The organism is Novosphingobium capsulatum NBRC 12533 (genome assembly GCF_001598375.1).
Taxonomy (GTDB): Bacteria; Pseudomonadota; Alphaproteobacteria; order Sphingomonadales; family Sphingomonadaceae; genus Novosphingobium; species Novosphingobium capsulatum.
On sequence record NZ_BCYV01000025.1, the window covers coordinates 1 to 56,864 of the forward strand.

Below are 56,864 nucleotides of genomic sequence, written 5' to 3' on the forward strand. Positions count from 1 at the left end.
AGGAAACCCTGGCCTTCCACCAGCCGCAGCTTGGCCGCTTCGGCGGGCTTGAGGTTGAGCAGCCGCTCGTCCACCGAAGACAGCCCCTCGACAAAGCCGGTGGTGTCCTTGACTTCGGTATAGTTGCCCTTGGACTGGGCGATGCCCTGATAGAGCGCGCCCCACGAAACACTGGGCAGGCCGGTTCGGATCGTCGAACGATGCTCGGTGCCGCTGTTGCAGGCCACCACGTTGGCATCCTTCATGAAGGGCGTCAGCTGGGTCAGCGCCTCCACCACGTCGCCCAGGCCGTCGCCGCCGGCCTTGAGCACGTCGATCAGGTTCCAGTAACTCGAGCCGAGAATGGCCATGAAGCTATCTCCTTAGTTCGCTTCTTGGGGGTAGAGACGTTCCCAGACGGGGCGCTGGTTGGCGCTGCCGGCATGGGCACGGGCAAAGCCGCTGTCCTCGCTGAGCAATTGGCCCAGACGGCGGAACGCGCGGATCATGTCGGGGTGGTTGCCAAAGCCGCTGTCGGCCAGGGCCTGGCGGAACGGATGCCCTTCGCCAAAGCCCAGGGCATCAAGGCCACGCGCGGCCAGATGCTCGCTTTCGGCGCGGCGCCCGCCGCCGATCTCCGGGTCGGCGGCAAATTCCTCGGCCCAGGCGCGCTTTTGCGCGGCGGCGGCATCGGCAAAATGGGCCAGCAGGGCGTCCTGCGTGCGCTGCATCACCCCTTGCGCCAGCGGCAGCAGCTTGCCTGCCTGATCGTTCGACAGGCCCAGCTCGCGCAGCACCGGATCGGCGCTGTGCAGCAACTGGGGGTCAAGCGTCATGCCATCGAGCGCCAGGTCATAGCGTTCGGGCACGCCGGCCGGGGCGATCGCTGCCGGCGCTGTCGCCGGTTCAGCGGCGCCCGGCGGGGGGAGCGAAGCGGCGCTGGCCGGCTCCCCCGCTGGCGCCGTCGCCGGCGTCGTCGTTGGCGCCAGCGTCGGTGCCGTCGGAGTCGGGAAGTTCGTCGTATCGGGTGCGGGGATGGGGTCGCTCAAGGCGGTTTTCCTTTGCACAGAGGGCAGCATCGAGCACGGCCTGCAGGGTCGTCAGGCCCAGGGGGTCGTGGCTGCGAACAGCCTGTTCCTGGCCACGATGGGCCAGCGCGATCAGGTCGAAACCCAGGCTGCGCCGCCCTTCGAGGAAGGCGAGCAGGGCGCTGTCAGCCCCGCTGGCCATTGCCTGTTGCCCCAGCAGGCCGGCACCTTGAATCGCTGCGTGCAAGAAGCGGCGAAATTCGGGGCGCGCGATCAGGAAGGCGGCATCGCTTTCGGCCAGGCTCACGGCTGGATCAGCCGCTTGAGCAGGTTTTCGCCGCCCACATCGGCACGCGAGAGCAGTTCTGCCGCAGCCGCCGCGTCCTTCATCGCCGGCACCATCTGGCTGATCTGCGCGGCGGCCTGCGCGGCATGGGCCGCTTCGCCGCGCTGCGCGCGCAACTGCGTCACGTGCGCTGCCGGCCGCATGATCCGCGCCGGGGTGCCGGCCCGCCAGGCATATTCGTCCAGCGCCTCGTCGAAATCGATCTTGTCGAGCACTTCGGGATGGGCTGCGGCCAGGTTGCCGACAAAGCCGACCACGCGCTCGATCTGGCCAATGCCGACCATGCGCTGCATCTGTTGCAGGATGCTCACGAACTCCACGCGCACGCCGCGCCCGTGCAGCGCTGGCGGTGGCGGGGGCAGCATCCTGCCACGGCTCATGATCGCAAAGGTGCGATCGATCGCCACCTGCAGCTTCTCGTTGGCCACCCGCTCGATCACCGGGCCAAGCTGGGTCAGCTTCTCCTCGTTGCGGCTGGCGATTTCTTCCACATTGCGGGGCTGCACCCCGCGCATGTTGGTGATCGCGTTGAACAGGTCGGCAAAGCTCAGGCCATCGATCTGGCGCCGGCACTTGTCCATTTCCTCGCCGATCGCGGCGACGGCCTGATAGGGCATCTGATAGGGGATCAGCACGCCCTCGCGGTCCAGCCCTGATGCCGTCACGGTCCGGCCCGGCTCGCCCGTCAGGCGCACACCGGGCGGCACGATCTTCTCGGGCTTGACCATCTGGTCGATCGCCTCGTTGCGGCGCTTGGCTTGCATCTGCAATTCGCGCAGCGCTGGCAGTGCTTCCATGCCGGGGGAATGGCCATAGGTGTCACCCCCCACCACGTCCCAGCGTGGCGCCCAGAACGGCTGCTCGTTATAGCCCGACACTTTCAGCAGGCTGTCCCCGCGCGCACCGGCCTCCCAATAGACGCTGCGCCAGGCCTTCGAACCAAAGCGATGCGGATCGTGGTCGGGGTCAGGCTCGATGGCGTGAAACACCTCGACCACGGTTTCATACTGGCTGCGGTCATAGAGTGCGCGCACGGCGGGAGAGACCGCCGCGCCAAAGGATTCCACCGCCTGGCGCACGCTCATCGGGCAAGTGCGATAGAGTGTGTCGGGCACCAGCGCGTCAGACAGCGCGATCCAGTATTCGCCAAAGGTCAGCGCATGGCACACCGCCCCCGCGTGCGGATGCTCCACCATCACGCAGGCTTCGGTGCCGAACAGGCTCATCTCGCCATAGCCGGCCTTGGCCGCGCCATAGAAATTGGTCGATGCCAGAAAGGCATAGATCCGCCGCTCGACCGCCGAAAGCCAGGCGCGCACGCCATCGGCCTCCATCAGGTCATCATCGGCGGTCTTGAGCGTGAACCACGGCCTCGACGCGCTCGACAGGCCCGAGGTCATGCCGTTGGTCAGCGTGCGGAACGCCTCGATGCCATGGGGATCGAACAGCGTGCGGTTCCATTGCCGCCGCCGTGCGCCGGAACGGTCCTTGCCGCCGGCTAGAAAGCGCGAGCGTGCCGGCTGGGCGAACCGCGCGATCTGCTCGGCTTCGGCCTCGTAATCCTGGCGCACGGATTTCATCCCCGCCAGGCGCGCCTCGCAATGGGCGCGGATCGATTTGGGATCAGCCAAGCGTGCCTCCAGAGCCAAGCGTGGTCGAAGAAATCCGCGCGCTGCCGGTCAGCCCGAGGGGCGAAGTAACCATCCCGGCCAGGATCGCGCGCCGCCAGCGGGCATTGTCCATGGCGCCGGCGGGCGCCCCCTGGTCAGGCAGTTTCAGGGTCTGCCGCTCGGGTGTGGTGGGAACGGTGGGCGTGCTGCACATCTTGGCACCTCCATGAATGATGGTGCTTGTATGGCGGCGCGGCGCGGGGTTGAATCGCTGCGGCTGGCCCTGTCAAAAAGCCCCGGCCAAGCTGGCCAGGGCTTTGTAAATTCGCCGGTTTTGCTGCGTCAGCCGAGTTCGCCGTAACGCCCCGCGCCATCGTCTGGTTGCACCGCCGGCTCCAGCCAGGCCGGCACCGCGCGCGGGCCCACCGCCTCGGCAAAGGTGCAGGCCAGGGCATCGGCCCAGTCCGGGCTGGGCAGGCCCCGCCGCTTCATGTCAGGCTTCTTTTCCAGCTGCACGCGGGTATCGTCCGCCGCAAAGGAATAGGTCGGCCCGATCAGATCGTCCCGCAGCCGATCGCTGTCGGGCACGGCGCCCTGGCCCAGCCAGGCCCGCATCCGCGTCCACATTTCCGCGCGCTTGTTGGCCGTGGGTACGCTCACCCCCGGCTCCAGCTCTGCCTCGCGGCCCTTGGCGCCAAACCACACCTCGATCACCGGCATGTCGCCCAGCAACTGGCGCAGCCGGTCGACCACCGCTGCGCCGACATTGCCGGCATCGACAAAGATCGCATCGGGGCGATGGCGCTGTGCCTCCAGGGCAATGTCGCCGGCCAGTTGCATGGCATCTACCCCACGCCAGCTTTTCCACGCCCGGCTGCGCGCATCGCGGCCACTACGGATGGCAAGGACGCTTTCATCATCGCCAAACCGCGCGCAGTCGACGCCAAAGATCACCGGATCGGTCGGCAGGCCAGCGGGGATCGCGCGCTGCCTTGCCGCCTCGGCCAGGTCTTGCGGAATGAACTGCATCGAACTGCTCGAGGGAAACTGGCCGCGCACGCGCACGCGCACCACGTCGCTGTCGGCGCCATAGGCCGCCACCAGTTCATCCAGATAGCGGGTGTTGACGCCTTCCACTGTGCGCGCGTCGATCTGCGCGGTGCGCCACAGGTGGCGATGCTTGGCAAAGCATTCGCGAAACGCGCCGGTATTCTGGGTGGGATTGCCAAACGCCAGCCAGATCAATTCGGTATCGGCATCGGTCAGTGCGCCCAGCGCCACTTCCCACACCTTGTCGGCAATGCCCGATGCCTCGTCAAAGATCAGCACGATGCGCCGGCCCATGTTGTGCAGGCCGGCAAAGGCTTCGGTGTTGTGCTCGCTCCACGTCACCAGGTCGGCGCGCCAGGATGGTCCACGCCCTGGCGCGGTCGATGCCAGGGCGCGGCGCGTCTGGGCAAACCAGGGGGCGGTCAGCGCCATCTGCGCCCATTTGGCGATTTCCGGCGCGGTCTTGGTGTCGAGCTGGCTTTCGGTATTGGCCGTCACCAGCACGCGGGTGTCGGGGCAGGTGTCCAGCGCCCATTTCACGATCATCGCCACCAGCGCCGATTTGCCGATGCCATGGCCCGATGCCCGCGCCAGGCGCAGCGGCGTGTGGCGCGTTGCCGGATCGGCCAGATGCGTGCCGATCTCGTCCAGCACGGCGCGCTGCCAGCGGCGCGGGCCGGGCATGCCCGCCAATGGCCCCTGGCCCCAGGGATAGGTAAACAGGGCATGGCCCAGCGGATCATGGGTGAACGCGCCGATCGCGTCGGCCAGATCGCTTGCTGCTGCCGCCTTTTTGCCCATTATCGCCCTTTCAAAACGCGCGCCCGCGCGGCGGCCAGGCGCTCGCTCCAATCCTGGGCCTGGCCCGTCTCGGTGCTTTCGCCGTATTTCCCCGGTGCCCATTTCGAGAGCAGTTTCAATCGCGTCTCCACCCGCAGCCGCGCCCGCGCCACGTTGTCGGGGTTCTTGGCCACGGCCACGCTGCCATCCGCCTTTTCCTTGCAGGTCACGTCGCCGGCATCATCGTCGGCAATTTCCAGGGTTTCCTCGGCAATGGCCTCGAACCCGGCCTCGCGCGCCAGGGCAAAGCGCCGGGCAAAGTCCTTGTCCTCAAGCCGCCAGCGCTGCACCAGGCCCGGCGCAATGTGGTGCCGCCGGCACAGCTTGCGCAGGGTCACGCCCTCGGCGAGGCCCGCCAGCAGCAGCTCTTCCAGCGCGCGATCGCGCACCGCCTTGCGCGGGCGCGGCATCAGCCCAGCACCTTGCCGGCCTGGTACGGCTTGCGATCGCTGGGCCGCGGCGCTGCGCTGGTCGGCAGGCTGCGGCCGCCGCTATGCGTGCCTTTGGGGATATGCGGCAGGTCGGCGCGCATGTTGGCGGCCCGTGCGGTGCGCGCACCCGACGCCACGATTTCCACGATGCGAAAGCGCTGGAACCGCTCCACCCGGATAAAGCCCTTGCGTTCCAGCCGCTTGACCATAACCGGCCCCATCGAGCACGAGTTATAGCCGCACAGCATCTCGATATCGATGTTGCTGGGGCAGGGCAGGCCCGCCTCTGCCGCCTCGACCAGCGCGCGATAGGTGGTTCGCTCCGTCCACGTCAGCCCCGCCAGCGAAACCTTTGCGGCAGCGGCGATGGCAGTGGGATCAGCGGGCTCAGACATCAGGATTTTTCCTTCATGGTATGCCTGGGGGGCGGCGCGTGGTGGGTCGTGCTGGGGCCTGCTGCCAATCGACAGCTGATGCCTATGGCAGCGGGTCACGGTTCGAGATCAGATGATTCAGCGCGAATTTGCGCCGTTATTCATCCGGACAAACTGCCTCGCAGACGGCGTCGGCGGCGTGTCGCGGAGGGGAACGAGCAAAGCAACGGCATGAGGATTTGATATAGGAAAAATCCTAAATATCCAGTCGAACTGCTGCCAAATTCGCGCCAAAATGCCTAAGGGTCGATTCAAGAAAAGGAAAAATCCTCTACCGACGTGGCAAATTCCCTGTCACGTCCTCGCCCAGGTGCACTATGTCCGTTTCGAATTGCGCGCAGCCGTGCCTCCGCCTGCCGCCAGGGTGGGCCTGGTTCTGTGCCAGCCTGCCCGATGGACGGCAGCATCGCTTCGGCTATGCCGCCAACGCCGATGCTGGGGCACTGCTGCGCAGGGCATGGGAGATCTGGTCGCCGGCCCGCACCGGCCCGGATGGTCGCTTCCTGGCCGCAGGGCTGGTCGTCGCGTCCGAACGTGCCGACCGTTAGGCCATGGTCACGAATATCTCGGCCATGATGAGCCAGCCTGCATCGCTTTGCCGCCACTTGGCGCAATAGCGTTCGCTGGCGTAAACCGCGCCGCTATCGGCGTGGCGGCCTTGCCACTCTCCCTGTTCCAGGGCGATTGGCTCCACCGCCGATGCCTCGATCGTCGCCGGCGTGCGCAGATAGATGCTGCGCGGGCTGGCGGCGAACTCGCGCTTCCACGCCTGGAGTTGTGCTTTGCGCCCGGCCAGCACGGCGCTGTCGCTGCCCGTCACCAGCACGACGTCGGGCGCCAGCAAGGGCCCGATCGCGGCCAGATCGGCATCGGCCACGGCCTGGTTGAAGGCGGCGCGGCGCAGGCGGATGGCAAGATCGGCAGGGTGGCTCATGCCACGCTATCACCACGCCGGCGCCGCCGGGGCAACCACTCGTCGCGTTTAACCATGTTTCTGCGGGTTTTCCTGAAGGCCGCTTTAGGCCGGGGGGAAGGTCGCGCACGCAATCTGCGGCACATGATTCGCCATGTCCCTCCCGAACACGTCAAGCTTGGCATGTTCATTTGCGGATTCGGCGGATCATGGTTCGATCATCCCTTCTGGCGCACGCGTTTCGTCATCTCGACTGCTGACGACCTTGCCAAGGTCCATGGCTGTGCCGCCCCCTTCGTGATCATCGACGAGGCGCGCGGCGGCCGATACGAGGCAGAACCGGCGGCGCCCTCGCCGCCCGCGTCCGCGGCTGTTGCAATGCCGGGCGAACCGCGTGGGCCGGTCCGCGGTTGCCGGCGTGCCGCGCCCCCACCGCCCGATCGCGCCGATGCCCTGATGCACAGCATCTCGCGCCAGCGCCGCCGCCAGGTCCAGAAAATGGTGGGCCAGGCGCGCCAGACGATGCGTGGCCTGTTCGACGATGCCCGCATGGGCCGCGCCGTGCGTGTTGCTGATACCCATCAGCTGGTGGAAGATATTGCGGAGGCCGTTTCCAGCAGCCCGCGCACGGTGATCGATGTCGTCCGTCTCAAGAGCAAGGACGAATACACCTTCGCCCATTCGGTGGCGGTGTGCACCCTGATGATCAACGCCGCCACGTTCCTTGGCCTCAGCGCCGAGGAAACCCGCGACTATGGCCAGGCTGGCCTGCTCCACGATCTGGGCAAGATCGGTATCCCGCAAGACGTGCTGAACAAGCCGGCCAGCCTCACGCAGGAAGAATTCGCCCTCGTCCGCGATCATCCCGAACATGGCTTTCGCCTGCTTGCGGCATCAGGCGATGTCTGCCCCACCGCGCTTGATGTCTGCCGGCATCACCATGAACGGCAGGATGGCAAGGGCTATCCTACCGGCCTGCACGCGGGCGAGATCAGCCGCGCCGCGGCCCTTGGCGCGATCTGCGATTGCTACGACGCGCTCACGTCCGACCGTATCTACAAGCAGGCGTGGACGCCGGTAGAGGCGCTCGCGGCGATGTGGGGATGGGAAGGGCATTTCGATCGCGACCTGCTGTTTGCCTTCATGCAAAGCATCGGGGTGTTTCCGCCCGGCATGGTGGTGCGTTTGCGCAGCAACCGCCTGGCCTTGGTCCAGCCTGGGCGCCGCACGGACACGGGCCCCCATGTGACGGCGTTCTTCTGCACGCGCGAACGCGAACCACTTACGCCGCAGGACATGCTGCTCGATGATGCCAATCCGCTCGACAGTATCGTGGGCCATGCCTGCGGTCATGAATGGGGCGTGCCCGATTGGAATCGGGTGCGGCGCCGGCTGTGGCGCGGCACGGCCGATCCCCCGCAGCTGTGAGCATGACTACCAGCATAAGCAAACTTTATGCACTATATCGGTCTCGGTGATGAAGGTCGGAAAATACCATTATGTTTTAAAAGGATATTTTTCAGCATTACAAAATTGCGATTTGCACGGCAAAATTGATTCCAAGCCGGCTTGCCGTATTCTGTGGGCACATAACGCCAGACAGAGGGCACGATGGCACCGGCTTCTTTCGATACGATCAACCCCGCCACGGGTGAGGTGCTCGCCACCATCCCCATCGCCGGCGCCGCCGAAATCGATGCCGCCGTGGCCCGCGCCCGCGCTGGGCAGCGGCAGTGGGCTCGCCTGACCGGTACCGAGCGGGGCCGCGTGCTGCGCCGGGCGGTCGATATCCTGCGCGCCCGCAACGATGAACTTGCGCTCTTGGAAACCCGCGACACCGGCAAGCCGATCCAGGAAACCATCGCGGTCGATGTGCTTTCGGGTGCCGATTGCATCGAATACTATGCCAACGTGGCAGCCACGATTGCCGGCGAGCACGTCGATCTCGGCCCCGGCGCGTTCGGCTATACCCGGCGCGAGCCGCTGGGCGTCACCGCCGGGATCGGCGCGTGGAACTATCCGCTGCAGATCGCCTGCTGGAAGAGCGCGCCCGCGCTGGCCTGCGGCAATGCGATGATCTTCAAGCCCGCCGAATTGACCCCGCTCACCGCGATCGAGCTGGAAAAAATCTATCTCGAGGCTGGCGTGCCCGAAGGCGTGTTCCAGGTCGTTCAGGGCTTTGCTGCCACTGGCCAGTTGCTCTCGCGCCACCCCGGCATTGCCAAGATATCTCTTACCGGAGAAGTCGGCACGGGCCGCAAGGTGATGGCCGACGCTGCCGCCACGCTCAAGCAGGTCACGCTCGAACTGGGCGGCAAGAGCCCGCTGATCGTGTTTCCCGATGCCGATCTCGACAATGCCGTCTCGGGCGCGCTCCTGGCCAATTTCTACTCGGCCGGTGAAGTCTGTTCCAACGGCACGCGCGTGTTTGTGCATGCCAGCGTGATGGATGATTTCCTCGCCCGGCTAAAAGCGCGGACCGAGGCGATGATCGTGGGCGATCCCGCCGATCCGGCCACCCATGTCGGCGCGCTGATCAGCCAGGCCCACATGGAAAAGGTGCTGGGCTATATTGCCAAGGGCAAGGCCGAAGGCGCCACGCTCGTCACTGGCGGCCATCGCGTGCTCGCCAACGGCTGCGACAAGGGGGCGTTCGTTGCCCCCACCATCTTTGCCGCCTGCAACGACGAGATGGTGATCGTCCAGGAGGAAATCTTCGGCCCGGTCATGGCCGTCCTGCCTTTCACCGACGAGGCCGAGGTGATCGAACGCGCCAATGCCACCGAATTCGGTCTGGCCGGCGCGGTGTTCACCCAGGATCTGACCCGCGCCCATCGCGTCGTGGCCGCGCTCGATGCCGGCACCTGCTGGATCAACACTTATAACATCACCCCGATCGAATTGCCGTTCGGCGGGGTCAAGCAATCGGGCCTGGGCCGCGAGAACAGCCGCGCCGCCATCGAGCACTATACGCGCCTCAAGAGCGTCTATGTCGCCATGGAGCCGATCGATGCCCCCTACTGATGCTGATGCGGGCGAGGTGTTCGATTATGTGATCGTCGGCGCCGGATCGGCCGGTTGCGTGCTGGCCAACCGGCTCACCGCCGATGGCCGCCATCGCGTGCTGCTGCTGGAATTCGGCGGATCGGATCGCTCGATCTATATCCAGATGCCCGCCGCGCTCGCCTATCCGATGAACACCACGCGCTGGAACTGGCGCTATGAAAGCGAGCCCGAACCACACCTCAACAACCGCCGCCTGCACTGTCCGCGCGGCAAGGGCCTGGGCGGATCGTCATCGATCAATGGCCTCGTCTATGTGCGCGGCAATCCACTCGATTTCGAAAGCTGGGAGGATCAGGGTGCGCGCGGCTGGGGCTATGCCCAGGTGTTGCCCTATTTCAAGCGCGCGGAAACCCGCGCAGAGGGCGGCAATGCCTATCGCGGCGGCGACGGGCCCCTTTCCACCACCTATGGCACCCTCGACAATCCGCTGCACCACGCCTGGATGGAAGCGGCGCAGCAGGCCGGTTACCAGCCGACCGAGGATTACAACGCCTTTCAGCAGGAAGGCTTTGGCCGCATGGACATGACCGTGCGCAAGGGCGAGCGCTGCTCCTCGGCCAAGGCGCACCTCTATGATGCGGTCAAGCGGCCCAATCTCACGGTGGTGCAGCATGCGCTGGCCACCCGCATCCTGTTCGACGGCACCCGAGCGGTAGGCGTAGAGTACGAACGCGGCGGCACGCTGCACACGGCGCGCGCCGGGCGCGAGGTAATCCTCTCGGGCGGGCCGATCAACTCGGTGCAACTGCTCAAGCTGTCGGGCATCGGCCCGGCCCAGGAACTGGCCAGCCATGGCATCCCGGTGCTGGCCGATCGCGCCGGCGTCGGCGCCAACTTGCAGGATCACCTGGAATTCTATTTCCAGATGGCTTGCACCCAGCCGATCACCCTGTTCGGCCACGCCAATCTGGTCGGCAAGGCCAAGGTGGGCCTGGAATGGCTGCTTCGGCGTACCGGCCTTGGCGCGTCGAACCACTTTGAATCCTGCGGTTTCATCCGCAGCCGCGCCGGCATCCGCTATCCCGATATCCAGTATCACTTCTTCCCGATGGCCATCAATTACGACGGCTCCTCGCTCGCCACGGAGCATGGTTTCCAGGCCCACGTCGGGCCGATGCGCTCGAAAAGCCGGGGCACTGTCACGCTGCGCAGCGCCGATCCCCGCGAAAAGCCGGTGATCCGCTTCAACTATATGAGCCACCCGGATGATTGGGCGGAAATGCGCGCCTGCGTGCGCCTCACCCGCGAAATCTTCCAGCAGCCTGCCTTTGCGCCGTTTCGTGGCCGGGAAATCCAGCCCGGCGCCGATTGCGTCACCGATGAACAGATCGATGCGTTCATCGCTGAAAAGGTGGAAAGCGCGCTGCATCCCTCGTGCACCGCGCGCATGGGCCGCGTCGATGATCCCTTGGCGGTGGTCGACCCCGAACTGCGCGTGATCGGCGTCCAGGGCCTGCGCGTGGTCGACAGTTCGGTCATGCCCTCGATCACCACCGGTAATCTCAACGCGCCCACGATCATGATCGGGGAAAAGGCGGCCGATCACATCCTCGGCAACCCGCTCCTGCCGCCGTCCAACGAGCCTTACTACGTCCACCCCAACTGGGAAACGCAGCAGCGATGATCGGTGAAGACCCCGCGATGACCTCCGCGATCACCCTGGCTGCCCCTGCCGGGGAGCTGCATCGCTCGCTCGATTGGAAGGGGGCGTTCTGGGCGTCGTCGGGTGTTCCGGCGGGCGTTCTGCTCACCATGGGTGGCATTGCCGCCACCATCGGCCAGCCAAGCTGGGTGGTCTGGATCGCCTCGATCCTCATGGGGTTCATCCAGAGCTTCGTCTATGCCGAGATTGCCGGGCTCTATCCGCACAAGTCGGGCGGCGCCTCGGTCTATGGCGCGGCGGCCTGGCTGCCCTACAGCCGCTTTGTCGCCCCGATCTCGATCTGGGCCAATTGGCTGGCCTGGTCGCCAGTGCTGACCCTCGCTACCAGCCTGGCCGCCGGCTACATCATGGCCAGCCTGTTCGCGCCCGATGCGGCGATCATGACCTGGCAGATCAAGCTGGTCGATCTCGGCTTCGTGCGCCCCGGCCTGTCTTTGCGCATCAATGCGGTCTCGCTGATCGCCACTGCGTTCCTGCTGCTCACCTTCGCCTTGCAACATGGCGGTGCGGCGCGGGCGGCCCAAGCCCAAAAGATCCTTGGCCTCGTGTGCCTGGCCCCGCTCATCCTGGTCGGCCTGATCCCGGTCATTACCGGCAACCTCCCGCGCGAGCATCTCTTCCCGCTGCTGCCCATGCTGCGCGACGCGGCGGGCCATGCCGGCTTTGGCAGCTGGAATGGCTATGGCCTGGTCCTGCTGATGGGTGCGATGTTCGGTGCCGGCTGGTCCACCTACGGCTTTGAAACCGCGGTGTGCTACACCCGTGAGTTCCGCAATCCCGCTCGCGACACGCCGCGCGCGATCATCGCCTCGGGCGTGTTGTGCATCCTCGTCTTCGCGCTGGTGCCGCTGGCGTTCCAGGCCTCGCTCGGCCTCGATGCCATGCTTTCGCCGTCGATCTACGATGGTTCCGGCGTGGCCCAGGCGCTGGCCTCGATCGTCGTCAAGGGGCTGGGCCTCGTCGCCTCCAGCCACGCCGGGGTGCTGATCGCCAACCTGTTCATCGCCATGCTGATCCTGTCGCTGCTGCTGATCGTCATGACCTCGATGATGGGATCGTCGCGCACGCTCTACCAGGCTTCGCTCGATGGCTGGCTGCCGCGCTATCTCTCGCGCGTGAACAGCCACGGTGCGCCCACTGCTGCCATGTGGACGGACCTGGGTTTCAACCTGATCCTGCTGCTGGCGTCAGACTATTTCGCCGTGCTGATGATCAGCAACGTCTGCTACCTCGCGTTCAATTTCCTCAATCTCCAGGCTGGCTGGATTCATCGCATCGATCGCGGTGACAAGGAACGCCCGTTCCGCTGCCCCACCTGGCTCCTGGCGCTGGGCTGCACGTTCGGTTTCGTCAACATGGCCTTCATGGGCGCGGGGGCGGATGTGTGGGGCGCAGGCACGCTGCGCAACGGCCTGATCGCGCTGCTGCTGATCGTGCCGGTCTTCGCCTGGCGCCACTATGGGCAGGACAAGGGCGTGTTTCCCCATGCCCTGGTCGAAGACTATGCCCGCAACAGCGATGGAACGATGACGCGCCGCGCCGGCTGGCTGCCCTGGCTTGCCCTGGCCGGCTGCGCCGCGCTCATTGCCGTCACGCACGCCTTCGCCTTGCACCACGGCGCGCCCACGGCGGGGTGATCCCCCGCCGCTGCGCTTGGGCTGTTGCTCTGTGAAAGCGGTCAGATCGCCGGGCTGAACAGCGCGGGGATCGCCTGGGGCAGGTCGGCCTCGGCCTGGGCATGGGCACGCGGGTCGTCCACGTCGATCCACCAGGCGCCATCGATTTCCATAGTTGCGGCGCGGCCAGCGTCGGCCAGCACCTGCATGCCATCGGAAAGTGATCCGGGGCGACCCATGGCCACAGCCTGGGCAATCGCGGCGGGCAGGGCCGCCGTCGCCAGGAAGGCGCCGCAATCCACCGCGTCATACGGAAAGATGGTCTTGCCGATCGCCGCGATGCTGCCATCGGGCCGCGTGCGCACCCAGGTGGCGTCGTCAGGATCGACCAGGGGATTGTCGAGCCGGCGATCGATCGCCAGCGTCACGTCACGCGTCGGCGCGCCTTCATGGGTCAGGCGCTGCAGAATCTCGGCGGAAAAGATGTGGTCGGCCATCATCAGCAGGAATGGCCCATCGACCAAGGCCGCGCCGGCGATGACGGAATGCCCATTGGGCAAGGTCCAGTCTGCCACGCGGGCGGCCTGGATGGCCACGCCGCAACGGGTGGCCAGATCAGGCAGGGCGGCTTCTACGCGGGCGGCTTCGTGCCCGGTCACCACCACGATGTGGCTGATGCCGGCAGCCGCCGCCTGGCGCACGCCCAGTTCCAGCAGGGGGAAACCGCAAACCGGGGTCAGCGGCTTGGACTGGCTGAGATCGCGCAAGCGCGATCCCAGTCCAGCAGCCAGGATAACCGCATGCCGCGGCACGGCGGCGCCATGGGCGGGCCCGCGACACGGCAGCAGTTTCCATGCTTATTCGGCTGCCTGCGGCACGGCAGCGATATATTCATCGACCATGCGCAGCGCGACATCGTCGATGAACTGTTCGGGCGGGTGCTTGCAGAAATAGGCCGACGGGCCGATCAGCGCGCCGCCTTCACCGCGTTCCAGCGCCACCTTGCAGCAACGGATCGCGTCCATCACGCAAGCGGCTGCATTGGGGCTGTCTTCCACCGACAGGCGCAGTTCCAGGTTCACCGGAACGTTGCCCCACTGCACGCCTTCCATGCGCAGGAAGCAGATCTTGTTGTCCTTCTGCCACGGAACGTATTCCGACGGGCCGATCAGGATGTTTTCTTCAGCCAGGCGCTGGGCCAGCATGGCCTGCACGGCTTCGGTCTTCGATTCCTTCTTGCTCGACAGGCGATGGCGGTCGAGCATGTTGAGGAAGTCGGTGTTGCCGCCGGTGTTGAGCTGATAGGTGCGCTCGGTGGTCACGCCGCGCGCCGAAAACAGCGTCGAGAGCGTGCGGTGCACGATGGTGGCGCCAACCTGGGCCTTGATGTCGTCACCCACGATCGGCAGGCCGGCAGCGCGGAAGCGCGCTTCCCATTCCGGGTTGCTGGCGATGAACACGGGGATGCAGTTCACCACGGCAACGCCCGCTTCCAGCGCGCATTCCATGTAGAATTCGCTGGCCTTCTGCGAGCCGACCGGCAGGAAGTTGAGCAGGATTTCGGCGCCCGATTCCTTGAGCGCGGCCACGATGTCGGCCTGGCTCGGGTCTTCACCCTCGGCCACGATGAAACCGCGCTCACCGGCGACGGTCATGTGGTCGGCAACGCCGTCGAGCACGCGGCCGCGCATCACCTTGGCGCCGGTGGTCGGCACGTCCTTGTAGAACACGGTGGTGTTGTTCGGGGCAGCGAAGATCGCCTCGCCCAGATCCTTGCCCACCTTGCGAGCATCGACATCGACCCCGAGAACGAATTCAACGTCGCCCGGCACATAGTCGCCGATGACATCATGGATCAGGCCTTGGGAAGAGTTGTTGTTCTTGTAATAGAAAACACCCTGAACCAGTGAACTGGCGCAGTTGCCGACGCCAATAACCGCGACTTTGATCGATGGCATTTTAGGTAATTCTCCTGCGGTCATGGCGGTGGCCCATGCTGATAACAGCCAGGTACCTGCCTGACACTCAAACGAAACTGTCTTTTCGCGGTGCTGCCCACCCCGCCTTCAAACAAGGAAGAATGAGTGGAACCCGGACGGTCCGGACCGGAAGGCGCCAAAATAGAGCAATCCTCGGGCCATGGCAATGGAGCCCGGTGTGGTTGTTACATTATGACTGCCATACTGCAGCTGCATTGCAACTTTGCGCTCGACTTGTCGCACACTGAAAACGCTTGGGCGCGCGCCCTCGGCGGTTCAGCGCGCGGCAACGCTATCGGTTGTCGCACTGGCAAAATCATGCTCCAGCCGCCGCGCGGCGCCGCTGGCATGGGCAATCGATGCCAGCAGCACGATATTGAGCACCACCGCTTCGAACAGGAAATAATAGAGCGGCGAGCCGGCCAGCATGGCCACCCCCAGCAGGATCGTGCGGCTGTTGGCGCCCAGGATGCGCCACGCCGGCAGCAGATCGCGGGCATGGCCCCGGGCGATCGCGCGCGCGTTTGCGGTGCCGGCCGGATCCGTGGCCAGCCGGTCATAGGCGGCATCCACCGCAACTCCGCCGGGCGCCAGGGCGCGGCCCAGCAAGAGATAGAGGCGGGCCAGTGCGGTGCCCGGCCCGGTGATCGACACGTCATCCTGGCGCAGCCACGGGTTGCCATAGGCCCACCACTGGTATTGCCGCCGCTGCACTTCATAATGGTTGGCCTGGACGATCCGGCTCAGGCCCGCGCCCACGACCGCGATCCAGCACCATGGGCTGACATGCTGCTGCAACCACCAGCCCAGCAAAAGATATACCACGGTGTGGCTGCCATAATCGCACAGCCCGTCGACCATTTCGCCATTGGGCCCGCTGCGTCCGGTCAGGCGCGCCAGATCGCCATCGGCGCCATCCACCACGTGCCAGCTCAGATGCAGGGCCAGTCCCAGCAAGGCCATCCAAGGCCAGCCCGGCTGGCAATAGACCACGCCGGCGGCCACCACCATGACGGCCCCGAACACCGAAACCATGTTGGGCGTGATCGGCGTGGGTGCCAGTGCCCAGGCCAGGCGCCACGACAGCGGATGATAGATCCGGCTGTTGAGCCAGTCCTGCAACTCGGCCGGGCGCAGCGGCCGCGGCGGGCGCACCCGCTGTTGGGTTTCGGCAGGGCCAGAGGTTGCGGTGGTGTTGGGTACGGGACGTGACGGGTTCATCGCCCGTACCCTATACCGCGTCATCGGTCTCGCCAATTGCAAACCATGTCCGTGCCCGTGGCGCGGCGGTGGGCGTCAGCGGATATAGGCCTTGATGATCGCCACCAGTTCCTCGGCGGCCTGGGTCTTGGGATCGCTGCTTGGTTGGCCGGTATCGATCATGTGCTCGCGGATATGGTCTTCGATCACTTCGGCGATGAAGCCTTCCAGGGCGCCGCGGCAGGCCGTTGCCTGTTGCAGCACGCGCGCGCATTCCACTTCGGCGTCCACTGCCCGTTCCAGCGCGTCGATCTGTCCCCTGATGCGTTTCAGCCGGTTGAGCAGTTTCTGCTTTTCGGCTGCCACATGGCTCATGATCCTGGTCCCTTTTTCACTTGATACCATACTCCCCTAGGGTATAGGGGCGGGCAAGTCGAGTCGTTCCCGGGCCGCTCCCGCGCGGTCTCAAGACGCGATGATATTCCAAGGAATCCAACCGATGCCGCGAAGTTGCAACCATACCGCCGACGAGGGCGACAGTAGGCGCTCAAGCCTGACTGGCGCTTGCGTTGCGGCCGGCAGCTCGCCCGCGGGATCGGTGCGGCACATCCGCTGATGTGTCTTCGGTCCGGCCGGGCGGTTGTCGCCTGACCAAGGACCGAATTGATGATCAAGATTGCTTTCCCGCTGGTGCGGCGCGCATTGCGCGCAACGGCCGCCTACCGCCGCCCCGCTGCCATCTGCAACACGCGCCTGTCATATTCCACCGCTAGCGCTGCGGCGGTGAACGGGTTGACGGCTGCATCGATCGAATGGCGCATGGCCGGCCGGCTGGCCATGGCTGTTGCGCTCGGCGCATTGCTCGCACAGGCGCCGGTTCGGGCCGACGCTCCGCCCGCGACCCAGGCGCCGGATCAAACCGCCGATCAAACCGCGGATCAAATCTTCGCTATCCATGGCCAATATACGCTGGTGGTGCAGGGCGTGGGCGGTTTCGCTTCCCCGTATTCGGCCGACAACAGCCTCGCCCCGCACCAGGTCAAGGCCACCAACGATGCCACGCTCTATCTCGGGGTGCGGCCCTGGCGCGGGGCGGAAGTCTGGGTCAATCCCGAAATCGACCAGGGGTTCGGCCTATCCAACACGCTGGGCGCAGGCGGGTTTCCCAGCGCAGAGGCCTACAAGGTTGGCCAGTTCAGCCCCTACTTCAAGCTGCAGCGCGCGTTCCTGCGCCAGACTATCGCCCTGGGCGGTGATGCCCTGGCCGTGGCTGCGGGGCAGAACCAGCTGCGCCTGGCCACTACCGCCAATCGCCTGGTGATCACCGCGGGCAAGATGGGCGTGGGCGATGTCTTCGACACAAACCGCTATGCCCATGATCCGCGCGGCGATTTCCTCAACTGGTCGCTCGTCGATACCGGCAGCTTCGATTATGCCGCCAACGCCTGGGGCTATACCTATGGCGTCGCGGCCGAATGGTATCAGGGTCCGTGGACCTTGCGTGCCGGGCTCTACAACCTGTCCCAGGTGCCCAACGGCGTCGCGCTGGAAAGCAATTTCTCGCAGAACGCGCTGATCGCCGAGGTTGAGCGCCGCTTCACCCTTGCTGGGCATCCCGGCGCCGTGCGCGTCACCGGCTTCCGCAACCGTGGCCGCTTTGCCCGGTTCGATGATGCCCTGGCGCTCGCCGCTGCCAGCGGGCAGGCGGTGCCGGATCTCGCGCCGGCGCGGCGGGTGCAGGATCGCCTTGGCGTGGCGTTCAATGCCGAACAGGAAGTGACCGGCAGCCTCGGCCTGTTCCTGCGCGGCGGGTGGAGCGATGGGCGGATCGAAACCTACGATTTCACCGATATCGACCGCACCCTGGCATTCGGTGGCTCGCTGGCCGGCAAGGGCTGGGGACGCCCGCAGGATACCTTCGCCGTTGCCGGCGTCGTCAACGGCATATCCGCGGCGCATCAGCGCTGGCTCGCGGCCGGTGGCCTGGGTGTGCTGGTGGGTGACGGCGCGCTGCCCCATCCTGGGACGGAGCAGATCGTGGAAGCCTATTATGCCTTCCGTCCGGTCGGCTGGGGTTCACTGACGTTCGATTATCAGCACATCGCCAATCCCGGCTACAACCGCGATCGCGGACCGGCCAATATCTTTGCCTTGCGTGTCCACGCCGGCTTCTGAAAGAGCCTGGATCATGACCACCACCCGCCTGCCCAGCTTTTCGCGCATGCTGCGGCTCACCCGCCCGAACCGCGAGGATGCGATTGCCTTCGCCATCCTTTCGGGCCTGGCCGTGCTGGTCTTCCGCGCGGCCGAAGGCGCCGTGGCCCCGCTCAGCAGTCTCAATCTCGAACCTGTCACGCTCGCTCCGGTACATCTGCCCTACTATGCGCTGCGCACCGTGCTGCGGATGTTTGCCGCGCTGCTCGCCTCCACCGTGTTCACGCTGGTAGTGGCAACGCTGGCGGCGCGCAGCCGCCATGCCGGGCGGCTGATCGTGCCCGCGCTCGATATCCTGCAGTCGGTGCCGATCCTGGGCTTCCTCACGTTCACCGTCACGTTCTTCATGAACCTCTTCCCCGGCAACGTGCTGGGGGTGGAACTGGCCAGCGTCTTTGCCATCTTCACCTCGCAGGCGTGGAACATGGCGTTCAGCTTCTATCAGTCGCTGCGCAGCGTGCCGGGCGATCTGGAGGAAGTGTGCCAGGGCTTTGCCCTCTCACCGGTGCGCCGTTTCCTGCGGCTCGATCTGCCGTTTGCCACGCCGGCGCTGGTGTGGAACGCGATGATGTCGATGTCGGGCGGCTGGTTCTTCGTGGTGGCATCCGAAGCGATCACCGTGGGCAACACCACCGCCACGCTGCCGGGTATCGGTTCCTATCTCGCCATGGCGATCCAGCAGCAGAATTTCCACGCGGTGGGCTGGGCCGTGGGCACGATGGCGCTGGTCATCCTGGCCTATGACCAGCTGTTCTTCCGCCCGATCGTAGCCTGGGCCGATCGCTTCCGCTTTGAACAGACCGCCAGCGCTGATGCCCCGCAAAGCTGGTTTCATGATCTCTTGCGCCGCACCCGCCTGCTGCCTGTGGTGCTGGCGCCGCTGGCCACGCTGGGTCGGGTGCTCCTTGCGCTCGAACCGCGCGCGCGGCGCCAGCGTGTCGTGGTCGATGGCGCATCCAACCCCTGGCTGGAACGGCTGTGGCAGGCAGGGGTGTGGCTCGGCGTGATCGCGGCGCTCGGCTGGACCGGGCACTACGTGCTCACCTCGCTTACCTTGCAAGACATGGCCCAGGCCCTGGGCGACGCCATGATCACCATGGTGCGCGTGATCGTGCTGATCGTGCTGGCCAGCCTGATCTGGGTGCCGCTGGGCGTAATGATCGGCCTGCGCCCGCGCCTTGCCGAACGGGTTCAGCCAATCGCCCAGTTCCTAGCGGCCTTTCCCGCCAACGTGCTGTTTCCCTTTGCCGTCATCGCCATCGTGCGGTTCGGCCTGGCGCCCGATGTGTGGCTGTCGCCGCTGATGATCCTGGGCACGCAGTGGTACATCCTGTTCAACGTGATCGCCGGGGCCAGCGCCATTCCCAACGACCTGCGCGAAGCGGCCGGCATGTTTGGCGTGCGCGGGTGGCAGTGGTGGCGCCAGGTCGCGCTGCCCGGCATCTTCCCGTACTATATCACCGGCGCCCTTACCGCGTCGGGCGGATCGTGGAACGCCTCGATCGTCGCCGAAGTGGTCACCTGGGGTGATCATCATCTGCGTGCCCATGGCCTTGGCGCCTATATCGCCGATGCCACCACCGCTGGAAACTATCCGCAGGTGGCATTGGGCATCGCGGTGATGAGCCTGTTCGTGCTCGGCTTCAACCGCCTGGTGTGGCGCCCGCTCTATGCCTTTGGCGAACGCCGCCTGCGCCTCTGACTGCCCGCCTTTTCCCTGTCCCTGGCTTATCGTTTTCGGAGTATCCCCATGGCAACTCTCCTGCCGCCCCAGCCGCTGATCGAGGTCAAGGGCCTGAACCATTTCTATGGTCCGCCGCCCGGTGGCCATCTCGTGCTCGAAAACGTCGATCTCACGCTCTACCAGAACGAGGTCGTCGGGCTGCTCGGCCGCTCCGGCTCGGGCAAGTCCACGCTGCTGCGCTCGATCGCCGGCCTGATCCATCCGCGCCAGGGCACCGTTGCGCGTATCGCCAGCGAGGATTGCCCCGATCCCAGCGTAGCCATGGTGTTCCAGACCTTCGCCCTGTTTCCCTGGCTCACCGTGCTGCAAAACGTGGAACTGGGGCTCGAGGCGCAAAAGGTGCCGGCCGCCGAACGCCGTAGCCGCGCGCTGGCCGCGATCGACCTGATCGGCCTCGATGGCTTTGAAAATGCCTATCCCAAGGAACTGTCGGGCGGCATGCGCCAGCGCGTCGGCCTGGCGCGCGCGCTGGTGGTCAATCCCTCGCTCCTGCTGATGGATGAACCCTTTTCCGCGCTCGACGTGCTTACCGCCGAAACGCTGCGCACCGATCTGCTCGATCTCTGGTCGGAAGGGCGCATGCCGATCAAGTCGATCCTGATCGTCACCCACAATATCGAGGAAGCGGTGCAGATGTGCGATCGCATCCTGGTGTTCTCGTCCAACCCCGGCCGCGTCGTGGCCGAGATCAAGGTGGATATTCCCCGCCCGCGCGACCGACTCGATCCACCGTTCCGCGCGCTCGTCGATGACATCTATGCGCGGATGACCGCCCGCCCGGCCGATGCCGCCCGCCCGCGTGAAGGGGTGTTCCCCGGCACTGGCATCGCCATGGTCCTGCCGCATGTGTCCACCAACACGCTGGCCGGCCTGATCGAAGAGGTCGACGGTACCCCGTTCAACGGCCGCGCCAGCATGGCCGAACTGGCTGATTCCCTCAATTTCGAGATCGACGATCTCTTCCCCATGGCCGAAACCCTGCAACTGCTGCGCTTTGCCGAACTGCGCGGGGCCGAACTGCTGCTCACGCCCGCGGCGCGCCGCTATGCCCAGGCCGATGTCGATCACCGCAAGGCGATGTTCGGAGAGGCGCTGCTCGCCCACGTTCCGCTCGCCGGCCACATCCGCCGCATCCTTGATGAACGCGCCAGCCACAAGGCCCCCGCGCGCCGCTTCCGCGACGAGCTGGAGGACCACATGAGCCCGGATTTCGCCAGCGAAACGCTCAAGACCGTGACCAACTGGGGCCGCTACGCCGAAGTCTTCACCTACCACGAGGATGACGACCAGTTCAGCCTGGATGATCCGCAATAATCCGGCGTGGGGCACTACGCGCGCCTACCGGATTTGCGGGTATGAAGAAGGAATGGGAGCGGAAAAGACTTGGGGGAATGCCGCCGGTGAAGGGAATCGAACCCTCGTATTCAGCTTGGGAAGCTGCTGCTCTACCATTGAGCTACACCCGCTCGGGTGCGGCGCGATTGCCACAGGGGGGCGGGGCGGTCAACCGTCTTGTTTGGCGCCTGCGGCAAGGTCGGGCAGGGTCTGCGGGGTCAGCACCTGGGGCAGCTTGGTGGGGGTTGCGGCGCCCGGCGCATACCACAGGTAGAGCGGCACGCCCGCCGCGCCCTGGGCTGTCAGGAAGGTGGTGATCGCCGGATCGGCCCGCGTCCAATCGCCCACGATCACCTGCACGCCGGCCTTGGCAAAGGCCTTGGCGGTGGTGTCGCGATCGATCGCCACGCTTTCGTTGACCTTGCACGACAGGCACCAGTCTGCGGTGAAATAGAGGAACACCGGCTTGCCGCTGGCGCGCGCGCGATCGAGCGCGGCCTGGCTGAACGGCTGCGTGCCGGGCAGCCCTTCACCTTGCGTTGCGGGCTTTGCGGCAAGGCGCGGGGCGCCGAGCAGGGCGGCAGCGATGAGCGCGATCGCCACTGGGGCCAGCCACGCCAGCACGGTTCGGCCCTGGCGCCGCTGCCGTTCGGCCATGACCAACACGATCAGCAGTGCCACGGCCAGCGCCAGCGCTGCGCCCATCAGGCCAAGGCCACCCTGGCGCCAGGCCAGCCACAGCAGCGCCGCCACCGTCAGCCCCATGGGTACGGCCATGGCGCGACGGAAGCGGTCCATCCACGGGCCGGGGCGCGGCAGGATGCGGCGTAGCGGCGGCACGAAGCCGATCAACAGGAACGGCAGCGCCAGGCCCAGGCCCAGCGCGGCAAACACGGCCAGCCCCGCCACTGGCGGCAGTACCAGCGCCACGCCCATGGCGGCCGCCATGAACGGCCCGGTGCATGGCGTCGCCACGAAGGCCGCCAGCAGCCCGGTGCCAAAGGCGCCGCCCACCGTGCCGGCACTGGCGCCGCTGCGCGAGACAGACAGACCTGGCAGTTCATAGAGCCCGGCAAAGTTTGCCGTGATCGCCGTCGCCAGCAAGACCAGCAAGGCCACCACGCCCGGGTTTTGCAACTGGAATGCCCAGCCCACCTGCGCCCCGCCGGCGCGCAAGGCCAGCAGTGCAGCGCCCAGCGCGAGGCAGGCCAGGATCACCCCGGCGCTATAGGCCAGCCCTTCGGCTTGGGCATGCCGGCTGTTGCCACGTGCCAGCGCCATGGCCTTGAGGCTGAGGATCGGGAATACGCAGGGCATGATGTTGAGGATCAGGCCGCCGGCCAGCGCCCCCAGCATGGCCAGCACCAGCGTGCGCCAGGAAAACGGTGTCTGCGCGCTGCCGCCGATCGGCGTGCCGCCCTTGGGCACCGCGCCGGGCACGGTCGTGATCGCCAGACCGCCAGCGCCAGGGCCCAGCGCCAGCACGCCCGAAATGCTTTGCGGATGCTCGGCCATGGCACCTTTGGCCCGCGCCAGAGTGACGATCAGCCGATCGCCCTGCCGGGCAAAGGCCTGGGGCGCGGCATAATCGATCACGCCCTGGCCAGCGATGAAGAAGTGCGGATCGGCAATGCGCGCGGTCGCGGGGAAGGGGATGGCGAGCGCGAGGCCGGTGGGCGTTGCCTCAAACTTCCCCTGCTGGTCGAGCCGTGCCGGCAGGGCGGCGCGCCACGCGGCAAAGCGGGCGTCCTTGGGGCCATCGCCCACGGCGATCGTGCCCATCAGGCTGGCGCGTTCGGGCACGCAGATCTGGTTGGTGCAAGCCAGCCACTGCGCCTTGGCGCTGACCGGCAGGGTGCTGCCCGGCTGCGCATCAGTTGGCACCGTCACCGGCACCAGCACGGCATAGGCCTGTTCATAGACGTGGTTCATCAATCCCTGCAGGACCAGGGTCTGCGGCACGGGAAACTGCAGGTCGCCAGCCTTGGCCCCGGCCGGCAGGCTCCAGTCGAGCGACAGCGGCAGGCCAGCGTCGCCCGGATTGGTCCAATAGCCGTGCCAGCCCGCCTCTGGCTGCATCAGCACGGCCATCGTCACGGTCTGGCCCGGTTGGGCGGGCCCCTCCGCTAGCAGCGTGGCGCGGATATGCGGGGCGCTGCCGCTTTCGTTCTGGGCCTGGAGCGGCTGGGCGCCGAGCAGGGCCATCGGCAAGAGCCACAAGACTGCAACAATTGCGCGCAATGGCGGGGTCAGTTGCGCCAGGGCGCCCGTCATGCTCTTCCAGAATCGCTGCAACAGGGGCACACGCTCTCCGTTTCCGGCGCGAAAGATCATTCTAACGCCCGCGCGATGTAAGGCACATGGCCGGCGTCGTCCAGAACGCCTCTTGGTGAATACCCCAAGGGCGGGATGGACAAGGCCGGCGGCATTCCGTTGAGGTAACTTCATGCGAAACAAACCGGTCCTGACATCCGCCCTGATCACCCTTGCGGCAACCCTGGTGATGGCGCCCGCCACGTCCATCGCCGCGCCAGCCGCCGCGCCGCAGCCTGCCGCCGCGCCGGCACCCAGCGCCGCCGTCACCACGCCGCCGCGCCTGGTGATCGCACTGGCGATGGACCAGTTCTCGGCCGATCTGTTTGCCGAATATCGCAGCCACTTCACCGGCGGCCTGGCGCGGCTGGCCAGCGGCGCGGTGTTCCCAGCCGGCTATCAAAGCCATGCCGCCACCGAAACCTGCCCCGGCCACTCCACCCTGCTCACCGGCAATCGCCCGGCCCACACCGGCATCATCGCCAATACCTGGATCGATCAATCCGCCGCGCGGGCCAAGAAAGAGGTCTATTGCGCCGAGGATGAAACCCGCGCTGCCGCCGATCCCAAGGACTACGTCGCCAGCGTCGGCCACCTTCTGGTGCCTACCCTGGGCGAGCGGATGAAGCAGCAGTGGCCGGCCGCGCGCAACGTGGCGGTTTCGGGCAAGGACCGCGCCGCCCTGATGATGGGCGGCCATGTGATCGACCAGGTGTGGTGGTGGAAGAACAACGGCTTCGTCACGCTCGATGGCCGGGCCGGCATTCCCGCCGCCGCGCAGGAAAATGCCACCGTGGCCAAGCTCCTCGCCAAGGGCGCCCCGGCGCTGCCGCTGCCGGCGTTCTGCGCGGCGCGCGAAGGCGCGGTGCAGGCTGGCAGTGCCACGGTCGGCACCGGGCATTTCGCCCTGGCGGCGGGCGATACCACGGCGTTCCGTGCCTCGCCCCGCCTCGATCAGGCGACGCTCGATCTCGCGCTCAAGCTGGTGGACGCGATGAAGCTGGGCAAGGGCCCGGCGCCCGACATGCTCGCCGTCAGCCTGTCGGCAACCGATTACGTGGGCCACAGCACCGGCACGCAGGGGCCGGAAATGTGCATCCAACTGGCCACTGTCGACCAGGCGCTGGGCGCGTTCTTTGCCGCGCTCGATGCGCGCGGCATCGATTACGGCGTGGTGCTTTCGGCCGACCATGGCGGCTTTGACATGCCCGAGCGACAAAACCGCGAGGCGATGCCGCAGGTCGCCCGCGCCGAGATGGCGCTATCGCCCAAGGCCTTGAGCGAAAAGGTCGCGGCCAAGCTCGGCTTGCCGGCCAAGGGCCTGATCCTGGGCGATGGCACTGCCGGCGATTTCTGGGTCGATGCCGCGCTGCCCGATGCGGAAAAGACCACCGTGGTGGAAACTGCCCGTGCCATCCTGCTGGCCCACCCGCAGGTGGCCGCCGTGTTCACCGCCCCCGAAATCGCCGCGACGCCGATGCCGTCCGGCTCGCCCGAAACCTGGAGCCTGATCCAGCGCGCCCGCGCTTCGTTCTATGGTCCGCGCTCGGGCGATTTCGTGGTGATGCTCAAGCGCGGGGTCATGGCGCTGCCGCAACCGGGGCCGGGCTATGTCGCCACCCATGGTTCGCCGTGGGATTATGACCGCCGCGTGCCGATCCTGTTCTGGCGCAAGGGCATGACCGGGTTTGAACAGCCTTCGCCCGTTGAAACAGTGGACATTGCCCCCACCCTTTCGGCATGGATCAATTTGCCGGCGCCGCAAGGCGCCTATGACGGTCGCTGCCTTGATCTCGATCCGGGGCCGGGCAGTACCTGTGGAGTGAAGTGATGAACGACGTGGCGGCAGAGCAGGCCCTTTCGGGCGACGTGGTGATCCTGGGCGGCGGCCTTGTCGGCATGACGCTGGCGATCGGCCTCGCCAAGCAGGGTCTGTCCAGCCTGGTGGTCGATTCCTCCGATCCGGCGGCGCAAACCGCCGCCGGGTTCGACGGGCGCGCCTCGGCCATCTCTACCGCCAGCTGGAACCTCTATACCAACCTCGGCATGGCCGAGGCGCTGGCCCCCAAGGGCTGCCCGATCGATGCCATCGCCGTGACCGACAGTATGAAGCCCGGCCGCATCGATTTCCGCCCCGGCGCGGAAGAGGGCTCGCTGGGCCGCATGTATGCCAACCGCGATCTGCGCATGGCGATGTACGAGGCGGCTGCGCGGGAAAGCCTGATCACCTTCCTGCCCAATGCCCAAGTTGCCACGCGCGAACGCGGCGATCACGGCGTGTCGGTTACCCTCGCCGATGGCCGCCTGCTCAAGGGCAGCCTGCTGGTGGCCGCCGAAGGGCGCCGCAGCCCCACCCGCGATGAAGCAGGCTTTACCCCGGCACGCTGGGACTATGGCCATCGCGCCATCATCGCCGGGCTGACCCATGAACGCAGCCACGAGAACACTGCCTGGGAAATCTTCTATCCCGCCGGTCCCTTCGCGCTGCTGCCCCTGCTGGACGAGGCTGATGGCACGCACCGTAGCGCCTTGGTGTGGACCGTGGCGGAAAAGGATGCCGCCGGGGTTCTCGCCCTGGGCGAAGCTGCCTTCCTGGCAGAGGTGGACAAGCGCATGGGCGGCGTGTTCGGCAAGATCGCGCTCAACGGCCCGCGCTCGTCCTATCCGCTCAATTTCCACCATACCGCCAAAATCGTCGATCATCGCCTGGCGCTGGTGGGCGATGCTGCACACGGCATGCATCCGATCGCCGGGCAGGGCCTCAATGTCGGCCTGCGCGATGTCGCCGCGCTGGTAGAGGTCTTGGCCGAAGGTGCGCGGCTGGGTCTGGAGCCGGGCGACGCGCAGTTGCTCGCACGCTATGAACGCTGGCGCGCCGCCGATACCTTCATGGTTGCGGCTGCCACGGACGTGCTCACCCGCCTGTTCGGCCTGCGCGGGCGCCTGCCCAGCATGGTACGCCGCTTCGGTATGGCCGGCGTGCAGCGCCTGCCCACGCTCAAGCGCTGGTTCATGGACGAAGCGCGCGGCATGAGTGGCAAGCTGCCAGACCTGCTCAAGGCCTGAGCCATATGGGGTGATCTTTGCCTGCCCTGGCTGCGCGCCGGGGCAGGCATGCCCTGTCACCGGCGCCCGGTCTGGCCCTAGCGGCTCCAGATCCGATATAGTCCTTACGTGCGTCCCCTTATCCGGCGCTTAAGATTCGCCCTATAAAGCGCAGCATGATGACCCAGCGCACCCCCAAAACCATCCTCCTCGTCTTCGGCACCCGGCCCGAGGCCATCAAGATGTTTCCCGTGGTGCACGCCCTGCGCGCCGATCCGCGCTTTCGCGTGGTCACCTGCGTCACCGCGCAGCATCGCGGCATGCTGGACCAGGTGCTGGCGATTGCCGGCATCACCCCCGATCACGATCTCGATCTGATGCGCCCCAACCAGACGCTCGACGGGCTCACCGCCGCGCTATTGACCGAAATCGGCAAGGTGATGGACGCGGAAAAGCCCGATTGGGTGGTGGTTCAGGGCGATACCGCGACGGCCATGGCAGGGGCCCTGGCGGCCTATTATCGCAAGATCGCGGTGGCCCATGTCGAGGCTGGCCTGCGCAGCCACAATATCTATCACCCCTGGCCCGAAGAGGTGAACCGCAAGATCATCGGCACCATCGCCGCGCTGCATTTCGCCCCTACAGAGACGGCGGCCGACGCGCTGCGCGCTGAAAATGTCGCTCCCGCCACGATCCACGTCACCGGCAACACCGTGATCGATGCGCTGCACTGGGTCACCGCCAGGATCACGGCCGAACCGGGCCTGGCTGGCGGTCTCGCTGCCCTGGAAAGCCGCTTTGCCGGCAAGCGCCTGATCGGCGTGACCAGCCACCGCCGCGAAAACTTTGGCGGCGGGCTTGAGGCGATTGCCCAGGCGATCCGCACCCTGGCGGCCCGGCCCGACGTTGCCCTGATCTTTCCGGTGCACCCCAATCCCAACGTGCGCGCCGTGATGGATGCAGCGCTTGCCGGCCTGCCCAACGTCGCCTTGATCGAGCCGCTCGATTATCCCCATTTCGCCCGCCTCCTGGCAATCAGCGAGATCATGCTGACCGACAGCGGCGGCGTGCAGGAAGAAGCCCCGGCGCTGGGCAAACCCGTCTTGGTGATGCGCGAAACCACCGAGCGGCCGGAAGGCGTCGCTGCCGGCACGGCCCGCCTGGTGGGCACCGACGCCGCACGCATCGTGGCCGAGGCCAGCACCCTGCTCGATGATCCCGCCGCCTATGCCGCCATGGCCCGCGCCCACAACCCCTTCGGCGACGGCCATGCCGCCGCGCGCATCACGGCGCTCTTGGCGGGGTGAAGTGGGAAGCGCGCCGGGCGGGGCTGCCGGTGGCGACGTTTCCAAACGTGCGGCGAAGAACGGATGTGAGGCGAACGTCGGCTCCAGGAAGAGCTGCACTTCCGGCTTCACACCTGCCGGTCATCCCCGTTTGCCTATTCTTTTCAGGCAGGGGAAGGCTGTGGAAGGCGGTGCATAATCGCGGCGCGCAAGTGCTTTCTAAGCGGCACGTCGACCCAGGAATGAAACATCAGCGCAATGGCGATCGCCACAAAGGCAAAGGCAATTCCGGTGTACGGCGCGTATGGATCGAGATAGGCCCCAAACGCAACATGGCTGATCTGATAGAGGGGCGAGTGCAGGGCATATAGGGGGAAGGATATCTCTCCCAACAGCATCATTGCCCCCAGAATCTTTCCTTTTACCGATATGCGGACCGAAAAATATACGATCAGCGGGAAGAGTATTGCCACTGCAAAGAGGCCATACATGGCTTCAAACCTGGCATCGATTGCTACCACTTGAATTGCGATCGAGGCGCAAATCGCAGCCACGGCAAGCAATGGGCTGTCATAAGTGCGTCGATTGCCGTTTCGCAAATCAAGCCGATAGATAAGAACGCCGACCAGAAACGAAAAAAGTACCCGGGGAAACCCGAATAGGAATGTCTTTTTCCCCCAGCCTAGATCCATCGCCTTGGGTGAGGTGGTGGCGCCATATATTAGGATCAGAAGTGACAAGATCGTGATGATGATAATCGTCCGGTTGTTCAGAATTTTTACAAACTTTGCATAGAAAAAGTTGGCAAAAAACTCGAAAAATAAAGACCAGGATGGATTGTTGAGCGGATAGGGCGGCAGCCCCCTCACAGGGAGAGGCAGCATGACCAGCGCAAGAATTACGGATAGCGCCAGAATGTTGTTCTGCACCGTTCCGGTAAAGAAAAGTGCCACGAGGCCGATAAGGCTGCCGATCAGGTACAGCGGAAAAATGCGAATGACGCGCAGCACCGCAAACTCTTTGAAACTCATCCTTTCGGAAGTGAGCTTTTGTTCATAGGAGTTCGCGATGACAAAACCGCTGAGCACAAAAAACAGGTCGACGGCGAGATAGCTCATCTGGAAATTGATGGGTGGCCCGTATGTAGGGATATGGCGGAATAGCACCAGTATCGCGGCCGCCCCACGCAAGCCTTCCAAAACCGGATAAAATTTCTTGCCACCTGGTATCCGAACGTCGCCGGATTCCGTTGCCCCGTTCGATATCGCCCCCATGAATTTCCCCGTGCCAGCGCAACAAATGATTTAAATCCGAAACGAATTAATCATTCGCGAAAAATGCTGCAATGCGCAAGGAAATGCGGGATCGGTCTGCCTTGTTTTTTCGAACCAAGGAGGGACGATGGTTTGGCCCAGGCCAGAGGGAATCGTCATCTTGCCCGGACGGCAGAGCGCTATTTCCGCCGGTTGCGCCAGATCATCACGCCTGCCATCGGGAGAGCGATTGCTACAGCGACGAGCGCGGCAACCTTCGCAGCGGCGAGGGCAATTCCCGAAAGCAGGAACAGCACGATTTCCAGCGTGGCTTTCAACATGGGCGGGGCAAGCAGCGCTGCATCCCGTGGCAACGGGGGAAGGGCGCAGCCTGTGCCCGGCAAACCTGAAACTGCCACGCGACCATCAAAAACCCCGCCTCTGTCCGGCTGGGGATACCGGAAAAAGGCGGGGCGGTAAGCTTGAAAGCGGCACCAAAAGGGGATGGTGCCGCTTTCTTGCCAACCTTGTCAGGCTGTCAGGTCGAAGCGATCGGCGTCCATCACCTTGGCCCAGGCCGCTACAAACGCGTCAACGAACGGCTTTTCCGCGTCATCGGTGGCATAGGCTTCGGCCAGGGCGCGCAGTTCGGAATTGGCGCCAAAGATCAGGTCAACCCGCGTCGCGCCATGCCGGGATTCGCCGGTCTTGCGGTCGAACGCGGTGAACACGCCATCCCCGGTTTCCTGCCAGCGCATCGCCGTGGTGGCCGCCAGCAGGTTGCGGAAGAAGTCATTGGTCAGCATGCCCACCCGATCGGTGAACTGGCCCAGCTTGCTGTCGCCGTGGTTGGCGCCCAGCACGCGCAGCCCGCCGACCAGCACGGTCATCTCTGGCGCGGTCAGGCCCAGCAGTTGCGCGCGGTTGACCAGCAGTTCTTCCTGGCTGCGGCGGTGCGGGCCGGCGGCATAGTTGCGAAAGCCGTCATGCCGGGGTTCCAGCACGGCAAAGCTGGCCGCGTCGGTCTGCGCATCGCTGGCATCGGTGCGGCCGGGCGTGAACGGCACCGAGACATAGTGGCCGGCCGCCCGCGCTGCCGCTTCCACCCCGGCGTTGCCCGCCAGCACGATCAGATCTGCCAGGCTCACCTTGCGGCCATCGCGGGCTTCGCCATCGAACGATGCCTTGATCGTGCGCAGCACGTCGAGCACGCGGGCAAGCTCGGCCGGCTCGTTCACCGCCCAATCCTTTTGCGGCGCCAGGGCGATGCGCGCGCCATTGGCACCGCCGCGCTTGTCGGACTGGCGGAAGGTGGAGGCGCTGGCCCACGCCGTCTTGACCAGGTCCGTCACCGAGAGACCGCTGTTGAGCACCCGTGCCTTGAGCGTGTCGATATCGGCCGCCGTCACCAGGGGGTGATCTACCGCCGGCACCGGGTCCATCCAGATGCGCGGGGTTTGCGGCACGTCCTTGCCCAGATAGCGTGCGTGAGGCCCCATGTCGCGATGGGTCAGCTTGAACCACGCCTCGGCAAAGACGCGGGCAAACTTGTCCGGGTTGGCGTGGAAGTCCCTGGAAATCGCCAGGTAAGCCGGATCGGTGATCAACGCGATATCGCTGGTGAACATCATCGGCTGGTGCCGGCGCGTGGCATCATGCGCGTCGGGCACGGTGCCCGCGCCAGCGTCGCCCTTGGGCTTCCACTGGTGCGCGCCCGCCGGGCTGACGGTCAATTCCCAGTCATAGCCGAACAGCGCATCGAAATAGCCGTTGTCCCAGGCAATCGGATTGGTCGTCCACGCGCCTTCCAGGCCGCTGGTGATCGCGTCCACGCCCATGCCGCTGCCGTGCGTGCTGATCCAGCCCAGCCCCTGGGCCAGGATGTCCGCGCCTTCCGGGGCAGCGCCGATTGCGGCGGCGTCACCCGCGCCGTGCGCCTTGCCAAAGGTGTGGCCACCGGCGATCAGCGCCACGGTTTCCTCGTCGTTCATCGCCATGCGGGCAAAGGTTTCGCGAATGTCGCGCGCCGATCCCAGCGGATCGGGTTCGCCATTGGGCCCTTCCGGGTTCACATAGATCAGGCCCATCTGGACGGCGGCCAGCGGCTCTTCCAGTTCGCGATCGCCGCTATAGCGGGCGTCGGCCAGCCACTGGATTTCCGAACCCCAATAGATATCGGCCTCGCTTTCCCACACGTCTTCACGGCCACCGCCAAAGCCCACGGTGGGCAGGCCCATCGCTTCGAGCGCGCAATTGCCGGCCAGCACCATCAGGTCGGCCCAGCTCAGGCTGGCGCCATACTTCTGCTTCACCGGCCACAGCAGCAGGCGCGCCTTGTCGAGATTGACGTTGTCGGGCCAGGAATTGAGCGGGGCAAAGCGCTGCGTCCCCGAAGAGGCGCCGCCGCGCCCGTCAAACGTGCGATAGGTGCCCGCGCTGTGCCAGGCCATGCGGATGAACAGCGGGCCATAGTGGCCATAATCGGCCGGCCACCACTCTTGCGACGTGGTCATCAGTGCATTGATATCGGCTTTCACCGCGTCCAGATCGAGCCGGCCAAACGCCGCGCGATAGTCATGCCCATGGGGCATCGGATCGCTTTTGATGGAGTGCTGGCGCAGGATGCCCAGGTCTAGCCGGTTGGGCCACCAGGTCTGGTTGGTCTGGCTCTGCGCGATCGCTGCGGCGCTGGCGCCTTCATGGAACGGGCACTTCGAGGGGGCGGACATGGCTTGGCTCTCCATCAGGGGAAATTCGTCGTCCGCAGCCATAACGAGCATGTTTTGATCGTCTAAATGGATTAAAGCGCCCAGAGTAAGTTGAAATGGCGATCTATGGTACCGCTTCCCCCTTGCCCGGCCGGTTCCGGCACCGTAAAGCGCGGGCACTTTCTTCATCGCAGACGGGGCGATTTTTCACACATGACGGCCACTCCCAAGACTTCCGCGCTGATGGCGCGCGGCGCTGCCTTCCTGGGCACCGAGCACGCGATCCTGTGCGGTGCGATGAGCTGGGTTTCGGAACGGAACCTGGTGGCCGCGATCAGCAACGCCGGCGGCTTTGGCGTGATCGCCTGCGGCGCGATGACGCCCGACCTGCTCGATGCTGAAATCACCGGCACCAAGGCGCTTACGGCCAAGCCGTTCGGCGTCAACCTGATCACCATGCACCCCCTGCTGTTCGATCTGATCGCGGTGTGTGCAAAGCACGGCGTCGGCCACGTCGTGCTGGCCGGCGGCATTCCGCCCAAGGGCAGTGTCGAGGCGATCAAGGCGTTCGGCGCCAAGGTCATCGTCTTTGCGCCCACGATTGCGCTCGCCAAGAAGCTGTTCCGTTCCGGGGCTGACGCGCTGGTGATAGAGGGCAGCGAAGCGGGCGGCCACATCGGCCCGGTGTCCACCTCGGTGCTGGCGCAGGAATTCCTGCCCGCCCTGGCCGCCGATCACCTCGTCTTCGTGGCGGGCGGCATCGGCCGGGGCGAGGCGATTGCCTCCTACCTCGAAATGGGTGCGGCCGGGGTGCAACTCGGCACCCGCTTTGCCTGTGCCAGCGAATCGATCGCTCATCCCGCGTTCAAGGCGGCGTTCTTCCGCGGCAACGCGCGCGATGCGATTGCCTCGGTCCAGGTCGATCCACGCCTGCCGGTGATCCCGGTGCGCGCGCTCAAGAACAAGGGCACCGAGGAATTCACCGCCAAGCAGATCGAAGTGGCGCACAAGCTCGACGCCGGCGAACTCGACATGGCCGCCGCGCAGCTTGAAATCGAACATTTCTGGGCCGGCGCGCTGCGCCGCGCGGTGATCGATGGCGATGTGGAACGCGGCTCGGTCATGGCCGGCCAGTCGGTGGGCATGGTCACCAAGGAAGAGCCGGTGGCCACGATCATGGCCCAGCTGCTGGAAGAAAGCGAAGCCGCGCTGACCCGTCGCAGCTGAGGGCAGAGGGCAGGGGCCAGATAGCTTAGCCCGGGGGGATTTCATGACGCATCGCGCTTCGCTGAGCTTTGTCTTTGCCATCGTGCTGATCGACATGCTTGGCTTTGGCATCGTCATTCCGGTGTTTCCCGGGCTGATCATGCACCTTGCCCGCGTGTCGATTACCCAGGCGGCCGAATATGCCGGCTGGCTGGGCGCGGGCTATGCCGTGATGCAGTTCGTGTTCGCCCCGGTGATCGGCAACCTGTCCGATCGCTTCGGCCGGCGGCCGGTCCTGCTGGCGGCGGTCTTTGCCCTGGGTCTTGATTATCTGCTCCAGGCCTTTGCCCCGGCGATGAGTTGGCTGGTCGCCGGGCGGATCATCGCCGGCATCACCGGTGCCAGCTTCTCGGCCGCCTATGCCTATATCGCCGATGTCACCCCGCCGGAAAAGCGCGCGGCCAGCTTTGGCCTGATGGGCATGGCGTTCGGCATCGGCTTCGTCGCCGGGCCGGCGCTCGGCGGTCTGCTCGGCACCCTGGGCCCGCGTGTGCCGTTCATGGCGGCGGCCGGGCTCAGCTTTGCCAATTTCCTGTTCGGGCTGTTCACCTTGCGGGAATCGCTCGATGCCGATCATCGCCGGCCATTCGACTGGCGCCGTGCCAATGCGCTATCCAGTCTGCGCGCGCTCAAAGGGCAAAGCGCCCGCGTGTTGTGGTTCGTGGCGGCGCTGGGCGCATGGCAACTGGCCAACGTGGTCTATCCCGCGATCTGGACCTACATGGCGATTGCTGCCTATGGCTTTTCGACCAAGGCGGTGGGCCTCGCTCTCGCCGTCGTCGGATTGAGCGCCGCGTTGTTCCAGGGGCTGGGCATGCGCTATCTCTTGCCCCGGCTGGGAGAGCGGCGCGCGGTGATCATGGGCGTGGCCTCGCTCGCCACTTCTGCAGTGCTCTACTGCCTCGCGCACCAGGTCTGGCAGGTTTATCTCGCCATTGCGGTCGGCGCGTTCCAAGGCGCGGTGCAGCCTTCGATCTCTGCGATGAACAGCCGCGCGGTCGATGCGCGCAGCCAGGGCGAACTGCAAGGCGCGGTGCAGTCGATCGGCTCGATCGCGCAGATCATCGGCCCGCCGCTCTATGCCCAGACCCTTGCCCGGTTCAGTGGCCCGGGCGCTTTGATCGAATTGCCCACCATGCCGATGCTGGTGGCCGCGGTCATCGCGCTGGCGGCACTGGTGCTGTTCCTGAAAGGGGCGCGGCAGACCGCCTAAGGGCCGTTGCGACGGGCGGTCTAAGCGTCAGCTTTCTAGTTCGACGTCCCAATACAGCCAGTCGCGCCAGCTTTCGTGCAAATGCCCGGGCGGAAAGGCGCGGCCCTTTTCCTGCAATTGCCAGGTCGTGGGCCGGATCGGTTCTTCCATCAGGCGCATGTGCGCCTGGGCCGGGGTGCGGCCGCCTTTGGTCATGTTGCAGGGTGCGCAGGCGGTGGTGACGTTTTCCCAGGTGGTGCGCCCGCCCAGCCGGCGCGGGATCACGTGGTCGAACGTGAGGTTTTCGCCGCTGCCGCAGTATTGGCACACGAAGCGATCGCGCAGGAACAGGTTGAAGCGGGTGAAGGCGGGAAACTCGCTGGGCTTCACATATTGCCGCAGCGCGATCACCGAGGGAATCTTCATGTCCAGCGACGGGCTGTGCACCGCGCGGTCATAGGTGGCGATGATATCCACCCGTTCCAGGAACACCGCCTTGATCGCGGTTTGCCACGGCCACAGGCTGAGCGGGTAATAGCTGAGCGGCGTGTAATCGGCGTTGAGCACCAGCGCCGGGCAATTGTCGAGATGACGGTTGGATGCCAGCAAACGCGGCGTCGCGGCGCTATCGCCGCTGTGGGGCCTGGCCGCAGCCGCCCGCTCGATCAGCGCCTGGTGAAGCATGCTCCGCTCGCGCTCCTGTGCCAAATCGGCTTCCGCCTCGCTCGGGGCGAGGCATGAAGGACAGGCATGACCGCTTCATGACGCATGGGCATAACGAACACCTTTGTGCTGTTCCGGTCAAGGCCCGGCTGCCGTACCAAAAGGGCAGCCGGACTTTATCCACAGCTTGTCAACACCCCGCCGATCACCGTGCGTAGGCGTTCACCAGGTCATAGAGATAGGCGCGCCCGGTCAGCAGCGACTTGACCTCGATCCGCTCGTTCAGGCCATGCACGCCATTGCCATCGGGGTTGCCCCAGGGGCCAGGCACGCCATAGGTCGGGATGCCCACGGCCTCCAGGAAGATGCCGTCGGTGGCCCCGGTGGACATGTCGGGTACCACCGGCACGGCGGGGAAATACTGCGCGGACAGCTTTTCCATCGGGCCGATGATCTTGGGATCGAGCGCGGGCGCCTTGGCCAGCGGGCGCTGTGGCGGCACCAGGCTGACCGTGACGCCAGGATCGGCCACGACCTTTTGCAGCGCGGTCTGGATTTCTTCCACCGAATGGCCCGGGAAGATGCGGCAGTTGACGTTGGCCCCGGCGCGCTGGGGCAGGGCGTTGTTGGCATGCCCGCCGTCCAGCAGCGTGGCCACACAGGTGGTGCGCAGCTTGGAATGATAGGTGCGGTCGGTGTTCACCAGCTTTTCCGCCTCGGCAAAGGCTGGGCTGCCGATCGGGTTGCTGGCCAAGGCCTGCATCGCCTTGCCCATGGCATCGCCGCGCGCCGCCCCGGCCTTGGCAAAGAAGGCGCGGGTGGTGTCGCTCATCTCGGTGGGAAATTCATGGTCGCGCAGCCGGGCGAGCGCATCGGCCAGCTCGTAAATGGCGTTTTCGCGCACGGGGATAGAGCTGTGCCCGCCGGGATTGCGGGTTTCGAAGCGATAGTTCTGCACCGCCTTTTCGCCCACCTGGATCGACTGGTTGACGAGGTGGCCGCCTTCGGACAGGCCCTTGCCATCGGTATCGCCGCCGCCGCCTTCGTTAAGGGCAAACTCCGCATCGATCAGGTCGCGCTTGTTCTGGGCCAGCCACTGCGCGCCGTTGAACGCCCAGGTGGTTTCCTCGCCGCAAGTCAGCGCCATCTTCACCGTGCGCTTGAGCGGCTTGCCCGCCTTGAGGCGCGCCATCGTATCCACCCAGATCGCCGCCATCGATTTATCATCGGCGGTGCCGCGGCCATAGAAATAGCCACCTTCCTCGATCAGGGTGAAAGGATCGCGCTCCCAATCGGCGCGCTTGGCCTCCACCACGTCGAGATGGGCGAGCAGCAGGATCGGCTTGGCGGTCTTCGAGGTGCCGGGCAGCACGGCAACCAGCCCGCCATCCTTGGGGTGTTCGGGCGTGGAAAACAGCGTGAGCTGGCTGTCGGCATAGCCAGCTGCCTTGAGATGCGCCGCCATCCGCTCGGCCGCCAGCGTGCATGATCCGCTGCTGACCGTGGTATTGGTTTCGACCAGTTCCTTGTAAATGCTGCGGAACTGCGCCTCCCCGGCGTCTGGCGCGGTGGGCGCGGCCTGGGCCGCAGTGGCGGTGGCCATCGCCGCCAGGGCGATGGTCGAGATGGCGCTGCGCGTGATCAAAGGATTGCCCCCTTTTCCTGTTCGTTGCGCGCACCATGCCGCATGGCGCCGCGCATGCAAGAGACTTGGCGCAGCCCGCCTTGGGCCTGTGTAAAACAGGGCCAATTCGCTTGGGTTTTGCGGGTAAAGTGCCTATGTGCAAAACTATGGCCAGCACCAACGAAAATACCCCGAACACCAACTCCTACGGCGCCGACTCGATCAAGGTCCTCAAGGGCCTGGATGCGGTGCGCAAGCGTCCCGGCATGTACATCGGCGATACCGACGATGGCTCGGGCCTGCATCACATGGTCTTCGAAGTGTCGGACAACGCCATCGACGAGGCATTGGCCGGGCATTGCGACCTGGTGCTGATCGAGCTGAACCCCGATGGTTCGGTCTCGGTGGAAGACAACGGGCGCGGTATTCCCACCGGCATCCATGCCGAAGAAGGCGTTTCCGCCGCCGAAGTGATCATGACCCAGCTCCACGCCGGCGGGAAGTTCGAGAACACGTCTGACGACAACGCCTACAAGGTGTCGGGCGGCCTGCACGGCGTGGGCGTCTCGGTGGTCAATGCCCTGTCGGAATGGCTGGAGCTGACGATCTGGCGCGAAGGCCAGGAACACTGGATGAAGTTTGCCCATGGCGATGCCGTGGCGCCGCTCAAGGTGACCGGCCCGGCACCGACGGCGGACAACGGCAAGCCCAAGAAGGGCACCCGCGTCACCTTCTTTGCCAGCCACGACACGTTCAAGAACGTGACCGAGTTCGATTTCGACAAGCTCGAACACCGCTATCGCGAACTCGCCTTCCTCAATTCTGGTGTGCGCATCCTGCTGCGCGACAAGCGCCATGAAGAGGTCAAGGAACATGATCTCTATTACGAGGGCGGCATTGCGGCCTTCGTGAAATACCTCGATCGCAACAAGCAGGCGCTGATCCCCGAACCGATCGCCATTTCGGCGATGCGCGACGGCATCGGCATCGACGTGTCGCTGGAATGGAACGACAGCTATTACGAAAACGTGCTGTGTTTCACCAACAACATCCCGCAGCGCGATGGCGGTACCCATCTGGCCGCATTCCGCGCCGCGCTGACCCGCACGCTCAACGGCTATGCCGATCGCTCGGGCCTGCTCAAGAAGGAAAAGGTCTCGCTCTCGGGCGATGACATGCGCGAAGGGCTCACCGCGATCGTCTCGGTCAAGCTGCCTGATCCGAAGTTTTCCAGCCAGACCAAGGACAAGCTGGTTTCCTCCGAAGTGCGCCAGCCGCTTGAAAGCCTGATGGCCGACAAGATGAGCGAATGGCTGGAGGAAAACCCGGCCCATGCCAAGTCGGTGATCCTCAAGGTGATCGACGCCGCTGCCGCGCGCGAGGCCGCGCGCCGTGCCCGCGAACTGACCCGCCGCAAGGGCGCGATGGACATCGCCAGCCTGCCCGGCAAGCTGGCCGATTGCCAGGAACGCGACGCCAGCAAGTGCGAACTGTTCCTGGTCGAAGGGGACTCGGCCGGTGGCAGCGCCAAGCAGGGCCGTGACCGCAAGACGCAGGCGATCCTGCCCTTGCGCGGCAAGATCCTCAACGTGGAGCGCGCGCGGTTCGATCGCATCATTTCCTCGCGCGAAGTGGGCACGCTGATCCAGGCGATGGGCACCGGCATCCGCGATGAATTCAACCTGGAAAAGCTGCGCTATCACAAGATCGTGATCATGACCGACGCCGACGTCGACGGCGCGCATATCCGCACCTTGCTGCTCACCTTCTTCCACCGCCAGATGCCCGACATCATCCGGGCCGGGCACCTCTTCATCGCCCAGCCGCCGCTCTACAAGGTCGCCAAGGGACGCAGCGAAGTCTATCTCAAGGACAACGCCGCGCTCGATCGCTACCTGGTGGAGGCCGGTACCACGGGCCGCATCCTGGAAACCCAGGGTGGCGCGCGCGGCAGCCAGGAACTGGCGGAGCTGGTCGATCACGCGTTGCGCCTGCGCAACCTCATGGCCTTCGTGCCGCGTCGCTACAACCCGGATATCGTGGAAGCGCTGGCGCTGGCCGGTGCGCTCGATCCCGATCTCTCGGCCGATGCCCGCATCGCCGCGCTGGCCAATGCCGCAAGCTGGCTGGATCGTGGCGATCCCGAGGCGCAGTGGGCGGCGCAGATGAGTGAGGATGGCGGCTATCACATCCAGCGCGCCTGGCGCGGGGTGACCGACCATCACATGATCGAGGCCGGCTTCCTGACCAGTGCCGAAGCGCGCAAGCTCGCCCGCCTCGCGGCCGAACACGCCGATGTCTATGCCGGTGTTGCCCGCCTGGTGCGTGCCGGCGCTGCGCCGGCCGAGCCGGAAAGCACGGGCGCCACCGATGGCGAGGAAGCCCCCGCCGCCGCGGCCCGGGCCGACAGCAAGGACGCCGGCATCACCCGGCCTTCGCAACTGCTCGAAGCGGTCATGGCCAATGGCCGCAAGGGCCTGTCGATCCAGCGCTACAAGGGCCTGGGTGAAATGAACGCCGAACAGCTGTGGGAAACCACGCTCGATCCGGAAGTCCGTTCGCTGCTCCAGGTCAAGGTGGAAGACGCCGACGTGACCGACGAGATCTTTACCCGCCTGATGGGCGACGTGGTCGAGCCGCGCCGCGATTTCATTCAGGAAAACGCCCTCAACGTGGCCAACCTGGACGTCTGATCACCATGAGCACTGCCACCATCCCCTGGGACCAGGCCGCCACGATGATCGATCTGGAAGGCCGCACGCCGATCATCGGCACGATCCGCGAATGTGCGCTGCACTTCTCGCTCTACAAGCCGCACGCCCGTGAAAACGCCCGTGTGCTGCTGACCGTGCCGATCCACCGCGAAGGGCGCAAGACCCGCACCTGGCTGCTTGATCCGCCGGAAATCGCCGAGCTGGCCGAACGCCTGGCACGCGAGACGCAGTAACCCGGCCCAATATGCCGGCAAGGCCCTGTCCCGCCCGATCATTTCATGGGCGGGACAGGGCGATGCTTCGTCAGGCCGAGGGCATCTGCTGGCTGGCGCAGTGGAAACCACCACCACCCACCAGCACCGCATCGCCCATCACACCGATCGTGGCGCGGCTGGGGAACAGCGCGCCGATGGCCTCCACGCCAGCTTCGTCGTGGACCGAGCCAAAAATCGGCACGATCACCGCATGGCTGGTGATCACAAAGTTCATGTAGCTGGCCGGCTGGATCATGCCGCCCCATTCGATGCGCCCCGGTGAGGGCACTTCGATCACCTCTACCCCGGCATCGCGGGCACGCGCGGCGGCATCGGCATAGATCGCGGCATTGGGATCGTCCGAGCCGGTGGCACGGGGCAGGGCCAGGCGATTGGCGCCGACAAAGCGGGCCAGGTTGTCCACGTGTCCATCGGTGTGGTCGTTGATCAGCCCGTCGCCCAGCCACAGCACGCGGGTATAGCCCAGGTCACGCTTGAGGCGCATTTCCAGGTCGGCGCGTGACAGGTGCGGGTTGCGATTGGGGTTGAGCAGGCACTGCTCGGTGGTGGCAACAAGGCCGGTGCCATCGCCATCCAGCGCGCCGCCTTCCAGCACCCAGTCGGCCTTGCTGGCCGGCAGCCCGGCATCGGCGGCCAGGGTGGCACCGATCTCCTGGTCTCCAGGCATCAGGTACTTGCCGCCCCAGCCGTTGAAGCCAAATAGCTGCGCGCGGCGCCCACCGGCACCATCGGCCACCACCAGCGGCCCGGTATCGCGCAGCCATACGTCGCCATAGACGCGCTGTTCGATCTTGACGGAGGCGCTGGCCAGCCGCTCGGCGCGCATGCGGTTGGCTGCATCGCGCACTACCAGGCGCACTTCCTGGCCGCTTTCGGCCACGGCGCTGGCAAACGCGGCGATCTGCTCCTGCGCGCGGTCGATCACGCCCGACCATTCTTCGGCCAGGTGGGGGAAACCCACCCAGAGCCAGTCCTGCGGGGCGAATTCGGGGGGCATCATGCCGCCCGTCGGGTTCTCGTCGTTCATGGCCACGGCTTACTTGGCGCCGGTTACGGTGGCGCGGCTGGCATCGCGAATGGCGCGGAATTCGTCGCCCTGATGCCAGTTGGGCCAGGTGGTGCCAGTGGCCAGCACACGGCCAAGCCGGTAATACAGCTCCACCTCCTGCGCCATGCCGGTCATGTCCCAGCTGTCGGAATATTCGTCCGACGGCTGGTGATAGCGATGCTCGACATAGTCTTCGGTGGCAGCCTCGCCGGCCTTCTTGCCGCCGTTGATCAGGTCGGTGCCCCGGCCCACGGCAAACATCGGCACGCCGCGCTTGGCCAGGCTGAAGTGATCCGACCGGTAATAGTGGCCACGCTCGGGATGATCCTCGGGCGTTTCGGTCAAGTGCATCTGCGCTTCTACCTGGCGCAGGATCGCGGTGAGGTCAGACTTGTCGCCCCCGGTCACCTGCACGTCGCGCGTGGGGCCGATCAGCGACAGCGCGTCCATGTTCACGCCGCCCACGGTGCGGGCCAGCGGATAGACCGGATGCTGGGCATAGTATTCCGAACCGAGCAGGCCGGATTCCTCCAGCGTCCAGGCGGCAAAGACCTGGGTGCGCGGGGTGGGGCCGGCGCGGCGGTTCATGTCGGCCAGTGCCACCAGCGCGCCCACTCCACTGGCATTGTCGATCGCGCCGTTGCAGATATCGTCTCCGCGCGCATCGGGCTTGCAATGGCCCAGATGGTCCCAGTGGCCGGAATAGAGCACATATTCGTTGGCCCGCGTCGTGCCCGGGATCACGCCGATCACGTTGTGCGAGGTGCTGTGCGTGACGGTGTTGTCAAACGACAGGCTGGCCTTCGCCCCCAGCGGAACGGCGTGAAAGCCCTTCTGCTTGGCTGCGACCGAAAGCGCGGCAAAGTCCTTGCCAGCGGCCTGGAAGATCGCCTCGGCCACCGGGCGGCGAATCCAGCCATTGGCTTCGGTCTGGTCCATGCCCTTGTTGGCGCTGGCCACGAAATTGCCGGTGCCGCCGCTCGATTCCAGCACGTTCCAGCCATAGGCGGCGGGGAAGGTGTCGTGCACGATCAGCGCGGCCTTGGCGCCATGGCGCGCGGCTTCGGCATACTTGTAGGGCCAGCGGCCATACCAGGTCATGCGGCGGCCCTTGAACAGGCCCTGTTCGTCGGCGTTTTCATAATCCGGGTCGTTGACCAGGATCACCGCGATCTTGCCCTTCATATCGACGCCGGCATAATCGTCCCAGCCCAGTTCGGGCGCGGTGATGCCATAGCCGACGAAGACCAGCTCGCTGGCATCGATCGCGGTGTGGTCTGCCTCGCGATAGGAACCCACCACGAAATCGGCGCCCGGCTTGAACGACAGGCTGCCCACCGTCAGCGGGCTGATGTTCTTGGCCGCGATCGTCACCATCGGCACGGGCTGCAACCACTCACCCTTGTTGCCGGGCTTGAGGCCGGCGGCCTTGAAGCGGGTGATGATCGCGTCGAGCACGGCCTGTTCCTTGGGCCCGCTGGGCGCGCGGCCTTCCAGTTCGTCTGATGCCAGCGTCTTGATCGCTTCGCGCATCATCGGCACCGGCACGGTCGGCACCTTGGGCGCCGGGGCGGCAAATGCGGGAACAGCCAGGGCAGAGGCCAGCAACGCGGTGGCCATGCGGCGGCCGAGGGAAACATGCATGGTCAGATCCTTGCTATGGGATAACGCCGCGCCAAGGGGGAAGGCGCAGCTCATGCCGGCTACTTGGCAGAGCCGGCCGGCTGGGGCAAGACGACCCACGGTGCGGCAACGAGAGAGGGAGCTTGCGTGCGGCAAGGAATTGATTGGGACCATGCGCTTGTCCTTGCCCGCCGGCACACCACGTTCCTGGCCCGCGCGCTCGACCGCCAGCCCGAGGTGGCCACGCTGCTCGCGCAGGGTGAGATCGAAGCGGCACTGGCGCATGCGCGCCTGGCCGGGCAGGGCGTGGACGATGTCGGGATTGCCTTGCGGCGCGAACGCCTGGCCCTGGCGCTGGCCCTGGCGGTGGGCGATATCGCCGGCGCGCTGCCGCTCATGCGCGTGGTGCAGGCGCTGTCAGACTTTGCCGATCGCGCGCTCGATGCCGCCATCGCCGCCGCCATTGCCCGGCGCGCGCCCGATGTTGCGCCAGTAGGCTTTTCCGCCATCGGCCTGGGCAAGCACGGCGCGCAAGAGCTGAACTACTCGTCGGATATCGATCCCATCCTGCTCTACGATCCCGACGTGCTGCCGCGCCGCCCGCGCGACGAACCGGGTGAGGCGGCGCAGCGTGTGGCGCGCGGGGTGGTTGAACTGCTCTCGACGATCACCGAGGAAGGCTATGTCTTCCGCATCGACCTGCGGCTGCGCCCGGCATCGGAAGTCAGCCCGCTGGCCATCCCGTTCGAAGGGGCGATCACCCATTACGAATCGAGCGCGCTCGCCTGGGAACGTGCGGCCTATATCCGCGCCCGTGCCGCCGCCGGCGATGTCGCGCGCGGCCAGGCTTTCCTCGATACGATCCGGCCGTTCGTGTGGCGGCGCAGCCTGGATTTCGGGGCGATCGCCGAAATCGGCCGGCTCACCGCGCGCATCCGCGATCACTATGCCGCCGGGCAGGTGGTCGGGCCGGGCTATGATCTCAAGCGCGGGCGCGGGGGCATCCGCGAAGTGGAATTCTTCGCTCAGACCCACCAGCTGATCCATGGCGGGCGCAATCCCGCGCTGCGCCTGCGCGGCACGCGCCCGGCCCTTGATGCCCTGGCGCAGGCGGGGATCATCTCTGCGGATGACGCGATGGTCATGGGCGAAAGCTATGACCGGCTGCGCGTGCTCGAACATCGCCTGCAGATGGTCGCCGATCAGCAGACCCATGCCCTGCCGCCGCAGCAGGCTGCGCTGGACAGCGTGGCGCAACTGGCCGGCCACGACGATGGCGCTGCGCTGATTGCCGAGGTGCAGGATATCTCGCAGGCAGTGGCGCAGCGGTTCGATGCCCTGCTGGCGATCATTTCGCCCACCGGCGCGGTGGCGGTGGACAACCGCAGCCTGGCGCAAGACCTGGCGGAGATGGGTTTTGCCGATGCCGAAGGGCTGGCCGGGCGGGTGGAAGCCTGGGACAGCGGCGCATTCCGCGCGCTGCGCAGCGACGAGGCCCGCGCCGCCTTTGCACGCGTGCGGCCGCAATTGCTGCAGGCCCTGGCCGAGGCGCCCGATCCCGATCATGCGCTGGCGCGGTGGGAACGGCTGCTGGCGGCGCTGCCATCGGCGATCAACGTGTTCCGCCTGCTCGAGGCGCGCCCCGGCCTGATGGCGGTGGTCATGCGCGTGCTCGCCCATGCCCCGACGCTGGCCGAAGACCTGGCGCGGCGGGCAGACCTGCTCGATACACTAATCGATCATTCCGCCTTCGCCCTGCCGGGCAGCGTCGATGATATCATTGCCACCCTGGCGCGGGGCGAGGTGGGGGATGATTACCAGCGCCTGCTCGATGCCGTGCGCCGCAAGGTGGGCGAACTGCGCTTTGCCTTGGGCGTGCAACTCGTCGAAGGGCTGCACCCGCCGCTGGCCGTGGCCGCCGCGCTCAGCCGCGTGGCCGAGGCCGCGATCAGCGTGCTCGGCAGTGCGACCGAGGCGGAGTTCATCCGTGTCCATGGCCAGGTGCCCGATGCGCGCATGGTCGTGCTCGGCCTGGGGCGGCTGGGCGGCGGCGCGCTCACCCATGCCTCCGATCTCGATCTGGTGTTCCTGTTTGGCGGGCCAGGCGATGCCTATGCCCGCGAATCCGACGGCGGCCGGCCGATCGGCGGCACGCTCTATTTCAACCGCCTGGCCCAGCGCATGATCGCGGCGCTATCGGTGCCTACGGCGGCCGGCGCGCTCTATGAAGTGGATACCCGGCTGCGCCCCTCTGGCGCGCAAGGGCCGATCGCGGTCAGCCTCGACAGTTTCGAACGCTATCAACGCGAAGACGCCTGGACCTGGGAACACATGGCGCTGTGTCGGGCCCGGCCCCTGTTCGGGCAGGCTGCCGATCGCGCCGCGCTGGCCGATATCGTGGGGCGCGTGCTGCGCCAATCGCGCGATCCGGGCGCGCTGCGGGACGACGTTCTGGCGATGCGCGCCGAAATGGCGCGGCACAAGCCGGCCAAGGGCCCGCTTGATGTGAAACTGGCGCGTGGTGGCCTGGTCGATCTCGAATTCCTCGCCCACTATCTGCAATTGCGCGATCACGTTGCGCTCGAACCCGACCTGAGCGCGGCGGTCTTGGCGCTGGAGGAGGCCGGCCTCCTGCCTGCCGGCCTGCGCGCGGCGCATGATCTTCTTGCCGGCCTGCTGGTGGTGGTGCGCCTGGTTGCCCCTGATGGCATGTTTCCGCCACAGGCCAGCCGTGCCATCGTGGCTGCTGCCTGTGGCCAGGAAAGCTGGGACGCCCTGCTTGACGCGGTGGCGCGGGCAAGACACCGCATTGCCGATGCCTGGGGCCAGGTCTTCGGGCAACCATTGGAGATTTGACGCATGAGCACTTTCCCCGGCGTGGGCGATCCGCTGCCCGATCTGCCGCTGACTGCCCCTGATGGCAGCGTGGTGAAGCCGTCCGATTTTGCCGGCCGCAAGCTGGTTGTGTTCTTCTATCCCAAGGACGATACGCCCGGCTGCACCACTGAGAACAAGGACTTTTCCGCGCTGGCCGATGAATTTGCCGCCGCCGGCACGGCGCTGCTCGGCGTGAGCAAGGACCCGCCCAAGAAGCACGAGAAGTTCATTGCCAAGCATGGCCTGGCAGCCCCGCTCGCCAGCGATGCCGAAGAAGGTGGCCTGTCCGATGCACTCGGCATCTGGACGGAAAAGTCGATGTATGGCCGCACCTACATGGGCATGGAGCGCACGACCTATCTGGTCGGTGCCGATGGCCGCATCGCCCAGGTGTGGAACAAGGTAAAGGTCAAGGATCACGCAGCGCAGGTTCTCGCCGCGGCCCAGGCGCTGTAACGCGCGCGGCATGACTGCATCGCTTCCCACTGTGGCGGCCGCGATTCGCGCCGCCATGTTGACCGCTGATCCGCGTGACAAAGCCATGGCCACCCGTGCCGTGGCGCGCGATTGGGCTGCCGGCCGCCTGGCTTTCGCCTTCGACGTGGCCATGCCCGATAGCCCGGCGCGCCCGGCCGAGCCGGAACTGCTGCCGCCCAACCGCATGCCCAAGCGCGGGCGCGGCGGTTCCGAGCGCGGGCGCCTCGCGCTGATCCATGCGCTGTGCCACATCGAATTCGTCGCGATCGACCTGGCGCTCGACGCTGCGGGGCGGTTCGGTGCCGAGCGCGGGCCGGATTTCGTCAGTGACTGGCTGGGCGTGGCGGCGGACGAGGCGATGCATTTCAGCCTGCTGGCCCGCCGCCTGCGCGCCCTGGGCAGCCTTTACGGCGCGATGCCGGCGCACGACGGGCTGTGGGATGCCGCGCGCGAAACCGCGCACGATGTTGCCGCCCGTCTCGCCGTGGTGCCCATGGTCCTGGAGGCGCGCGGTCTCGATGTCACGCCGCAAACCATTGCGCGGTTCGTGGCGGCAGATGATCACACCACCGCGCGCATCCTGCAGCGAATCGTTGACGACGAAGTGCGCCACGTTCGCTTCGGCACAAGCCATTTCGCCAAACTGTGCGAAGAGCGTGGTAAACCGGCACCGCAACTCTGGAAAACCCTGGTCGCGCAGCACTTCCGTGGCACCGTTAAGCCACCGTTCAACGACTCGGCGCGTCGTTCAGCCGGTCTGTCGTGCGAAATGATGGCGGCTCTTGCGTGATGGGGGCAGCCGCCGCTACCCCTCCGGCACGAGATCGGCGGGGGGTATCCACCAATCTCTGAACAAAGCTTGGCCAGCGATGTGGTTCCTGCCGCAGTCTGACAAAGTGGCGTTCGCTGGGGGTCAGCACGGAACGGATGCCGCTGGCGCAGGGCCCGATTGGCCCAACGTCGGTGTGTGTGTCTGCCGAAAAGAGGTTGTACGGGTCGCAATGAAAAAAGCTTTTTCTACCGGTCTGGCTGCCATTGGCACCATGCTCGCCTTGGGCCTCGCCACGCCGGTTCTCGCCAACAGCGCCGCTTCTGCCGATATCACCGCCCCGCTGCGTAATGCCGAAGCCGCCAAGGCCGGGATGACCGCGCCGGCCGGCGATGAAGAATTCTCCAAGCTTTTCGCCAGCTGGGAAGCACTCGATGGCGGCAAGGGCAGCTCGGCCCAGGCGCCGCTGGTCCGCACCGCTTCGGTTTCCATCCCCACTCTGATGCCGATCACCAGCAGCCGCCCGATGAGCAGCGGCTTTGGTCTGCGCAATCACCCCATCTACGGCGGCCTGCGTGCGCACAAGGGCGTTGATCTGCCCGCGCCGACCGGCACGCCGATCCGCGCCAGCGCCGATGGCGTGGTGGGCAAGGCCGAACGCTTCGGCGGCTACGGCCTCTATGTTCAGCTTGAGCACGGCGGCAATCTCGAAACCCGCTATGGCCATATGTCGCGCATCGCCGTTGCCGAAGGGCAGCATGTGCACAAGGGTGACGTGATCGGCTATGTCGGTTCCACCGGCCATTCGACCGGCCCGCACCTGCACTATGAAGTGCGCGTGGCTGGCAACGCGGTCAATCCGCTGCCCTACATGCAGCGCGATGCCAACCTGGCCCAGCTGGCCAGCGCCGCTGATTCCTCGCAGATCCGCGCTTTCAACGCCACCGACGCCGAGGGCGAAGGCGACGAATAAGGCGCCATTTTCTGGAATAACGCATCGGAGAGGATGCGGAAAAAGGCGGCCCGCAACGGCCGCCTTTTTCTATGGGCGCCGGCGCGCAGATCGCGTCTGGCGCACGCAAAAGGGCCGCGCAGCATTGCGATGCTGCGCGGCCCTTTTTGCTTAAGCCTGTGGTGTGACGGTCAGCCCACCAGCTTCTTGATCACGGCGCGCACATCGTCGGCCAGGTCGGGGCGTTCCAGGGCCAGGGCGATCGTCGCCTCGACAAAGCCGGCCTTGCTGCCGCAGTCGAAGCGGCGGCCGGCAAAGGTCACCGCGTGGAACGGCTGCGTGCCGATCATGCGGGCCATCGCATCGGTCAGCTGGATTTCGCCGCCAGCGCCCTTTTCCTGGTTTTCCAGGGTGCGCATCACTTCGGGCTGCAGGATATAGCGGCCCGAGATGATCAGGTTTGACGGGGCTTCTTCACGCTTGGGCTTTTCAACCAAGCCGGTCACTTCGGTCAGCGTGTCAGACTTGCGCGCGCCCGGCGCGATCACGCCATAGCTCGATACTTCTTCTTCCGGCACTTCCAGCACCGAGATCAGGTTGCCGCCCACTTCGTTGTAGGCTTCGACCATCTGCTTCATGCAGCCGGGTGCACCCACCATCAGCTCGTCGGGCAGGAAGATGGCAAAGGGTTCATCGCCCACCACTTCGCGCGCGCACCACACGGCGTGGCCCAGGCCCATTGCCACCTGCTGGCGCACGGTGACAAGGTTGCCCGGCTTGATGCGGGTATCGTCCAGCACCGACAGGTCCTTGCCCCGGCTGGTCATCGTGGTTTCCAGCTCGAATGCGGTGTCGAAATGCTCGACGATCGCGGTCTTGCCGCGCCCGGTCACGAAGATCAGCTCTTCGATGCCCGCTTCGCGCGCTTCGTCCACGGCATACTGGATCAGCGGGCGATCGACGATCGGCAGCATCTCTTTGGGGATGGCCTTGGTAGCGGGCAGGAAGCGGGTGCCGAGACCGGCAACGGGAAAGACGGCCTTGCGGATCGGCTTGTGGCGGCTTGCGGTGGTTTCGCTCATGTCGGTGTTTGTCCCATTGTCCGGTTACACGATAGTTAAGCAGCCTCCTTTTGTGATGACAAGTTCTCCGCAGGCCGGAACGTGCAAAAAATGCTGCAATGCAATATTGGCGCCGTGCCGTCGCTTTGCTGCCCTCCAGCCAGCCCGCAACCTTGCCCCTTGCCCTGTCCGGCAAACCGGCTAAACCGCCGCGATGGACAAGATCATTATTCGCGGCGGCAAGCGTCTTTCCGGCACGGTTCCTGTTTCCGGGGCAAAGAATGCGGCGCTCACGCTGCTGCCCTGCGCGCTGCTCACCGATGAAGCGGTAACGCTGCGCAACCTGCCGCGCCTGGCGGATATCGACGGCTTCCAGCACCTGATGAACCAGTTCGGCGCGTCTACCGCCATTGCCGGCGGCCGGCCCGAGGATTTCGGCCGCGTGATGACGCTGCAGGCCACCCGCCTCACGTCGACCGTTGCGCCTTATGACCTGGTGCGCAAGATGCGCGCCTCGATCCTGGTGCTGGGGCCGCTGCTGGCCCGCGCTGGCGAAGCCACCGTGTCGCTGCCTGGTGGTTGCGCCATCGGCAACCGGCCGATCGATCTGCATCTCAAGGCGCTCGAGGCGTTTGGTGCCCATATCGAACTGGCCGCTGGCTATGTCCGGGCGATCGCGCCCGATGGCGGGCTGCCCGGCGGGCGCTACAGCTTCCCGGTGGTGTCCGTTGGGGCCACGGAAAACGCACTGATGGCGGCGGTTCTGGCCAAGGGTAAATCGACGCTGCACAATGCTGCGCGCGAACCCGAAATCGTTGACCTGTGCAACCTGCTCGTTGCCATGGGCGCCGAGATCGAGGGCATCGGCACGTCAGACCTGACGATCCACGGCGTCGCGCGCCTGCACGGCGCTACCTACATGGTCATGCCCGATCGTATCGAGGCCGGCTCCTATGCCTGCGCAGCAGCGATCACCGGCGGCGAAGTGACGCTGCAGGGCGCGCGGATCGAGGATATGGAAACCACGGTCCAGGCGCTGCGCGATGCTGGTGTATCGGTAGAGCCGGTGCGCGGCGGCCTGCACATCGCCGCCGATGGTGATCTGCGCCCCGTGACCATTTCCACCGCGCCCTATCCCGGCTTTGCCACCGACATGCAGGCCCAGTTGATGGCCATGCTCTGCCTCGCCAAGGGCTCCAGCATGCTGACCGAAACCATCTTCGAAAACCGCTACATGCACGTGCCCGAGTTGAACCGCATGGGCGCGCGCATCGAAACCTCGGGCCGCACGGCGGTGGTCCATGGGGTGGACAAGCTTTCGGGTGCCGAAGTCATGGCCACCGACCTGCGCGCCTCGATGAGCCTGGTGATCGCCGGGCTCGCCGCCGAGGGCGAAACCCAGGTGCACCGCCTCTATCACCTCGATCGCGGGTATGAACGGCTCGAGGAAAAGCTCGCGCTGCTTGGCGCCGATGTGGAGCGCGTTGGTAGCGACTGATCGCGCGGCCGATCCAGCCCAGCAAAAAGGGGCCGCGCGGATCTGCCGCGCGGCCCCTTTTTTGTGTCCCTATCGTGGGTTCAGGCGGCTTCGGCGGACTCGCCCTTGGCTGGGCGCTCGCCCGGCTCGCGGCGCTTGCGGCCCAGGATCAGGCCGCCCAGGCCCAGGGCGAGCAGGGCCAGCATGCCCGGTTCGGGCACATCGGTGCCACCCGTGCTGCTGCTCGACGTGGATGACGAGGGGACCTGCGGATCGCTTGGCACGACATAGCCACCGCTATAGGTGCCGATGTGCATTTCCCCGTCCTGGGTCAGGCTGCCGAACACCGCCGAACCCTGGATATAATTGTAGGTGTGCGCCGCAGCCTTGGGCGCCAGCACCGATCCGCCCCATGCGGTGGTCAGCGTCAGGTCGGTGGCATCGGCAAAGTTCCAGATCACGTGCTGGCCCAGGTTCGCCGTGCCGCCCAGGAAGTTGTCGTTCAGGTTGATCGTGCTGCCCGAAACGTTGACGATCACCGTATCGGCGCCATTGGTGTTGAACTGGATTTCGCCGATGGAATTGAGATCGGCCGCGGTGATCGAGAACACCGCCACGCCGCTGGCATTGGGCTGGGCATTGAAAGTGCCACGATTGCCGCTGATCGCCAGGGTGCTGTTCGCGGTCTGCTGCGACAGCTGATAGGACAGCCCCGTCATGCTGGTCGACATCAGGCTGCCGTCCTGCTGCAGATTGCTGACAAATGCCGGATTGGTCGTGCCCAGGTTCGACTGCACGATGTTGGAATTGACGTTGGTGTTGGCGATCGATCCGCCCACCTGCACGGTCTGCGTCGCGCCGTTGAGGTTGAACCCGCTCGATACGCTGCCGCCCACGATTGCGCCCGAACCGTTGTTGAGGTTCTTGATCCCGCCGTTCACGTCACCCACCACGACCAGGCCCGGCCCGGTATAGCTCGATGCCGGCAGCGTGGAGATCAGGTAGTTCGATGAATTGCCGGTGAGGTTGCCACCAACGAACGTGCGCCCTTCCACTTCGGATGAGGACGTCAGGTTGCCCAGCACGATCAGGTTGTAGACCTTGAGCGCATCGATCCCCACCGGGGTGGACGCGGCCACGGCGTTGCAAGGAAGGGCCAGCGCAGCCAGAGTGGCAAGGGCAGCGGTCATCCGAGGGCGGACAGGCATGACGAATCGATTTCCTGAGGCATGCGCACCGGAATAGGACGCGCGCGATCCTCCTGCCCGCTTTGCGCCGTAACGCAACCGCGATTTGCCCATCGTGCCCTTGTGGCACAATGATTTGACAATCGTTAACGATCGAACGAGCTTGAAGGCGCCGGGGGGAGCGATCGCCCGCCCTCAGCGCGGGTCCAAGGTTAACCCGAAGCGCGTGCGCTCAGGATATCGACCTGGGCGCGGATCGGGCCGATGTCATACCCGCCCGCTGCTGCCTTGGCAGCGATCTCGAACGGGTTGGCGCCATTGGCGGCCTGGGCCAGCGCCCACAGCAGCGTCGATCGCGTGCCCGACCGGCAATAGGCCAGCACCGGCGCATCGCCCGCCTGGCGCAGTGCCTGCTGAAAGGCGTCTACCTGGGGCATCGAAAAGCCGGCATGGGTTACCGGAATGGCGACATAGGCAATGCCGGCATCCTGCGCCGCGGCGGCGATTTCCGCGCCCGGCGTCTGGTCGTCGGATTCGCCCTCGGGCCGGTTGTTGATGATCAGCGTCACGCCCAGTTCCTTGGCCAGGGCCACGTCTTCCACGGTAATCTGCGGGCTGGCCAGGAACTGGCTGTCGATCTGGCGAAACTGGGACATGGCAAACCCTTGTTGACGGAAGTGAATTGGCGGAAGTGAAGAGGCGAATGTGGCGGATCAGGCCTTGGCGCGCGCTACGCTGCGCTTGCGCCGGCCGGCAATGTTGAGCAGTTCTACAAAGACCGAAAAGCCCATCGCGGCATAGATATAGCCCTTGGGAATGTGCACGCCAAAGCCATCGGCCAGCAGCACGAGCCCGATCATCACCAGGAACGCCAGGGCCAGCATGACGAGCGAGGGATTGCGCTCGATGAAGCGGGCCAGCGGATCGGCTGCCAGCATCATCAGCGATACGGTGGTGACCACGGCGGCGATCATGATCGCGATCTGATCGGTCATGCCCACGGCGGTGAGGATCGAATCGATCGAAAATACCAGATCGAGCGCGATGATCTGCGCAATCGTCGCCCCGAAATTCGCCACCACGGCTTGCCCGGCGCTCTTGGCTTCATGGCCCTTGTGGTCGAGCATTTCGCCGCTTGGTTCGGGATCGAGCGTGTGGTGGATTTCTTTGGTCGCCTTCCACAGCAGGAACAGTCCGCCCGCCACCAGGATCAGGTCGCGGCCCGAAAATGCCGTTTCGAACGTGGGCTCGCCATGGGCGCCGGGTGCGCCGCGCAGGCCCAGGTCGAACAGTGGGGTCTGCAAGGTCACGATCCAGCCGATCAGCGACAGCAGCGCCAGCCGCAGAACCAGCGCCAGCGCCAAGCCGATGCGCCGCGCCCGCGCCTGCTGGTGGGCGGGCAACTTGTTCGAGAGAATCGCGATGAACACCAGGTTGTCGATGCCCAAGACGATTTCGAGCAGCACCAGGGTGAGAAACGCAACCCAGGCTTGCGGGTCGGAAAGAAGAGCAACAAGGTCCATGGCGCGCTTGTGCCGTATCGTTCAGCCCCCGGCAAGGCGTCAGGGGGCAGCAAAGCGCGGCACTTTTGTCACGAATTGTGGCTGCGAACGATATTTTGCGGTGGAATCACCTGCGCCCGTCGATTCCGTTCGCGCATCGGCTTTTTCTTCGTTATAGTCCTTGGCGCAATGGAGAGGGCCGGCCCTAAAGCCCGGCACGTTGTCCTTGTCGCGCCCCTGGTCTCCGCGTCCGGCCAGTGGCGCCAGGAAATTTGGGGCGGATTGTAAGGTTTATTGGGTTTTATGGGTTTTGACAGAGGGCGGCGTGGTCGCGGACGCGACAAGCGCGACGGTTTCGGCGACGACGGTTTCGATCCCTACGGCGGCGGTGGCGGTTTTGGCGGTGGCTACGATCGCGGCGGCTTCGGCGGCGGTGACCGTGGTGGCTTTGGCGGCGGCAATCGCGGCGGCGGCTTCGGCGGCGGCGACCGTGGTGGCTTCGGCGGCGGTGATCGCGGCGGCTTCGGCGGCGGCAATCGCGGCGGCGGCGGTGGTGGCGGCTTCGGCGGCCCGCGTGGCGGCGGCATGCCTGCACAGGTTGTCGGCACCGGCAAGGGCGTCGTCAAGTTCTTCAACGGCCAGAAGGGCTTCGGCTTCATTCAGCGCGAAGACGGCGGTGAAGACGTGTTCGTCCACATCAGCGCCGTGGAACGTGCCGGCCTCGAAGGCCTGGCCGAAGGCCAGACGCTGGAATTCAACCTGGTTGATCGTGGTGGCAAGGTTTCTGCCGCTGACCTTCAGGTTGTTGGCGATGTCATCCCCGTGGCGGCCAAGCCCGCAGCCCCGCAGCGCCAGCTGACCGGTGAAAAGGCCACTGGCACGGTCAAGTTCTTCAACGGCATGAAGGGCTTCGGCTTCATCACCCGTGATGACGGCCAGCCCGACGCGTTCGTGCACATCAGTGCCGTTGAACGTTCCGGCATGCGCGAGCTCAACGAAGGCGACAAGCTGGAGTTCGACCTCGAAGTTGATCGACGAGGCAAGTACTCGGCGGTCAACCTGGTGCCGCGCCAGGATTGATCCCGGCCGCATTGCCCCTCGGGTCTGTGAGACCCAGGGGCCTTGCATCACCACATACGCGTGCAAATGGCGGTCCGCTGGGCCGCCATTTGTCGTTTTGCAGCCATCCCCGTTCCAAACACCTTTATCCTTGGAAACTACAGGAGCATTGCCCATGTCCATCACCCCGCTCATGCCCGTCTATCCCCGGTGTGGCGTGCGTCCGGTGCGCGGCGAACACTGCCACCTGATTTCCGAGGACGGCACGCGCTATCTCGATTTCGCCAGCGGCATCGCGGTCAATCTGCTGGGCCATTCGCACCCGCACCTGATCGGCGCGATCCAGCGCCAGGCCGAAACGCTGATGCACGTGTCCAATCTCTATGGCAGCCCCCAGGGCGAGGCGCTGGCGCAGCGCCTGGTCGACATGACCTTTGCCGATACGGTGTTCTTCACCAATTCCGGGGCCGAGGCGGTGGAATGCGCGATCAAGACCGCGCGCGCCTATCACCAGTATCACGGCCAGGCCCCGGAACGGTTCGAGATCATCACCTATCGCAATGCCTTCCACGGCCGCACGATGGGCACGATCAGCGCGTCCGATCAGGAAAAGATGCACAAGGGCTTCCTGCCCATCCTGCCCGGTTTCCATTATGTCGATTTCAACGATCTGGAAGCGACCAAGGCGCTGATCGGCCCGCATACCGCCGGCATCCTGGTCGAGCCGATCCAGGGCGAAGGCGGGATTCGGGAAGGCAGCGAAGAGTTCATCAAGGGCCTGCGCGCGCTGTGTGACGAGCATGGCCTGCTGCTGATCTTTGACGAGGTGCAGTGCGGCGTGGCGCGCAGCGGCACCATGTTCGCCTATGAACAGTATGGCGTAGCGCCCGATGTCATGGCGATTGCCAAGGGCATTGGCGGCGGCTTCCCGCTTGGCGCCTGCCTCGCTACCGAAACGGCGGCACGCGGCATGGTGTTTGGCACCCACGGCAGCACCTATGGCGGCAATCCGCTGGCCATGGCGGCCGGCAATGCCGTGCTCGATGTCGTCGCCACTCCCGAATTTCTTGCCCAGGTGCGCGCCACCGGCGATCGCCTCAAGGCGCGGCTCGAACAGTTCATCGGCAACTATCCCGACCTGTTCGAACTGGTCCGCGGCAAGGGGCTGATGCTGGGGGTGAAGTGCAAGGTCGAGCCGCGCCCGTTCGTGGCCCACATGCGCGACAATCACCAGCTTCTGGCCGTGGCCGCTGGCGACATGACGTTCCGCGTCCTGCCGCCGCTGGTGATCGACGACAGCCACATCGATGAATTCATGGACAAGCTTTCGGCCGCCGCGGCCAGCTATGTTCCTCCGGCTCCTGCGGCGTGAGACAGCGGTAATGATCAGGCATTTCCTCAATCTTTCCGATGCCGGCGGTGATGCGGTCGCCGCGATGCTGGCCGACGCGATTGATCGCAAGGCTGCCCGCGCGGCCTGGCCCAAGGGCCGCGTCGATGCCGATGCTCCCCTGGCCGGTCATATCCTGGCGATGGTGTTCGAAAAGAATTCCACCCGCACGCGTGTGTCGTTCGACGTGGCGATGCGCCAACTCGGCGGCTCGGCGCTGATTCTCGATGCCGGCAATACCCAACTGGGCCGGGGCGAAACCATCGCCGATACCGCGCGCGTGCTCAGCCGCATGGCCGATGCCATCATGCTGCGCACCGACGATCACGCCAAGGTCGAGGAACTGGCCCACTATGCCAGCGTTCCGGTAATCAATGGGCTCACCGATCTTTCCCACCCCTGCCAGATCATGGCCGATCTGTTGACCGTGATCGAACATGGCAAGGCGCTGCCCGGCCTTACCGTGGCCTGGCTGGGCGACGGCAACAACGTGCTCAACTCGATCGTTGAGGCGGCCGGGCTGATGAAGTTCAACGTGCGCATCGGCGTGCCCGAGGGCTATGATTGCGACGCCGGCTTCATTACCCGCGCCCAGGCACAAGGCGCAGCCATCAGCGTGCATCGCGACGCGGCAGAGGCCGTGGCCGGGGCCGATGTGGTGGTCACCGATACGTGGATTTCGATGGGCCAGGCTCACGCGGAAGCCAAGCTGGCGGCGATGGCGCCGTTCCAGGTGGACGAGGCGCTGATGGCCCGTGCCAAGGGCGATGCGCTGTTCCTGCACTGCCTGCCGGCTCATCGCAACGAAGAAGTCACCGACGCCGTGATCGACGGGCCGCGTTCGGTAGTGTGGGACGAAGCGGAAAATCGCATTCACGCCCAGAAATCCGTTCTGCGCTGGGTCTTTGGCCAGATCTGACCAGCGCGTCTTGTACAAACGAAAGCTTCCATGACTGACCAAGCCGAAACCGGATTTGACCAGGTATTGCAGTTCACCGTCCCTGGGCGCGATGCCCGGGGGCGGGTAGTGCGCTTGGGGCCGGTGCTCGATACCGTGCTTTCCGCCCATGCCTATCCGGCGCCGATCCGCAACCTGCTGGCCGAAGCGCTGACCCTGACCGCGCTGCTCGGCGCGCTGCTCAAGGACGACGACGGCCAGCTGACCATGCAGGCGCAGACCCAGGATGGCGTGGTCGATCTGCTGGTATGCGATTATCGCGGCGGCGAATTGCGCGGCTATGTTCGCCACGATCGTGCGCGGCTGGACGAGCTGGGGCCGCATCCCTCGCTGCATGCGCTGTTCGGCGATGGTTACCTGGCGATCACGTTTGATCTGGCCAGCAGTGATCAGCGCTATCAGGGCATTGTTCCGCTCGAAGGGGATTGCCTGGCGCGCGCCTGCGAAAGCTATTTCTTCCAGTCGGAACAGGTGCCTACGCTGATCCGGGTAGGGGTGCATGCGGAAAACGGCCGCACCGTGGCGGGCGCCTTGCTGGTGCAGCACTTGCCCGATGGCGAGGAGGGGCGCGAGCGCCTGCACGCGCGGCTCGATCACCCGGAATGGGAACATGTCGCCGCGCTGGCCGGTTCCCTTACCGATGAAGAGCTCACCGATCCGCAGCTCGGGCTGGAAAGCCTGGTGTGGCGCCTGTTTC

The 56,864-nt window shown here is 65.7% G+C and carries 49 protein-coding genes and 1 tRNA gene (1 of these 50 running past the window's edge); 24 read left to right on the forward strand and 26 right to left on the reverse strand.

Features of this window, described 5'->3' with window-relative positions; translation table 11 throughout:
- The 8 genes from SCA01S_RS18955 to SCA01S_RS18990 all read right to left on the reverse strand — a co-directional run.
- On the reverse strand, nt 1-350 hold a 350-nt coding region (locus SCA01S_RS18955), incomplete at its 3' end, for a major capsid protein (protein WP_369405419.1).
- Nucleotides 351-362: 12 nt separating this feature from the next.
- Entirely contained in the window at nt 363-848 is a 486-nt protein-coding gene (locus SCA01S_RS18960) for a hypothetical protein (protein ID WP_062788215.1), read from the reverse strand.
- A gap of 37 nt (nt 849-885) precedes the next feature.
- Complete coding sequence (locus tag SCA01S_RS18965) at nt 886-1,314, reverse strand: hypothetical protein (RefSeq protein ID WP_062788216.1); 429 nt, start codon at nt 1,312-1,314, stop codon at nt 886-888.
- The gene (locus SCA01S_RS18970) at nt 1,311-2,984 is read right to left on the reverse strand and encodes a portal protein (protein WP_245652781.1); all 1,674 of its coding nucleotides are present in this window, start codon (nt 2,982-2,984) and stop codon (nt 1,311-1,313) included. Before SCA01S_RS18970 ends, SCA01S_RS18965 begins: the two co-directional genes overlap by 4 nt.
- A complete protein-coding gene (locus tag SCA01S_RS18975) occupies nt 2,977-3,177 on the reverse strand; it encodes a hypothetical protein (RefSeq protein WP_062788217.1) in 201 nt (66 codons plus the stop codon). Before SCA01S_RS18975 ends, SCA01S_RS18970 begins: the two co-directional genes overlap by 8 nt.
- Nucleotides 3,178-3,305: 128 nt before the next feature.
- The gene (locus SCA01S_RS18980) at nt 3,306-4,814 is read right to left on the reverse strand and encodes a hypothetical protein (protein ID WP_062788219.1); all 1,509 of its coding nucleotides are present in this window, start codon (nt 4,812-4,814) and stop codon (nt 3,306-3,308) included.
- A complete protein-coding gene (locus tag SCA01S_RS18985; protein WP_062788220.1) occupies nt 4,814-5,263 on the reverse strand; it encodes a terminase small subunit-like protein in 450 nt (149 codons plus the stop codon). The genes SCA01S_RS18980 and SCA01S_RS18985 overlap by 1 nt, the downstream gene beginning before the upstream one ends.
- Nucleotides 5,263-5,679, reverse strand: coding sequence for a helix-turn-helix domain-containing protein (locus tag SCA01S_RS18990; RefSeq protein WP_157089044.1), 417 nt, complete (start codon nt 5,677-5,679; stop codon nt 5,263-5,265). Before SCA01S_RS18990 ends, SCA01S_RS18985 begins: the two co-directional genes overlap by 1 nt.
- A gap of 356 nt (nt 5,680-6,035) precedes the next feature.
- Here SCA01S_RS18990 and SCA01S_RS18995 point away from each other — a divergent pair, with 356 nt between their 5' ends.
- Complete coding sequence (locus SCA01S_RS18995; protein ID WP_062788222.1) at nt 6,036-6,266, forward strand: hypothetical protein; 231 nt, start codon at nt 6,036-6,038, stop codon at nt 6,264-6,266.
- Here the strand turns inward: SCA01S_RS18995 and SCA01S_RS19000 are convergent.
- Nucleotides 6,263-6,652 (reverse strand): YybH family protein, encoded by a 390-nt coding sequence (locus tag SCA01S_RS19000; RefSeq protein WP_062788223.1) that lies wholly within the window; start codon nt 6,650-6,652, stop codon nt 6,263-6,265. The two genes, SCA01S_RS18995 and SCA01S_RS19000, sit on opposite strands and share 4 nt — an antisense overlap.
- Nucleotides 6,653-6,775: 123 nt before the next feature.
- On the opposite strand from SCA01S_RS19000, the gene SCA01S_RS19005 reads away from it, so the two are divergent.
- The 4 genes from SCA01S_RS19005 (at nt 6,776) to SCA01S_RS19020 (ending at nt 12,997) form a co-directional block, all read left to right on the forward strand.
- Entirely contained in the window at nt 6,776-8,059 is a 1,284-nt protein-coding gene (locus tag SCA01S_RS19005) for an HD-GYP domain-containing protein (protein WP_281191563.1), read from the forward strand.
- A 183-nt stretch (nt 8,060-8,242) separates the two neighbouring features.
- Nucleotides 8,243-9,655: a betaine-aldehyde dehydrogenase gene (gene betB, locus SCA01S_RS19010; RefSeq protein WP_062788226.1), complete on the forward strand. Its 1,413-nt coding sequence runs from the start codon at nt 8,243-8,245 to the stop codon at nt 9,653-9,655.
- Nucleotides 9,642-11,321, forward strand: a complete 1,680-nt coding sequence (gene betA, locus SCA01S_RS19015; RefSeq protein ID WP_062788229.1) for a choline dehydrogenase — start codon at nt 9,642-9,644, stop codon at nt 11,319-11,321. The genes betB and betA overlap by 14 nt, the downstream gene beginning before the upstream one ends.
- Entirely contained in the window at nt 11,318-12,997 is a 1,680-nt protein-coding gene (locus tag SCA01S_RS19020; RefSeq protein WP_062788231.1) for a trimethylamine N-oxide permease, read from the forward strand. Before betA ends, SCA01S_RS19020 begins: the two co-directional genes overlap by 4 nt.
- A gap of 41 nt (nt 12,998-13,038) precedes the next feature.
- On the opposite strand, the gene SCA01S_RS19025 is transcribed toward SCA01S_RS19020, so the two are convergent.
- From SCA01S_RS19025 to SCA01S_RS19040, 4 genes are all read right to left on the reverse strand, one after another.
- Nucleotides 13,039-13,788: a phosphocholine cytidylyltransferase family protein gene (locus SCA01S_RS19025; protein WP_062788232.1), complete on the reverse strand. Its 750-nt coding sequence runs from the start codon at nt 13,786-13,788 to the stop codon at nt 13,039-13,041.
- A 45-nt stretch (nt 13,789-13,833) separates the two neighbouring features.
- Entirely contained in the window at nt 13,834-14,934 is a 1,101-nt protein-coding gene (locus SCA01S_RS19030) for an inositol-3-phosphate synthase (RefSeq protein ID WP_054132450.1), read from the reverse strand.
- Between the two features lie 297 nt (nt 14,935-15,231).
- Complete coding sequence (locus SCA01S_RS19035) at nt 15,232-16,200, reverse strand: CDP-alcohol phosphatidyltransferase family protein (RefSeq protein WP_245652783.1); 969 nt, start codon at nt 16,198-16,200, stop codon at nt 15,232-15,234.
- A gap of 51 nt (nt 16,201-16,251) precedes the next feature.
- Nucleotides 16,252-16,530 (reverse strand): metal/formaldehyde-sensitive transcriptional repressor, encoded by a 279-nt coding sequence (locus SCA01S_RS19040; protein WP_062788236.1) that lies wholly within the window; start codon nt 16,528-16,530, stop codon nt 16,252-16,254.
- A 462-nt stretch (nt 16,531-16,992) separates the two neighbouring features.
- Between SCA01S_RS19040 and SCA01S_RS19045 the strand changes: the two genes are divergently transcribed.
- From SCA01S_RS19045 to SCA01S_RS19055, 3 genes are read left to right on the forward strand one after another with little or no spacing between them, the layout of a single operon-like run.
- Nucleotides 16,993-18,330 (forward strand): carbohydrate porin, encoded by a 1,338-nt coding sequence (locus SCA01S_RS19045; RefSeq protein ID WP_062788276.1) that lies wholly within the window; start codon nt 16,993-16,995, stop codon nt 18,328-18,330.
- A 13-nt stretch (nt 18,331-18,343) separates the two neighbouring features.
- The gene (locus SCA01S_RS19050; RefSeq protein WP_062788238.1) at nt 18,344-20,071 is read left to right on the forward strand and encodes an ABC transporter permease; all 1,728 of its coding nucleotides are present in this window, start codon (nt 18,344-18,346) and stop codon (nt 20,069-20,071) included.
- 48 nt (nt 20,072-20,119) lie between these two features.
- Nucleotides 20,120-21,427, forward strand: coding sequence for an ABC transporter ATP-binding protein (locus tag SCA01S_RS19055; RefSeq protein WP_054132447.1), 1,308 nt, complete (start codon nt 20,120-20,122; stop codon nt 21,425-21,427).
- An 81-nt stretch (nt 21,428-21,508) separates the two neighbouring features.
- On the opposite strand, the gene SCA01S_RS19060 is transcribed toward SCA01S_RS19055, so the two are convergent.
- Nucleotides 21,509-21,579: transfer RNA gene (locus SCA01S_RS19060), tRNA-Gly, on the reverse strand.
- Between the two features lie 37 nt (nt 21,580-21,616).
- On the reverse strand, nt 21,617-23,653 hold the full coding sequence (locus SCA01S_RS19065; RefSeq protein WP_245652787.1) for a protein-disulfide reductase DsbD domain-containing protein: 2,037 nt from the start codon (nt 23,651-23,653) through the stop codon (nt 21,617-21,619).
- Between the two features lie 241 nt (nt 23,654-23,894).
- On the opposite strand from SCA01S_RS19065, the gene SCA01S_RS19070 reads away from it, so the two are divergent.
- The 3 genes from SCA01S_RS19070 to wecB all read left to right on the forward strand — a co-directional run bounded on the left by SCA01S_RS19070 (nt 23,895) and on the right by wecB (nt 28,113).
- A complete protein-coding gene (locus SCA01S_RS19070) occupies nt 23,895-25,592 on the forward strand; it encodes an alkaline phosphatase family protein (RefSeq protein WP_062788242.1) in 1,698 nt (565 codons plus the stop codon).
- Nucleotides 25,592-26,827 (forward strand): UbiH/UbiF/VisC/COQ6 family ubiquinone biosynthesis hydroxylase, encoded by a 1,236-nt coding sequence (locus SCA01S_RS19075; protein ID WP_062788243.1) that lies wholly within the window; start codon nt 25,592-25,594, stop codon nt 26,825-26,827. Before SCA01S_RS19070 ends, SCA01S_RS19075 begins: the two co-directional genes overlap by 1 nt.
- A gap of 158 nt (nt 26,828-26,985) precedes the next feature.
- Nucleotides 26,986-28,113 carry a non-hydrolyzing UDP-N-acetylglucosamine 2-epimerase gene (gene wecB / locus SCA01S_RS19080; RefSeq protein WP_157089045.1) on the forward strand — a complete coding sequence of 376 codons (1,128 nt, stop codon included), beginning with the start codon at nt 26,986-26,988 and terminating at the stop codon, nt 28,111-28,113.
- Between the two features lie 143 nt (nt 28,114-28,256).
- Here the strand turns inward: wecB and SCA01S_RS19085 are convergent, their stop codons facing one another.
- The 3 genes from SCA01S_RS19085 to katG all read right to left on the reverse strand — a co-directional run bounded on the left by SCA01S_RS19085 (nt 28,257) and on the right by katG (nt 32,089).
- Nucleotides 28,257-29,366 carry an acyltransferase family protein gene (locus SCA01S_RS19085; protein ID WP_084391133.1) on the reverse strand — a complete coding sequence of 370 codons (1,110 nt, stop codon included), beginning with the start codon at nt 29,364-29,366 and terminating at the stop codon, nt 28,257-28,259.
- Between the two features lie 179 nt (nt 29,367-29,545).
- A complete protein-coding gene (locus SCA01S_RS22385) occupies nt 29,546-29,686 on the reverse strand; it encodes a hypothetical protein (protein ID WP_157089046.1) in 141 nt (46 codons plus the stop codon).
- A gap of 189 nt (nt 29,687-29,875) precedes the next feature.
- Entirely contained in the window at nt 29,876-32,089 is a 2,214-nt protein-coding gene (gene katG, locus SCA01S_RS19090) for a catalase/peroxidase HPI (protein ID WP_412103058.1), read from the reverse strand.
- A 177-nt stretch (nt 32,090-32,266) separates the two neighbouring features.
- Here katG and SCA01S_RS19095 point away from each other — a divergent pair, with 177 nt between their 5' ends.
- Both SCA01S_RS19095 and SCA01S_RS19100 read left to right on the forward strand, forming a co-directional pair.
- Nucleotides 32,267-33,280, forward strand: coding sequence for an NAD(P)H-dependent flavin oxidoreductase (locus SCA01S_RS19095; RefSeq protein ID WP_062788248.1), 1,014 nt, complete (start codon nt 32,267-32,269; stop codon nt 33,278-33,280).
- 43 nt (nt 33,281-33,323) lie between these two features.
- Nucleotides 33,324-34,532 (forward strand): MFS transporter, encoded by a 1,209-nt coding sequence (locus SCA01S_RS19100; RefSeq protein ID WP_062788250.1) that lies wholly within the window; start codon nt 33,324-33,326, stop codon nt 34,530-34,532.
- A 27-nt stretch (nt 34,533-34,559) separates the two neighbouring features.
- Here SCA01S_RS19100 and SCA01S_RS19105 read toward each other — a convergent pair whose 3' ends face one another.
- Nucleotides 34,560-35,195 (reverse strand): HNH endonuclease, encoded by a 636-nt coding sequence (locus SCA01S_RS19105; protein WP_022677941.1) that lies wholly within the window; start codon nt 35,193-35,195, stop codon nt 34,560-34,562.
- A 184-nt stretch (nt 35,196-35,379) separates the two neighbouring features.
- A complete protein-coding gene (locus tag SCA01S_RS19110) occupies nt 35,380-36,816 on the reverse strand; it encodes a M20/M25/M40 family metallo-hydrolase (RefSeq protein ID WP_084391135.1) in 1,437 nt (478 codons plus the stop codon).
- A 149-nt stretch (nt 36,817-36,965) separates the two neighbouring features.
- Here SCA01S_RS19110 and gyrB point away from each other — a divergent pair, with 149 nt between their 5' ends.
- Together gyrB and SCA01S_RS19120 are read left to right on the forward strand one after the other, a co-directional pair.
- Entirely contained in the window at nt 36,966-39,491 is a 2,526-nt protein-coding gene (gyrB, locus tag SCA01S_RS19115) for a DNA topoisomerase (ATP-hydrolyzing) subunit B (protein WP_062788251.1), read from the forward strand.
- A gap of 5 nt (nt 39,492-39,496) precedes the next feature.
- Complete coding sequence (locus SCA01S_RS19120) at nt 39,497-39,745, forward strand: hypothetical protein (protein WP_062788253.1); 249 nt, start codon at nt 39,497-39,499, stop codon at nt 39,743-39,745.
- 70 nt (nt 39,746-39,815) lie between these two features.
- On the opposite strand, the gene SCA01S_RS19125 is transcribed toward SCA01S_RS19120, so the two are convergent.
- Nucleotides 39,816-40,814, reverse strand: a complete 999-nt coding sequence (locus SCA01S_RS19125; protein WP_062788255.1) for an agmatine deiminase family protein — start codon at nt 40,812-40,814, stop codon at nt 39,816-39,818.
- 9 nt (nt 40,815-40,823) lie between these two features.
- Nucleotides 40,824-42,479, reverse strand: coding sequence for a M28 family metallopeptidase (locus SCA01S_RS19130; protein ID WP_084391136.1), 1,656 nt, complete (start codon nt 42,477-42,479; stop codon nt 40,824-40,826).
- A 126-nt stretch (nt 42,480-42,605) separates the two neighbouring features.
- Between SCA01S_RS19130 and glnE the strand changes: the two genes are divergently transcribed.
- From glnE to SCA01S_RS19150, 4 genes are all read left to right on the forward strand, one after another.
- On the forward strand, nt 42,606-45,314 hold the full coding sequence (glnE, locus tag SCA01S_RS19135; protein WP_062788257.1) for a bifunctional [glutamate--ammonia ligase]-adenylyl-L-tyrosine phosphorylase/[glutamate--ammonia-ligase] adenylyltransferase: 2,709 nt from the start codon (nt 42,606-42,608) through the stop codon (nt 45,312-45,314).
- A gap of 3 nt (nt 45,315-45,317) precedes the next feature.
- Entirely contained in the window at nt 45,318-45,791 is a 474-nt protein-coding gene (locus SCA01S_RS19140; protein ID WP_062788258.1) for a peroxiredoxin, read from the forward strand.
- Nucleotides 45,792-45,801: 10 nt separating this feature from the next.
- Nucleotides 45,802-46,602 carry a ferritin-like domain-containing protein gene (locus SCA01S_RS19145; protein ID WP_062788260.1) on the forward strand — a complete coding sequence of 267 codons (801 nt, stop codon included), beginning with the start codon at nt 45,802-45,804 and terminating at the stop codon, nt 46,600-46,602.
- Nucleotides 46,603-46,813: 211 nt separating this feature from the next.
- Nucleotides 46,814-47,554, forward strand: coding sequence for a M23 family metallopeptidase (locus SCA01S_RS19150; RefSeq protein WP_022676142.1), 741 nt, complete (start codon nt 46,814-46,816; stop codon nt 47,552-47,554).
- 170 nt (nt 47,555-47,724) lie between these two features.
- Here SCA01S_RS19150 and galU read toward each other — a convergent pair whose 3' ends face one another.
- Complete coding sequence (galU, locus tag SCA01S_RS19155) at nt 47,725-48,615, reverse strand: UTP--glucose-1-phosphate uridylyltransferase GalU (protein ID WP_062788262.1); 891 nt, start codon at nt 48,613-48,615, stop codon at nt 47,725-47,727.
- Between the two features lie 193 nt (nt 48,616-48,808).
- Here galU and murA point away from each other — a divergent pair, with 193 nt between their 5' ends.
- Nucleotides 48,809-50,092 (forward strand): UDP-N-acetylglucosamine 1-carboxyvinyltransferase, encoded by a 1,284-nt coding sequence (murA, locus tag SCA01S_RS19160; protein WP_022676144.1) that lies wholly within the window; start codon nt 48,809-48,811, stop codon nt 50,090-50,092.
- Nucleotides 50,093-50,172: 80 nt separating this feature from the next.
- On the opposite strand, the gene SCA01S_RS19165 is transcribed toward murA, so the two are convergent.
- From SCA01S_RS19165 to SCA01S_RS19175, 3 genes are all read right to left on the reverse strand, one after another.
- Entirely contained in the window at nt 50,173-51,279 is a 1,107-nt protein-coding gene (locus SCA01S_RS19165; RefSeq protein ID WP_084391134.1) for a choice-of-anchor A family protein, read from the reverse strand.
- A gap of 191 nt (nt 51,280-51,470) precedes the next feature.
- Nucleotides 51,471-51,914, reverse strand: coding sequence for a protein tyrosine phosphatase family protein (locus SCA01S_RS19170; RefSeq protein WP_062788265.1), 444 nt, complete (start codon nt 51,912-51,914; stop codon nt 51,471-51,473).
- 57 nt (nt 51,915-51,971) lie between these two features.
- Nucleotides 51,972-52,781 carry a TerC family protein gene (locus SCA01S_RS19175; RefSeq protein ID WP_062788266.1) on the reverse strand — a complete coding sequence of 270 codons (810 nt, stop codon included), beginning with the start codon at nt 52,779-52,781 and terminating at the stop codon, nt 51,972-51,974.
- A 282-nt stretch (nt 52,782-53,063) separates the two neighbouring features.
- Here SCA01S_RS19175 and SCA01S_RS22965 point away from each other — a divergent pair, with 282 nt between their 5' ends.
- From SCA01S_RS22965 to hslO, 4 genes are all read left to right on the forward strand, one after another.
- On the forward strand, nt 53,064-53,840 hold the full coding sequence (locus SCA01S_RS22965; RefSeq protein WP_054132337.1) for a cold-shock protein: 777 nt from the start codon (nt 53,064-53,066) through the stop codon (nt 53,838-53,840).
- Nucleotides 53,841-53,994: 154 nt separating this feature from the next.
- On the forward strand, nt 53,995-55,191 hold the full coding sequence (locus SCA01S_RS19185; protein WP_062788268.1) for an aspartate aminotransferase family protein: 1,197 nt from the start codon (nt 53,995-53,997) through the stop codon (nt 55,189-55,191).
- 10 nt (nt 55,192-55,201) lie between these two features.
- Nucleotides 55,202-56,128, forward strand: coding sequence for an ornithine carbamoyltransferase (gene argF / locus SCA01S_RS19190; RefSeq protein ID WP_062788270.1), 927 nt, complete (start codon nt 55,202-55,204; stop codon nt 56,126-56,128).
- 30 nt (nt 56,129-56,158) lie between these two features.
- A protein-coding gene (hslO, locus tag SCA01S_RS19195; RefSeq protein WP_062788271.1) for an Hsp33 family molecular chaperone HslO crosses the window boundary here: on the forward strand, nt 56,159-56,864 show its 5' portion. Its footprint extends 191 nt past the window's final position; 706 of the gene's 897 nt are visible here — the first part of the coding sequence; it begins with the start codon at nt 56,159-56,161; its stop codon lies off the right edge, out of view.

Coding starts and splice junctions, on each gene's coding strand:
- SCA01S_RS19055 (WP_054132447.1), top strand. CDS start 20,120: ATGGCAACTCTCCTGCCGCCCCAGCCGCTGATCGAGGTCAAGGGCCTG.
- SCA01S_RS19095 (WP_062788248.1), top strand. CDS start 32,267: ATGACGGCCACTCCCAAGACTTCCGCGCTGATGGCGCGCGGCGCTGCC.
- SCA01S_RS18995 (WP_062788222.1), top strand. CDS start 6,036: ATGTCCGTTTCGAATTGCGCGCAGCCGTGCCTCCGCCTGCCGCCAGGG.
- murA (WP_022676144.1), top strand. CDS start 48,809: ATGGACAAGATCATTATTCGCGGCGGCAAGCGTCTTTCCGGCACGGTT.
- SCA01S_RS19150 (WP_022676142.1), top strand. CDS start 46,814: ATGAAAAAAGCTTTTTCTACCGGTCTGGCTGCCATTGGCACCATGCTC.
- SCA01S_RS19125 (WP_062788255.1), bottom strand. CDS start 40,814: ATGAACGACGAGAACCCGACGGGCGGCATGATGCCCCCCGAATTCGCC.
- SCA01S_RS19070 (WP_062788242.1), top strand. CDS start 23,895: ATGCGAAACAAACCGGTCCTGACATCCGCCCTGATCACCCTTGCGGCA.
- SCA01S_RS19100 (WP_062788250.1), top strand. CDS start 33,324: ATGACGCATCGCGCTTCGCTGAGCTTTGTCTTTGCCATCGTGCTGATC.
- SCA01S_RS18980 (WP_062788219.1), bottom strand. CDS start 4,814: ATGGGCAAAAAGGCGGCAGCAGCAAGCGATCTGGCCGACGCGATCGGC.
- SCA01S_RS19105 (WP_022677941.1), bottom strand. CDS start 35,195: ATGCTTCACCAGGCGCTGATCGAGCGGGCGGCTGCGGCCAGGCCCCAC.
- SCA01S_RS19050 (WP_062788238.1), top strand. CDS start 18,344: ATGACCACCACCCGCCTGCCCAGCTTTTCGCGCATGCTGCGGCTCACC.
- SCA01S_RS18990 (WP_157089044.1), bottom strand. CDS start 5,679: ATGTCTGAGCCCGCTGATCCCACTGCCATCGCCGCTGCCGCAAAGGTT.
- wecB (WP_157089045.1), top strand. CDS start 26,986: ATGACCCAGCGCACCCCCAAAACCATCCTCCTCGTCTTCGGCACCCGG.
- SCA01S_RS19170 (WP_062788265.1), bottom strand. CDS start 51,914: ATGTCCCAGTTTCGCCAGATCGACAGCCAGTTCCTGGCCAGCCCGCAG.
- betB (WP_062788226.1), top strand. CDS start 8,243: ATGGCACCGGCTTCTTTCGATACGATCAACCCCGCCACGGGTGAGGTG.
- SCA01S_RS19130 (WP_084391136.1), bottom strand. CDS start 42,479: ATGCATGTTTCCCTCGGCCGCCGCATGGCCACCGCGTTGCTGGCCTCT.
- SCA01S_RS19085 (WP_084391133.1), bottom strand. CDS start 29,366: ATGGGGGCGATATCGAACGGGGCAACGGAATCCGGCGACGTTCGGATA.
- SCA01S_RS19140 (WP_062788258.1), top strand. CDS start 45,318: ATGAGCACTTTCCCCGGCGTGGGCGATCCGCTGCCCGATCTGCCGCTG.
- SCA01S_RS18985 (WP_062788220.1), bottom strand. CDS start 5,263: ATGCCGCGCCCGCGCAAGGCGGTGCGCGATCGCGCGCTGGAAGAGCTG.
- SCA01S_RS19145 (WP_062788260.1), top strand. CDS start 45,802: ATGACTGCATCGCTTCCCACTGTGGCGGCCGCGATTCGCGCCGCCATG.
- SCA01S_RS19065 (WP_245652787.1), bottom strand. CDS start 23,653: ATGGCCCTGCTCGGCGCCCAGCCGCTCCAGGCCCAGAACGAAAGCGGC.
- betA (WP_062788229.1), top strand. CDS start 9,642: ATGCCCCCTACTGATGCTGATGCGGGCGAGGTGTTCGATTATGTGATC.
- SCA01S_RS19165 (WP_084391134.1), bottom strand. CDS start 51,279: ATGCCTGTCCGCCCTCGGATGACCGCTGCCCTTGCCACTCTGGCTGCG.
- katG (WP_412103058.1), bottom strand. CDS start 32,089: ATGGAGAGCCAAGCCATGTCCGCCCCCTCGAAGTGCCCGTTCCATGAA.
- SCA01S_RS22965 (WP_054132337.1), top strand. CDS start 53,064: ATGGGTTTTGACAGAGGGCGGCGTGGTCGCGGACGCGACAAGCGCGAC.
- SCA01S_RS19020 (WP_062788231.1), top strand. CDS start 11,318: ATGATCGGTGAAGACCCCGCGATGACCTCCGCGATCACCCTGGCTGCC.
- SCA01S_RS19030 (WP_054132450.1), bottom strand. CDS start 14,934: ATGCCATCGATCAAAGTCGCGGTTATTGGCGTCGGCAACTGCGCCAGT.
- galU (WP_062788262.1), bottom strand. CDS start 48,615: ATGAGCGAAACCACCGCAAGCCGCCACAAGCCGATCCGCAAGGCCGTC.
- SCA01S_RS19005 (WP_281191563.1), top strand. CDS start 6,776: ATGATTCGCCATGTCCCTCCCGAACACGTCAAGCTTGGCATGTTCATT.
- SCA01S_RS19000 (WP_062788223.1), bottom strand. CDS start 6,652: ATGAGCCACCCTGCCGATCTTGCCATCCGCCTGCGCCGCGCCGCCTTC.
- SCA01S_RS19185 (WP_062788268.1), top strand. CDS start 53,995: ATGTCCATCACCCCGCTCATGCCCGTCTATCCCCGGTGTGGCGTGCGT.
- gyrB (WP_062788251.1), top strand. CDS start 36,966: ATGGCCAGCACCAACGAAAATACCCCGAACACCAACTCCTACGGCGCC.
- SCA01S_RS19120 (WP_062788253.1), top strand. CDS start 39,497: ATGAGCACTGCCACCATCCCCTGGGACCAGGCCGCCACGATGATCGAT.
- SCA01S_RS19075 (WP_062788243.1), top strand. CDS start 25,592: ATGAACGACGTGGCGGCAGAGCAGGCCCTTTCGGGCGACGTGGTGATC.
- SCA01S_RS22385 (WP_157089046.1), bottom strand. CDS start 29,686: ATGTTGAAAGCCACGCTGGAAATCGTGCTGTTCCTGCTTTCGGGAATT.
- SCA01S_RS18975 (WP_062788217.1), bottom strand. CDS start 3,177: ATGTGCAGCACGCCCACCGTTCCCACCACACCCGAGCGGCAGACCCTG.
- SCA01S_RS19035 (WP_245652783.1), bottom strand. CDS start 16,200: ATGACGCGGTATAGGGTACGGGCGATGAACCCGTCACGTCCCGTACCC.
- argF (WP_062788270.1), top strand. CDS start 55,202: ATGATCAGGCATTTCCTCAATCTTTCCGATGCCGGCGGTGATGCGGTC.
- SCA01S_RS19175 (WP_062788266.1), bottom strand. CDS start 52,781: ATGGACCTTGTTGCTCTTCTTTCCGACCCGCAAGCCTGGGTTGCGTTT.
- SCA01S_RS19045 (WP_062788276.1), top strand. CDS start 16,993: ATGGCTGTTGCGCTCGGCGCATTGCTCGCACAGGCGCCGGTTCGGGCC.
- SCA01S_RS19040 (WP_062788236.1), bottom strand. CDS start 16,530: ATGAGCCATGTGGCAGCCGAAAAGCAGAAACTGCTCAACCGGCTGAAA.